Origin of the sequence: Photobacterium sp. 2_MG-2023, assembly GCF_030547675.1 — a bacterium.
GTDB lineage: Bacteria > Pseudomonadota > Gammaproteobacteria > Enterobacterales > Vibrionaceae > Photobacterium > Photobacterium arenosum.
The window spans coordinates 1-57,671 of the sequence record NZ_JAUOQQ010000002.1; the positions used below are offsets into that span (position 1 = coordinate 1).

At 52.0% G+C, this 57,671-nt stretch carries 49 protein-coding genes and 1 tRNA gene (1 of these 50 running past the window's edge); 21 read left to right on the forward strand and 29 right to left on the reverse strand.

The genetic code is table 11. The features are described 5' to 3' along the window. Positions 1–59: 59 nt before the first annotated feature. The 12 genes from Q4491_RS02745 to rpsU all read right to left on the reverse strand — a co-directional run bounded on the left by Q4491_RS02745 (position 60) and on the right by rpsU (position 11,329). Positions 60–848, reverse strand: coding sequence for an MASE1 domain-containing protein (locus Q4491_RS02745; RefSeq protein WP_303454310.1), 789 nt, complete (start codon positions 846–848; stop codon positions 60–62). A gap of 270 nt (positions 849–1,118) precedes the next feature. Continuing rightward, positions 1,119–2,255 carry an AI-2E family transporter gene (locus tag Q4491_RS02750; RefSeq protein WP_303454313.1) on the reverse strand — a complete coding sequence of 379 codons (1,137 nt, stop codon included), beginning with the start codon at positions 2,253–2,255 and terminating at the stop codon, positions 1,119–1,121. Positions 2,256–2,506: 251 nt separating this feature from the next. Continuing rightward, a complete protein-coding gene (locus tag Q4491_RS02755; protein ID WP_368393373.1) occupies positions 2,507–3,166 on the reverse strand; it encodes an ArsR/SmtB family transcription factor in 660 nt (219 codons plus the stop codon). 59 nt (positions 3,167–3,225) lie between these two features. Next, positions 3,226–3,609, reverse strand: a complete 384-nt coding sequence (locus Q4491_RS02760; protein ID WP_303454319.1) for an amino acid-binding protein — start codon at positions 3,607–3,609, stop codon at positions 3,226–3,228. 17 nt (positions 3,610–3,626) lie between these two features. Next, complete coding sequence (locus Q4491_RS02765) at positions 3,627–3,932, reverse strand: antibiotic biosynthesis monooxygenase (protein WP_303454321.1); 306 nt, start codon at positions 3,930–3,932, stop codon at positions 3,627–3,629. A 333-nt stretch (positions 3,933–4,265) separates the two neighbouring features. Next, positions 4,266–5,240, reverse strand: coding sequence for a retron St85 family RNA-directed DNA polymerase (locus tag Q4491_RS02770; RefSeq protein ID WP_303454325.1), 975 nt, complete (start codon positions 5,238–5,240; stop codon positions 4,266–4,268). Between the two features lie 299 nt (positions 5,241–5,539). Next, positions 5,540–6,406, reverse strand: a complete 867-nt coding sequence (locus Q4491_RS02775) for a retron St85 family effector protein (RefSeq protein ID WP_303454328.1) — start codon at positions 6,404–6,406, stop codon at positions 5,540–5,542. A 179-nt stretch (positions 6,407–6,585) separates the two neighbouring features. Continuing rightward, positions 6,586–6,661, reverse strand: a tRNA-Ile gene (locus Q4491_RS02780). Positions 6,662–6,858: 197 nt separating this feature from the next. Then, positions 6,859–8,700, reverse strand: a complete 1,842-nt coding sequence (gene rpoD / locus Q4491_RS02785) for an RNA polymerase sigma factor RpoD (RefSeq protein ID WP_303454331.1) — start codon at positions 8,698–8,700, stop codon at positions 6,859–6,861. 92 nt (positions 8,701–8,792) lie between these two features. Then, complete coding sequence (dnaG, locus tag Q4491_RS02790) at positions 8,793–10,550, reverse strand: DNA primase (protein WP_303454334.1); 1,758 nt, start codon at positions 10,548–10,550, stop codon at positions 8,793–8,795. Positions 10,551–10,645: 95 nt separating this feature from the next. Continuing rightward, a complete protein-coding gene (locus Q4491_RS02795) occupies positions 10,646–11,089 on the reverse strand; it encodes a GatB/YqeY domain-containing protein (RefSeq protein ID WP_027251933.1) in 444 nt (147 codons plus the stop codon). A gap of 24 nt (positions 11,090–11,113) precedes the next feature. Continuing rightward, positions 11,114–11,329 (reverse strand): 30S ribosomal protein S21, encoded by a 216-nt coding sequence (rpsU, locus tag Q4491_RS02800; protein WP_002537656.1) that lies wholly within the window; start codon positions 11,327–11,329, stop codon positions 11,114–11,116. Between the two features lie 215 nt (positions 11,330–11,544). Here rpsU and tsaD point away from each other — a divergent pair, with 215 nt between their 5' ends. After that, on the forward strand, positions 11,545–12,561 hold the full coding sequence (gene tsaD / locus Q4491_RS02805) for a tRNA (adenosine(37)-N6)-threonylcarbamoyltransferase complex transferase subunit TsaD (RefSeq protein WP_192015451.1): 1,017 nt from the start codon (positions 11,545–11,547) through the stop codon (positions 12,559–12,561). 58 nt (positions 12,562–12,619) lie between these two features. On the opposite strand, the gene plsY is transcribed toward tsaD, so the two are convergent. After that, positions 12,620–13,228, reverse strand: a complete 609-nt coding sequence (gene plsY, locus Q4491_RS02810; RefSeq protein WP_192015452.1) for a glycerol-3-phosphate 1-O-acyltransferase PlsY — start codon at positions 13,226–13,228, stop codon at positions 12,620–12,622. A 294-nt stretch (positions 13,229–13,522) separates the two neighbouring features. Between plsY and folB the strand changes: the two genes are divergently transcribed. The 3 genes from folB to Q4491_RS02825 all read left to right on the forward strand — a co-directional run bounded on the left by folB (position 13,523) and on the right by Q4491_RS02825 (position 15,262). Then, positions 13,523–13,879 carry a dihydroneopterin aldolase gene (gene folB / locus Q4491_RS02815; protein ID WP_046222375.1) on the forward strand — a complete coding sequence of 119 codons (357 nt, stop codon included), beginning with the start codon at positions 13,523–13,525 and terminating at the stop codon, positions 13,877–13,879. Then, positions 13,872–14,363 carry a 2-amino-4-hydroxy-6-hydroxymethyldihydropteridine diphosphokinase gene (folK, locus tag Q4491_RS02820; RefSeq protein ID WP_192015453.1) on the forward strand — a complete coding sequence of 164 codons (492 nt, stop codon included), beginning with the start codon at positions 13,872–13,874 and terminating at the stop codon, positions 14,361–14,363. The genes folB and folK overlap by 8 nt, the downstream gene beginning before the upstream one ends. Positions 14,364–14,455: 92 nt before the next feature. After that, positions 14,456–15,262, forward strand: a complete 807-nt coding sequence (locus Q4491_RS02825) for an undecaprenyl-diphosphate phosphatase (RefSeq protein ID WP_192015454.1) — start codon at positions 14,456–14,458, stop codon at positions 15,260–15,262. A gap of 124 nt (positions 15,263–15,386) precedes the next feature. Here the strand turns inward: Q4491_RS02825 and Q4491_RS02830 are convergent, their stop codons facing one another. Then, on the reverse strand, positions 15,387–16,607 hold the full coding sequence (locus Q4491_RS02830) for a multifunctional CCA addition/repair protein (protein ID WP_303454380.1): 1,221 nt from the start codon (positions 16,605–16,607) through the stop codon (positions 15,387–15,389). Between the two features lie 103 nt (positions 16,608–16,710). Between Q4491_RS02830 and Q4491_RS02835 the strand changes: the two genes are divergently transcribed. Next, a complete protein-coding gene (locus Q4491_RS02835) occupies positions 16,711–18,999 on the forward strand; it encodes an AAA family ATPase (RefSeq protein ID WP_303454382.1) in 2,289 nt (762 codons plus the stop codon). A gap of 105 nt (positions 19,000–19,104) precedes the next feature. Here Q4491_RS02835 and Q4491_RS02840 read toward each other — a convergent pair whose 3' ends face one another. The 3 genes from Q4491_RS02840 to Q4491_RS02850 form a co-directional block, all read right to left on the reverse strand. Next, complete coding sequence (locus Q4491_RS02840) at positions 19,105–19,725, reverse strand: TIGR04211 family SH3 domain-containing protein (RefSeq protein ID WP_192015457.1); 621 nt, start codon at positions 19,723–19,725, stop codon at positions 19,105–19,107. A gap of 147 nt (positions 19,726–19,872) precedes the next feature. Next, on the reverse strand, positions 19,873–21,141 hold the full coding sequence (locus Q4491_RS02845) for an inorganic phosphate transporter (protein ID WP_192015458.1): 1,269 nt from the start codon (positions 21,139–21,141) through the stop codon (positions 19,873–19,875). 30 nt (positions 21,142–21,171) lie between these two features. Next, positions 21,172–21,852: a TIGR00153 family protein gene (locus Q4491_RS02850; RefSeq protein ID WP_192015459.1), complete on the reverse strand. Its 681-nt coding sequence runs from the start codon at positions 21,850–21,852 to the stop codon at positions 21,172–21,174. Positions 21,853–22,303: 451 nt separating this feature from the next. On the opposite strand from Q4491_RS02850, the gene Q4491_RS02855 reads away from it, so the two are divergent. Next, entirely contained in the window at positions 22,304–23,821 is a 1,518-nt protein-coding gene (locus Q4491_RS02855) for an inorganic triphosphatase (RefSeq protein ID WP_303454390.1), read from the forward strand. Positions 23,822–23,915: 94 nt separating this feature from the next. Here the strand turns inward: Q4491_RS02855 and Q4491_RS02860 are convergent, their stop codons facing one another. Continuing rightward, on the reverse strand, positions 23,916–24,704 hold the full coding sequence (locus Q4491_RS02860; RefSeq protein ID WP_192015673.1) for a potassium channel family protein: 789 nt from the start codon (positions 24,702–24,704) through the stop codon (positions 23,916–23,918). Between the two features lie 239 nt (positions 24,705–24,943). On the opposite strand from Q4491_RS02860, the gene Q4491_RS02865 reads away from it, so the two are divergent. The 3 genes from Q4491_RS02865 to hldE all read left to right on the forward strand — a co-directional run bounded on the left by Q4491_RS02865 (position 24,944) and on the right by hldE (position 31,100). Further along, positions 24,944–26,542 (forward strand): methyl-accepting chemotaxis protein, encoded by a 1,599-nt coding sequence (locus Q4491_RS02865; protein ID WP_237793772.1) that lies wholly within the window; start codon positions 24,944–24,946, stop codon positions 26,540–26,542. 171 nt (positions 26,543–26,713) lie between these two features. Beyond that, positions 26,714–29,584: a bifunctional [glutamate--ammonia ligase]-adenylyl-L-tyrosine phosphorylase/[glutamate--ammonia-ligase] adenylyltransferase gene (gene glnE, locus Q4491_RS02870; protein WP_303454396.1), complete on the forward strand. Its 2,871-nt coding sequence runs from the start codon at positions 26,714–26,716 to the stop codon at positions 29,582–29,584. Positions 29,585–29,669: 85 nt separating this feature from the next. After that, entirely contained in the window at positions 29,670–31,100 is a 1,431-nt protein-coding gene (hldE, locus tag Q4491_RS02875; RefSeq protein WP_192015463.1) for a bifunctional D-glycero-beta-D-manno-heptose-7-phosphate kinase/D-glycero-beta-D-manno-heptose 1-phosphate adenylyltransferase HldE, read from the forward strand. Positions 31,101–31,311: 211 nt separating this feature from the next. On the opposite strand, the gene tolC is transcribed toward hldE, so the two are convergent. Continuing rightward, positions 31,312–32,604 carry an outer membrane channel protein TolC gene (gene tolC / locus Q4491_RS02880; protein WP_192015464.1) on the reverse strand — a complete coding sequence of 431 codons (1,293 nt, stop codon included), beginning with the start codon at positions 32,602–32,604 and terminating at the stop codon, positions 31,312–31,314. A 419-nt stretch (positions 32,605–33,023) separates the two neighbouring features. Between tolC and nudF the strand changes: the two genes are divergently transcribed. The 8 genes from nudF to idi all read left to right on the forward strand — a co-directional run bounded on the left by nudF (position 33,024) and on the right by idi (position 41,401). Beyond that, positions 33,024–33,668: an ADP-ribose diphosphatase gene (gene nudF, locus Q4491_RS02885; protein WP_255557855.1), complete on the forward strand. Its 645-nt coding sequence runs from the start codon at positions 33,024–33,026 to the stop codon at positions 33,666–33,668. Beyond that, positions 33,665–34,093, forward strand: coding sequence for a DUF1249 family protein (locus Q4491_RS02890; protein ID WP_192015466.1), 429 nt, complete (start codon positions 33,665–33,667; stop codon positions 34,091–34,093). The genes nudF and Q4491_RS02890 overlap by 4 nt, the downstream gene beginning before the upstream one ends. Positions 34,094–34,121: 28 nt before the next feature. Next, the gene (gene cpdA / locus Q4491_RS02895; protein ID WP_303454403.1) at positions 34,122–34,946 is read left to right on the forward strand and encodes a 3',5'-cyclic-AMP phosphodiesterase; all 825 of its coding nucleotides are present in this window, start codon (positions 34,122–34,124) and stop codon (positions 34,944–34,946) included. After that, complete coding sequence (gene yqiA / locus Q4491_RS02900; RefSeq protein WP_192015468.1) at positions 34,946–35,524, forward strand: esterase YqiA; 579 nt, start codon at positions 34,946–34,948, stop codon at positions 35,522–35,524. Before cpdA ends, yqiA begins: the two co-directional genes overlap by 1 nt. A gap of 120 nt (positions 35,525–35,644) precedes the next feature. Continuing rightward, complete coding sequence (gene parE / locus Q4491_RS02905; protein ID WP_192015469.1) at positions 35,645–37,534, forward strand: DNA topoisomerase IV subunit B; 1,890 nt, start codon at positions 35,645–35,647, stop codon at positions 37,532–37,534. 71 nt (positions 37,535–37,605) lie between these two features. Continuing rightward, positions 37,606–39,870: a DNA topoisomerase IV subunit A gene (gene parC, locus Q4491_RS02910; RefSeq protein ID WP_303454406.1), complete on the forward strand. Its 2,265-nt coding sequence runs from the start codon at positions 37,606–37,608 to the stop codon at positions 39,868–39,870. A gap of 171 nt (positions 39,871–40,041) precedes the next feature. Then, a complete protein-coding gene (locus Q4491_RS02915; protein ID WP_192015471.1) occupies positions 40,042–40,767 on the forward strand; it encodes a 1-acylglycerol-3-phosphate O-acyltransferase in 726 nt (241 codons plus the stop codon). Positions 40,768–40,867: 100 nt separating this feature from the next. Then, complete coding sequence (gene idi, locus Q4491_RS02920) at positions 40,868–41,401, forward strand: isopentenyl-diphosphate Delta-isomerase (RefSeq protein WP_303454411.1); 534 nt, start codon at positions 40,868–40,870, stop codon at positions 41,399–41,401. Positions 41,402–41,456: 55 nt separating this feature from the next. Here the strand turns inward: idi and Q4491_RS02925 are convergent, their stop codons facing one another. The 5 genes from Q4491_RS02925 to argF form a co-directional block, all read right to left on the reverse strand. Further along, a complete protein-coding gene (locus Q4491_RS02925) occupies positions 41,457–41,846 on the reverse strand; it encodes a Rid family detoxifying hydrolase (protein ID WP_192015473.1) in 390 nt (129 codons plus the stop codon). A 79-nt stretch (positions 41,847–41,925) separates the two neighbouring features. Beyond that, positions 41,926–42,909 carry a serine protease gene (locus tag Q4491_RS02930; RefSeq protein ID WP_237793776.1) on the reverse strand — a complete coding sequence of 328 codons (984 nt, stop codon included), beginning with the start codon at positions 42,907–42,909 and terminating at the stop codon, positions 41,926–41,928. A gap of 274 nt (positions 42,910–43,183) precedes the next feature. Continuing rightward, the gene (pyrI, locus tag Q4491_RS02935) at positions 43,184–43,648 is read right to left on the reverse strand and encodes an aspartate carbamoyltransferase regulatory subunit (RefSeq protein ID WP_192015475.1); all 465 of its coding nucleotides are present in this window, start codon (positions 43,646–43,648) and stop codon (positions 43,184–43,186) included. Between the two features lie 15 nt (positions 43,649–43,663). Beyond that, entirely contained in the window at positions 43,664–44,593 is a 930-nt protein-coding gene (gene pyrB, locus Q4491_RS02940; RefSeq protein WP_027251907.1) for an aspartate carbamoyltransferase, read from the reverse strand. 289 nt (positions 44,594–44,882) lie between these two features. Continuing rightward, positions 44,883–45,887 carry an ornithine carbamoyltransferase gene (argF, locus tag Q4491_RS02945; protein ID WP_192015476.1) on the reverse strand — a complete coding sequence of 335 codons (1,005 nt, stop codon included), beginning with the start codon at positions 45,885–45,887 and terminating at the stop codon, positions 44,883–44,885. Positions 45,888–46,190: 303 nt separating this feature from the next. On the opposite strand from argF, the gene rraB reads away from it, so the two are divergent. Continuing rightward, entirely contained in the window at positions 46,191–46,571 is a 381-nt protein-coding gene (rraB, locus tag Q4491_RS02950) for a ribonuclease E inhibitor RraB (protein ID WP_303454420.1), read from the forward strand. A gap of 73 nt (positions 46,572–46,644) precedes the next feature. On the opposite strand, the gene Q4491_RS02955 is transcribed toward rraB, so the two are convergent. Further along, positions 46,645–47,550, reverse strand: a complete 906-nt coding sequence (locus tag Q4491_RS02955; RefSeq protein ID WP_303454423.1) for a helix-turn-helix domain-containing GNAT family N-acetyltransferase — start codon at positions 47,548–47,550, stop codon at positions 46,645–46,647. 84 nt (positions 47,551–47,634) lie between these two features. Beyond that, the gene (locus tag Q4491_RS02960; RefSeq protein ID WP_303454426.1) at positions 47,635–48,048 is read right to left on the reverse strand and encodes a DUF2061 domain-containing protein; all 414 of its coding nucleotides are present in this window, start codon (positions 48,046–48,048) and stop codon (positions 47,635–47,637) included. A gap of 280 nt (positions 48,049–48,328) precedes the next feature. Between Q4491_RS02960 and Q4491_RS02965 the strand changes: the two genes are divergently transcribed. From Q4491_RS02965 to Q4491_RS02975, 3 genes are all read left to right on the forward strand, one after another. After that, entirely contained in the window at positions 48,329–49,480 is a 1,152-nt protein-coding gene (locus Q4491_RS02965) for a YjgN family protein (protein ID WP_192015479.1), read from the forward strand. Further along, complete coding sequence (locus Q4491_RS02970; protein ID WP_303454430.1) at positions 49,477–50,478, forward strand: M48 family metallopeptidase; 1,002 nt, start codon at positions 49,477–49,479, stop codon at positions 50,476–50,478. The genes Q4491_RS02965 and Q4491_RS02970 overlap by 4 nt, the downstream gene beginning before the upstream one ends. Positions 50,479–50,826: 348 nt before the next feature. After that, complete coding sequence (locus tag Q4491_RS02975; RefSeq protein ID WP_303454433.1) at positions 50,827–53,895, forward strand: hypothetical protein; 3,069 nt, start codon at positions 50,827–50,829, stop codon at positions 53,893–53,895. A 93-nt stretch (positions 53,896–53,988) separates the two neighbouring features. Here the strand turns inward: Q4491_RS02975 and Q4491_RS02980 are convergent, their stop codons facing one another. The 3 genes in view from Q4491_RS02980 to pepA are tightly spaced (at most 49 nt apart) and all read right to left on the reverse strand, a layout consistent with a single transcriptional unit that may run on beyond the window. Then, positions 53,989–56,850, reverse strand: a complete 2,862-nt coding sequence (locus Q4491_RS02980; protein ID WP_303454436.1) for a valine--tRNA ligase — start codon at positions 56,848–56,850, stop codon at positions 53,989–53,991. A 26-nt stretch (positions 56,851–56,876) separates the two neighbouring features. Further along, positions 56,877–57,317 carry a DNA polymerase III subunit chi gene (locus tag Q4491_RS02985; protein ID WP_192015482.1) on the reverse strand — a complete coding sequence of 147 codons (441 nt, stop codon included), beginning with the start codon at positions 57,315–57,317 and terminating at the stop codon, positions 56,877–56,879. A 49-nt stretch (positions 57,318–57,366) separates the two neighbouring features. Continuing rightward, positions 57,367–57,671 carry the end of a leucyl aminopeptidase gene (gene pepA, locus Q4491_RS02990; RefSeq protein WP_192015483.1) on the reverse strand. Its footprint extends 1,204 nt past the window's final position, so the window shows 305 of its 1,509 coding nt (coding positions 1,205–1,509); its start codon lies beyond the right edge, outside the window — the gene reads right to left on this strand; it ends in the stop codon at positions 57,367–57,369.

Below are 57,671 nucleotides of genomic sequence, written 5' to 3' on the forward strand. Positions count from 1 at the left end.
TAGTGTTGTTTGGCGATTACACGATAACTTATCCAACCGTTTTTCGTATCTGTTTCCCGCTAATCCGAGATGAACCTAAAAAAAGGCCCGGTCTGCTGCCAGGAGTAATAGATCACTATGCTGCTGAAGCAGAGCAGCGAAAAGGCGCCAACCCGGCTCCCGGTCAGCACGGGGATCAGAATCATCAGCGTGACTGGGAGACAGGCAAAGCCGAAGAGCAGGGCAGCCCCTCTCGGGTTGTCAACGCTCTGATGGAAGACAAACCAGGTACTGACACACAGCAGCAACCACAGAACAACAGCCAGGCCCTTCTGAGTCACAGAAGCAGGCTCCGGCTTCCAGATCAGCCCCATGACGATGGTCGTGAACAAAATAACGCCGATCACATTGGCCGACCACCAGATTCCGAATGTCTGGCTGAAATCCAGCCCTTGCCGTAAAACCAGCCAGCCAGCGCCCGGCACGGCGGCCAGCGCACTCAGGCTGAAAGTCGCGATGAGCCAGATCAGCATGCGGTGTAAGCGATCATTCGGGCGTCCAAAACGAATCACGCAGTATGCAATGGCAATATCATTGCACAGTGAAATGGCAGCATGAAGCAGCGAGGTTTCCAAGGAATGGCGCAGTGTGACATCAAGCAGCAGGCGGGCGGCAAAGAGTGTCAGGAAAAGTGCGGGCCAGTAGGAGCGTCCGGTCAGTAAAAAGGCACTCACGGCAACCCCTGCCGGAAACCAGACGTAGGAAACCCGGCTGACCGGATCATCTAAAAATAATGAAATATATCCGGTCGCAAGATAAAGAATGAACCAAGCGGCCAGCAAGCGGGCTATGTTCAGTGCTTGCATCATACCCTCAGGAAGTGCATTTCATTGCCCAAGTATAATCAACCTGAAATCGCTTTTTGGAGGAGGCTATGGTTTACAGTGACTCATTTTTTGGAACATGATGAAAAATACAGCGCCCATTTTGTTGGGTCAGTCCCGTATTTTGGGTGGCTTAATCACACATTTTTCGATATCAATCTCAGTTCAAATCGGAAGTCGAAGAACTCCAGACACATCAGCGTACGGCTGCCGTTTTGCAAAACTTACGTGTTCTCAGCGTGATATAGAAATCCATTATGTGTCAGATTTCTCTGAACTTATGGCGTCTTGCTGAGGGGATATACTGGCTTCTGTTGCTTCCTGCTTCTCTAACTTGATCCAAAAAACAAACAGTTCATACCAGATAGCCAGAATGACTGCGCCGAGGAACAGGCCGGTCATGCCGTAATACATCATGCCGCCAATTGCACCTATCAGTATGATGGGCATAGGTACAGCTACTCCGCGGCCCATCAACATAGGTTTGAGCACGTTGTCAGACAGCGAACCGATACCGACCCAGACGGTAAACAGTGTTGCTGTGGTGGCGTCCTGGGTCAGGTACATGTAAATGATCACGGGCAGAACGGCTATCAGAGCCGGCAACTGGGCGATACATAAAATGATCAGGAGGAACGTCAGCAGGCCAGCCGCCGGGACGCCAAAAACAAAGAAACCGGCACCAATCAGTAGCGCCTGAATGGCTGCCACACCAACAACCCCAAGTAAGACGCTTTTGATCGTTGCGGCAATCAGTGAAGTCCAATGGCTGGCGTTAGTACCTGCTGCGCGCACTGCAATGGTCTTTAACGAGGCGGTAATTTTTTCTGAGTAAGTCATAAAACCGGCAGCGATAGCCAGCGATAGGATGAATATCAGCATGTCGCCCAACGCACCGCCCAGCACACCAATTAAAGCGGACAGTGCAGACTTGATTTCCGGCAGGAAGGTTTGAATGGCTTTTTCCAGATTACTGGCGAACATACTCCACAGGTCGAACAGCTTATCGCCGATAACCGGAATATCCGCAATCCTGCTGTCTGGCCCCGGAAGAGTCACCTGACCCTGTTGCAGCGTCTCCAGTATCTGGATTGATGCGTGGTAGACGGAAACCGAGATCATCACTAACGGCGTCACTAATAGCACAATACCCAACAGGGCAACGGTTGTGGCTGCTAATCCGCGGCGATTGCCATACCATCGCTGGATTCTCAACGTCAGTGGCATCAGAGCGACAGCGATAATGGCCCCCCAGATCACAGGAATGATAAATGGCCTGATGATGTCGTACGTGAACATCAGTAGTACCAGCAGTAAGCCGATACGGATCGCGGATTCCACCATATTGCCGATGAAAACTTTGTTTTGATGCTGTTCTGGTTGCTTATCCATTTTGCTACCTGATTTTCAATGTTAGCGCTGATAGGGCTGGAAACTATGTTGCCTACAGTGGCCGTAATGTTTCATGCTCACGGCTGTGTTATCAGAAACCGATATCAGCACATATCAAATGCAGGCTCAGGCAGATGATAAACGTCAGTACTGTAAACTGTATTAGTTCAGACTAGATCTGATACTTTAATTTGAAAAGAAGAGAGAATTTTAAAAGAAGAAAGTTGGAGACTCCACGGCAATCTGCGTGTTTAGTTTAGAACGTTAGCCAAGCCAAAATACTGGCTGAAAGCCGCCTGGCCTTTTGCTGTCACTGTAACTTCCCTGTATCCCGGCACTTTTTCTATCCATCCTTGCTGCTCAAAGCACTGAAAAAGTGCCGCCCCGGCATGGCCGCCAAGGTGAAATTTTCGCTCACTCCAGTCTAAACATGCGCAGCACTTTTTACGTTTGGTCTTTGCATCGAGCATGACACCTAATTGACTGAACTGCGCCTTACCTAAGGGAGTTAACGCATTGCCGTCGTTGGTAATCCATGCATTCGCGAAAAGGTAATCGTAAATACCGACGGCGATTCCGCCTGCCAGATGGTCGTAGCAGGTTCGTGCCCGTTGTAATTCGGCCGGCACCCGTGTTTTTGGTGGTTGCATCGCGCCAAACGAAACCCCCATCATATTTTCAAGCAGGGCGGCAATACTGGCACTGTAGAGACGAAAATACCGGTGACGCCCTTGCGATAAACAAGTGACGAGATTGGCTTTCAGCAACCGTGACAAGTGCGCGCTGGTGGTTGACGGTGCGATATCAGACACAGCGCTTAATTCAGTGGCTGTCCAGGCGCGGCCATCCATCAGCGCACAAAGAATTTTCATCCGTGACGCATCAGACATAGCAGCCGCAAGGGCTGCCATGGATAACTCCAGCTGAAATTCTTCCTGTTCCTGCGGGACTTGCGGGTGAGGTTTCACAATCAGACCATCCAGTGACGGGTTGCTTTTTCTGCAACCTTATAGTCATCAGTGATGAGGATCAAACGGTTTGCGTGGTCGCTGTATTGGGTGATGATGTTGACGCCACTATCAGCCAGCACTCTGGCAATAGCGCCTAATTCGCCCGGCTGTTCCTGCCTGAGTTTCCGAATCAGCGGCCTGCAGATATTGATGACCTCAAAACCCTGTTCGATGAGTACCGCTCTGGCTTTTTCGCCATCTTCCACCAAAAAGTGGGCGTGACTTTGCTGGTTGACGGAAAATACGCCGCCACCCTCCAAACCGATGTGATTTGCACCGAGTGTTTCACCTAACCGCGCAAGCTCTCCCGGTATATTCTTCAAAACGACATGAATGTCATACATAGCGATGGCTTCCTTGCTTACTGGGATGATGAATATTCTCTGATCAGGCTGAGCACCTGAATGCGATAAAAAGAGAAAATGGACTCCTTTCCTTCCTGCTGAGCTGACCGGTGCAGCATATTGTGCTTCCATTGCAAAATGGCCTGCTCGTTCTCCCACCATGACAGCGAGAGAAATTTTTCTGGATGGGTCAGGCTTTGAAAGCGCTCAACAGAAATAAACCCCTCAGCATGGCTCAGCAGCGGCTTCAACTGTTCAGCCAGCTCGAAGTAGCGAGCCTGCTTTTCAGGCACGGCTGTCGCTTCAAAAAGAACCGCGATCATTGTTTTATCCTTCTGAATGTCAGTGTCGGGCTCAATATAGCGTGGTGAAAAAAGGATACTTCGGTGATGGGCGAAATGTGGGGTGCTATCTTTTTAAAATATGGTCTAATTATGTATGTAATTAATTAGTAACTATTCGAAGGTAGTATATTGATAGTTGTTTTGTTTTGTTTTTTGATCTGGTAAGTTTTTTATTTTTAAAGAGAGGTGTTTCTGATATTTAATCACATGAATGAGAGTATTTAATCACTAGGTAAAGTTTATGGATTGAAATTTAATTTTGGTATTTGTTATCTAAATGTGTTTCTTGTATATAACGATTATTTAAAGTGGCTAAATAACTAAAGAAATTTTTGAAGTGTTCCCTTGTAATTTTTTGTAATAATCAATTAGCTTGTTTGCTTTTATTTTGTCGACACTTTTAACGTACGCGATTATTCCTATACAGATTGATTCAAAACTCGGGTCTTGATTCTTTTTTAATAGAAACATCTTTGTTCTATAGTAATTAAACTTTTTTTTACCGATCCCAAGTTTTTCATTTACAACTAGTCCAGTAACCTCTCTACGAACTCTTGGGCCAGAAAGTTTATTTTTTACTGGGTGGATAGTGAAACCTTCTTCGGAAAGAATTTTAGAAACCATAGACCTCGCTTTCTTTATTATCGATAACTTATTTCCAGAGATAGTTATGTCATCAGCGTAACGGGTATAGGTTAGAGCAAATTTTTCGCAATATTTCCCTATTCTGTAGTCAAGTCTGATTGTTACTAAATTTGAAAGTGATGGCGAGGTTGGAGCGCCTTGTGGCAAGCTACCCTCTAATGTACAGATATTAGCTAACTGGAATGATAAGAGTGGAGAATAACCTAATGACTTGAATAGTGTACATACGTTTTTAGCAGGCACCGATGAAAAAAAATCTTTCAAATCAATATTTAAAACGTACTGCTTGCCTTCGTGAGGTTTTGCATTCGCAGTAAGATTTTGACCACGTATAAATCCTTTTGCGTAAGGTGATGGTTTTAACTTATCGAGAATATTCCGAAGTATCCAACGTTGAATTGCTTTAAGCTCTTGATTTGGCTTACTTATATCTCTAAATTGACCAGGTGTTTTTTTCTCTTCTTTAAATTGGAAGTAGTGGTGTTTATTGTTAGAAACATATTTGCATATAAGTTCTGGAGTAACTCGTATTAATTTTGCCAGATCATCAACGTCTTGTAATACAGGAAGGGCTAACAGACGTTGTGTGTATAAACCACTGTCGGAACTTTTAACCATAATATTCTTATCAGTTCGCTTCATGTCATTTTCTTAAAGAATTAAGTTGCTGGCTTCTAACGACTTAGTTAGTGCTAAGATACCCAAACACGACGAAAAGGAGTGTTTGGGGAGCGAAGCTCTCAGCAGGAAGTACAAGACGTACAATTGCTGAGAAAGCAAGTGTACGGCTTGATCATCCTGCCAACGTTAAAGCTTCGAAGGGGGCGTAGAGAAATCTCTATCCGCTAAACTCTGTCAAATACCGATAAGGCCTTTGGTTTAGGACATCGTTTCTGCTTAGAAGCCAGCTAACTAAATCTAACAATAATCAGTCTAAATGTCTAGGTTACTTGCATTTGCATGTTCATTAACTTTATTCTGAGAGCCATAATTCTTGAAATATAGTGATACTTGTCATTAATATACTTGTAGCCTAGCTCTGTGATCAAATAATGTGAGTCTAGTCGTTGTATATGACTTTTTCTAAGAAGTGAATGTAAAGCAGCTTTGTACGCTAACTTGTCTTTCGCTGTTGTTTTTTCTTTAGCATGTATTCTTATCATTAACTTTTCAATTGAATTTGTAGTTAACCCATCAATTAGATAGACAAGAAGCAGTATTTGACTCGGATAAGCAAGTAAATTATCTATTTTTTTCTTTTTTCTTCTTGTTCCAATCTTATGTTTAATAGATGTTATCAATAATTGGCTATGTTCTGGTGTTGCACTATCAAAATCGGGAGGGATGTCTACTACTGTTCCTTGATGTTTCTTAATCAGCCTTATTGGCCCATGATTAATGAAGCTTTTATGCGACTTAAATTTTGAGTTTCTAAAAACTATTGTTTTACTTGCAAGTGATTCTTGAGTAGAAAATGCACCTAATTCTGCGAACGAACCTGGACTTTCAGGAATTAAAGCTATTAAATCTACTGCTTCAGCAAGTTGCTCCTCTAATGAAAGTAAGCTGTTCTCACCCTGCCCTTCTAAAAGGTCTTCAAACAAATCTTCTGGATAAGTAAGCTCATAACGGCGCTGACTTTCTAGAACTTTAGAAAATTTGAAACGAAGGCTTTCTCTATCATTTTTGTCTGCACCACAAAGGAAAATTATTCGGTTGTTCTCATTGATTCCTTTGTCGATGATATATTTAATCTCTTGTACTATGGCATCTAATTTTAATTCTGGAATACCTGCTAATAAACTCATGATAGTTAGCCGAAATGATGTTTTGGATATGTTACTGATTTGTCGGGTATCAGCAAGTTTTTTAACATAGTTTTGAGGCTACAACCATATGATATCGAAATGACTGCAAATGAGAGTTATGAATTGTTTAATGAATAAAAAAGCCGGAGCAGTTTTCACTGTTCCGGCTTCTCTGTATCTGGTGGCCCCTCCCAGACTTGAACTGGGGACCAAGCGATTATGAGTCGCCTGCTCTAACCACTGAGCTAAGGGGCCAAATGTGCCACCGATTATATGGGATGGGTGGGGCATTGTCTACCTGCTATGGGGCAAGTTTTGTTTGTTTCTTAGGCAGTTAAATGCAGGGCAAGCCCTTGAGTGGCAAGGGGTGTGAGCGAGGTCGCATGTACGGCGGGCAAAGAAAAAGCGGGCTGTTTAGCCCGCTTTGTGATGTAGTGTTTCTGGTGAGTGGCTTACTCGTCCAGGAAGCTGCGCAGCACGTCGGAACGGCTTGGGTGGCGCAGTTTACGCAGGGCTTTGGCTTCGATCTGACGGATACGCTCACGGGTAACGTCAAACTGTTTGCCTACTTCTTCCAGTGTATGGTCGGTGTTCATGTCGATACCAAAACGCATACGCAGTACTTTGGCTTCACGTGGCGTCAGGCCAGCCAGAACTTCGTTAGTTGCCATGCGCAGATTAGTTGCGGTGGCAGAGTCCATTGGCAGTTGCAGCGTGGTATCTTCAATGAAATCACCCAGATGTGAATCTTCATCATCACCGATTGGGGTTTCCATCGAGATTGGCTCTTTGGCAATCTTCAGCACTTTGCGGATCTTGTCTTCCGGCATTTGCATGCGTTCAGCCAGTTCTTCCGGCAGTGGTTCACGGCCCATCTCCTGAAGCATCTGGCGAGAGATACGGTTCAGTTTGTTGATGGTTTCGATCATGTGAACAGGGATACGAATCGTACGTGCCTGATCTGCGATTGAACGTGTGATTGCCTGACGGATCCACCAAGTGGCGTAAGTCGAGAACTTGTAACCGCGACGGTATTCAAATTTATCGACCGCTTTCATCAGACCAATGTTACCTTCCTGGATCAGATCCAGGAATTGCAGGCCACGGTTGGTGTATTTCTTGGCGATAGAAATAACCAGACGCAGGTTGGCCTCAACCATTTCTTTCTTGGCGCGGCGTGCTTTGGCTTCACCGATAGACATACGGCGGCTGATGTCTTTGATACGCTCAATCGACAGGCCGGTTTCATCTTCCAGTATGCGCAGCTTCAGCGAGGCACGACGCAGGTCTTCTTCGTAGTTTTTCAGGCGCTCGGCATACGGTTTGCCTGAGTTTAGTGCTTCGTCGATCCACGCAGAAGAAGATTCATTACCGCTGAACAGCTGTACGAAGGTCTTCTTCGGCATTTTGCTGTTGTCGACACACATACGCATGATCAGGCGCTCATTGGTACGCACCTTATCCATGGAATCACGCAGTGAGCTGACCAGACGGTCAAACTGTTTCGGGATCAGACGGAACTGTTTGAAAATTTCAGACAGCTCGGCAATAGCGACTTCAGTGTCCGGGTGATGACGGCCATTGGCATCGATGGCTTTGGCCATATTTTCGTAAGAGATACGCAGTTCTTTGAACTTCTCGCGTGCCACTTCCGGATCGATGCTGCCGTCGTCTTCTTCTTCTGAATCGTCGTCATCGTCTTCAAGATCTTTGTCTTCATCTTCAAGATCAGTTTCACTTAACTCGGAACCGATGTGCGTGGCTGTCGGAGCGGCTGTCTCTTCTTCGTTAGGATCCACGAAGCCTGAAATGATATCAGTCAGACGCAGCTCTTCTGCTTCAACCTTGTCAAACTGCTCAAGCAGATGCGAGATTGCTGACGGGTACTCAGCAACAGAACACTGAACCTGATTGATACCATCTTCGATGCGTTTAGCGATGTCGATTTCGCCTTCGCGGGTCAACAGCTCAACTGTACCCATTTCGCGCATGTACATACGAACCGGGTCAGTGGTACGGCCGATTTCGCTTTCTACGCTCGATAATGCCTGAGCCGCCGCTTCAATGGCGTCTTCATCGGCGTTATCTTCAGTCATCATGAGTTCATCGGCATCAGGGGCGGTTTCCACCACCTTAATACCCATGTCGTTGATCATCTGAATAATGTCTTCAACCTGATCAGAGTCAACAATGTCTTCTGGCAGGTGGTCATTAACTTCGGCATAGGTCAGATAACCTTGCTCTTTGCCTTTGGCAACAAGCAACTTTAGCTGTGACTGCGGATTTTGCTCCATAGACGATATCCAACTTAGGGTCTGAGTGAGAAAAAAGGATGCAGAAATGCAAACCAGTAATTATAACAAATGTCAGAATTGTTGACTACTTTTTAGACGGGGCGATTTAACAGCAATAGCTGAAGCTCCCGCTTCTCTTCGACTGATAAGCCGACGGTGTTCGATTTAGCCTGCAACTTCTCAATTTGTTGTGTGACGCATTGATCGATAACTTTATCCATCGCGTCAAAAAATACAGTGTGTAAACTGTCTTCATCGCTGCCGAGCGGTATTTCCCAGCTGGCCAAACGGGCCATCAGCGATGCTTGCTCGGTCTCACGCCAATCTTCTAGCAACTGTCCAGTTGTGATATTGGGATGAAGTCGACATTTATCAACTATTTTCAATAATAATTTTAAGCCAGCCAGCTCTGTGCCGGCGAAGTCATGGGTATTCAAACCCAGTTCATTGGCAAAGCCCGGGTTTTGCAACAGCAGCGCAATCGCGATGCGCATCGGCGTACGCTTGATGGCGGGCTGTGCCATTCTTACCGGCTTGCTGTCTCCGTGTTCGCTGATCAGCTGTTTGAGCTGCTCTTCATCAGGAAGACCGAGTTTTTGTCCTAAAACTTTCCGTAAGTATAGTCTCAGGGTGCCGCCCGGCACTTTGTCAATCAGTGGCACAGCCAGCGTACTGAGCTTGGCTTTGCCTTCCCGGCTGCTGGTATCCACCTGTTGCAGCAGGGTGGTGAACAGGAAATCAGACAGGGTCATCGCCTGTGTGATGGCCTGCTCAAAGGCTTCTTTGCCATGCTGACGCACGAAACTGTCCGGGTCTTCACCGTCGGGCAGGAACATAAATTTCAGCTGGCGGCCGTCAGTCAGGTAGGGCAGTGCCTGCTCCATCGCCCTCCAGGCCGCATCGCGACCGGCGCGGTCACCGTCATAACAGCACACCACAGTACCGGTTTGCCGGAACAGGGTCTGAATGTGCTCCCCTGTGGTCGAGGTGCCCAGTGAGGCGACGGCATAGTCGACGCCGTATTGCGCCAGGGCCACTACATCCATATAGCCTTCGACGACCAGAACACGTTCAGGTTCCCGGTAGGTTTGCATCACCTGATACAAACCGTAGAGCTCGCGGCCTTTGTGAAAAATCGGTGTTTCCGGTGAGTTGAGATACTTGGGCGTACCTTCGCCCAGTACCCGGCCACCAAACCCGATCACCCGGCCGCGGCGGTCGTGGATCGGAAACATAATCCGGCCACGGAAACGGTCATAGCGACGGCCTTGCTCGTTTTCGATCAGCATGCCGGCGCTGACTAAATCTTGCTGTGCCTGCTCGTTGCGGCCAAAACGGCTGCGCACCAGATCCCATTGGTCAGGCACATAGCCGATGCCGAACTGTTTGACGATCTCGCCAGACAGGCCGCGTCCTTTCAGGTAGTTAATCGCCACCTGCGCATCGCTCTGACGCAACAGCGACTGATAATATTGGGCGACCTGACCCATCAGGTCATAAAGGCTTTGTTTCTCTTGTCGCTTGATGCTGCTCTGGCCACTGGTGCCTTGTTCGCGCGGAATTTCAAGGCCAAGCTGAGATGCCAGTTCTTCGATGGCATCCACAAAGTCCAGCCGGTCGAACTCCATCACAAAATCGAGTACGTTGCCTTTTGCACCGCACCCAAAGCAATAGTAGAACTGTTTATCGGGACTGACAGAAAAAGACGGGGTTTTCTCATTGTGGAAAGGGCAGCAGGCACCGTAGTTCTTGCCTTGCTTTTTGAGTTTCACCCGCGCATCAATTACATCGACTATGTCATGCCGTGAGATGAGGTCATCGATGAATGAACGAGGGATCTTTCCTGCCATACAATGAGTGTTACCTGAAATTAACTGGGAAGAGATACAAACAAGCCGCGCATTCCCGAGAGGATAGCACGGCTTGCTGTAGAGTTGGGGCAGTTTTAACCGAGTTTGGCTTTGACCAATTGGCTAACTTTCCCCATATCGGCGCGGCCCTGCAGCTGTGGTTTAAGCACAGCCATCAGTTTACCCATGTCTTGCATAGTGCTGGCACCGGTGCTGGCGATAGCGTCTTCCAGCAGAGCGGCAACTTCGTCGTCGCTCAGCGGCTGAGGCATAAATTCTTCCAGTACGGCGATTTCAGCATGCTCAACATCGGCCAGATCCTGACGGCCTGCGGCTTCATACTGAGCCACAGAGTCACGACGCTGTTTTACCATTTTCGTCAGTACTGCCACTATGTCGTCGTCGGTCAGAGTGATCTTCTCGTCGACTTCACGTTGTTTGATGGCAGCAAGAACAAGACGGATAGCACCCAGGCGAGCTTTGTCCTTCGCCTTCATGGCTGCTTTTTGTTCGTTCTTTATACTTTCGATTAGGGCCATTACGCTGTCCTTGTTATCTGTAAATTAGTACAGACGAACGCGACGTGCGTTTTCGCGAGCCAATTTTTTCAGGTGACGCTTAACAGCCGCTGCTTTAGCGCGCTTACGTACAGTTGTTGGCTTTTCGAAGTGCTCACGACGGCGAACTTCAGAAAGGATACCTGCTTTTTCGCAAGAGCGCTTAAAACGACGTAGAGCTACGTCGAACGGTTCGTTTTCACGTACTTTGACTACTGGCATGTAATACTCACCTCAGAGTGATTCGATTAACGCTGATGATCAAAATTATCAGCTGATTAAAAATGGTGCGAAATTCTAATCTGATCCGGGGTCATTTGTAAAGCATTCTGCAAGTCAGAACTGGTGAAATTCTGTCAACAGCGGTAACATGCCCCTCCGATGTTCCGCACCGGCTTCGGCTTTCGGTTTGTAAGTATATAAGTATAGAGGTTGATATGCGTATCCTGGGCATCGAAACGTCCTGTGATGAAACAGGCGTGGCGATTTACGATGATGAGAAAGGCCTGCTGGCTCATGAGTTGTACAGCCAAGTGAAGCTGCACGCCGATTATGGTGGCGTCGTACCTGAACTGGCCTCACGGGACCATGTCAAAAAAACCATCCCGCTGATCAAGCAGGCGCTGGCCGATGCGGGTTTAACCCCGGCGGATCTGGATGGCGTTGCTTATACCGCAGGCCCCGGCTTGGTCGGCGCCCTGTTAGTGGGAGCGACCATAGGCCGCAGTCTGGCGTATGCCTGGAATTTGCCAGCGGTGGCGGTACACCATATGGAAGGCCATTTGCTGGCACCCATGCTGGAAGACAATCCCCCTGAGTTTCCGTTTGTGGCGCTGCTGGTTTCCGGCGGTCACACCATGATGGTGGAAGTCAAAGGGATTGGCGAATACCGCATTTTGGGTGAGTCGGTTGATGATGCCGCCGGTGAAGCCTTTGATAAAACGGCCAAACTGATGGGGCTGGATTATCCCGGCGGACCGCTGCTGTCAAAACTGGCCGATAAAGGCACGGCTGGCCGCTTTACTTTCCCGCGTCCGATGACGGACCGTCCGGGCATGGATTTCAGTTTTTCCGGCCTGAAAACCTTTGCGGCCAACACCATTCGTGGCAACGATGATGATGAGCAGACCCGGGCAGACATTGCTTATGCGTTTCAGGAAGCCGTGGTGGACACCCTGGCAATCAAATGTAAGCGCGCCCTGAAAGAAACCGGCTTTAAGCGTCTGGTGATTGCCGGCGGCGTGAGCGCCAACAAACACTTGCGTGCCGAGCTGGCGACCCTGATGGAAAAACTGGGCGGCGAAGTCTTTTATCCGCGTACTGAGTTCTGTACCGATAACGGTGCCATGATTGCCTATGCCGGGATGCAGCGCCTGAAAAATCAGGAAATCATGGATTTGAGTGTCAAAGCCCATCCGCGCTGGCCGATCGATACACTCAAGCCATTGCGCTGAGGCGGCTCAAGCCGGTCAGGCAAGCGAGCACCGGATAACACTTAACCGCCAGGACGAATCAGGGTTTCGACTGGCGGTTAAATTTATGCCATATCTTATATTCTTTGCCGTCCAGCAAACGGCGGACATTCTCGTGATGGCGCAGAATGATCAGGCACGACAGCATAGCCACCGGCATGGTGTACTGAGGTTTGACCCACCAGGTAAACATGGGTGCTATTAGCGCGGTGATCATGGATGCCAGCGAAGAATAGCCACACAACACGGCCACCACTAACCAGCTTGCAATCAGCATCCCGCTTAAATCCCAGCCAATCGGGGCCAGCGCGCCAAGTGCCGTCGCTACGCCTTTACCGCCACGGAAGTGGAAAAACAGCGGGTAAATATGCCCCAGACAGGCGGCAATCCCTATGATCCCCAGCAGAAAGGGGTTAATCCCCAGAAAATAGCTGATCCAGACCGGCAGCATGCCTTTGAGGATATCGCATATCAGCACCAGTGCCGCGGCACCCCGGCCGCCGATACGCAGGACATTGGTTGCCCCCGGATTACCCGAACCGCTGTCTCTTGGATCTGGCAGGCGGAACAGACGGCAAATCAGCACCGCACTGGACACAGAGCCCAGCAGGTAAGCAGCGATAATGATCAGCAGCACCAATGGTGTCATAGCATCTCCAGTAAGCCCCTGACGTTGTTGTCATCCGGGGAGCGGGTGTTTATGAGCCTGTACGCCACGGCCTTTTTGGTCGTCATGAAAGTGGTAAAAATGTGATTACTCAGCGCCCACGTCTGATGACATTATGCATAACAGCTGTGGTATAGTTCATCCACTTTCAGGAGGCTGGCGTGTTTGAAACGCTGGGAGCCTGTTTTCTGTCATCAATATGATGAACTCGTCCCGATAATACGCACTTTTGCTCACATTGGGTATCCGACCTCTACACAAAATTAGCGATGGAACATGGATTCAGTATTTATCGAACATCTTGACGTTATCGCCTCTATCGGGGTGTATGACTGGGAGCAGGAAATTAAGCAGAAACTGGTGCTGGACCTGGAAATGGCCCATGACAACCAGCCGGCCGCTCTGGCCGATGATGTGTCGCTGGCGCTCGATTATGCCGCCGTCAGCCAGACAGTCACCGAATTTGTGGAGCAGGGCCGCTTTCTGCTGGTCGAGCGGGTGGCAGAGGAAGTTGCCAGCCTGATCATGACACGTTTCAACGTACCCTGGATCAAAGTGACAGTGACCAAGCCGGGCGCAGTGCCGAATGCGCGCGGTGTTGGTGTGGTGATTCAGCGGGGACGCCGTGACTAAGGTTTACATCAGCATCGGCAGTAATATCGATCGTGAGCACTATGTGCGTGCGGCGGTGGCTGAGCTGAAGCAGTTAGGATCCCAGTGTCGCGTTTCCCGTATTTTTGAAGCGGAACCTGTCGGTTTTGACGGTCCCGTTTTTTTCAATGGTGTGGTGGCTCTGGAGACAGATTTGTCGCTCAATGCCCTGCAACACAGGCTGAAAGATCTGGAAGTGCAGTATGGCCGTCAGCCGGATGCGGTGAAGAATCAGAACAGAACGCTGGATTTGGATCTGTTGCTGTTCGGCGATCGGATCAGCCCTGAAGCGCCTGCGCTGCCGCGAGCGGATATCTACAAGTTTGCTTTCGTTTTACTGCCGCTGTATGAGCTGAGCCCGCTGCTGGTGATACCGGGAGATGGACGCACTGTGGCGCAAATCTGGCAGGCATTCGACAAGCAGCAGGTACTAAGGCCGGTCGCGCTGCATTTTGACACAGTTTGACAGCAATGCACTGAACTGTCAGGGAAACCTGGGGTCAACCCATTGGCGATACACTTTCTCGTATTATGTTTTCGAAGAGTTAAAGGTAAACAATGAGTCATTTTGAAGCGTTCATGTTGGCATTGATCCAGGGGCTGACTGAATTTTTGCCGATTTCCAGTTCGGCGCATCTGATCCTGCCATCGCAGGTATTTGGCTGGGCAGATCAGGGTCTGGCTTTTGATGTTGCTGTGCATGTGGGTACGCTGGCGGCGGTTGTGATGTATTTTCGCAAAGAAGTGGTGTCTTTGCTGGCGGCCTGGTTGGCATCTATCTTCAAAGGCCACCGCTGCCGTGAAGCCAGTCTGGCCTGGATGATAGTGCTGGCGACCATTCCGGCCTGTGTGTTCGGTTTCTTTATGGCCGATATCATAGAAGTGTATCTGCGCTCTGCCTGGGTAATTGCGGTCACCACCATAGTGTTTGGTCTGCTGTTGTGGTGGGTGGATCGCCGTGCGAATCAAACCCGCGATGAGTATGATGCCAACGCCAAGCGTTCACTGTTTATTGGTCTGGCGCAGGCGGCGGCCATGATTCCCGGTACATCACGTTCAGGCGCGACCATGACAGCAGCACTCTATCTGGGTTTTACCCGCGAAGCCGCTGCCCGTTTTTCGTTTCTGATGTCGATCCCTATCATCCTGCTGGCCGGCACGTATCTGGGGACCAAGCTGGTTGAGAGCAATGCCCCGATTGATTTTGGCGGCTTAGGGATAGGTCTGGCGGTGTCTTTCATCAGTGCTTATGCCTGTATTCATGTGTTCCTGAAGCTGGTAACGCGCGTTGGTATGCTGCCATTTGTGATTTACCGGCTGCTGCTGGGCTTTGGCCTGATCGCGTTATTGCTGAGCCAGCAGTAATTCAGCCAGAGCGAAATGAAAGGAAGCCGGACTTTGCTTCGGCTTTCTTATGCGCTGAGATTGTGCCCTGAGCTTGTGTGTTGAGATTATGCACAGAGGCTGTGTGCTGAGGTGATAAGCTATTTTAACGCCCCAGCATCTGCGCCGCTGCCTCGGCGCGGCGGATAGCCAGTTGTTCCTTGATGGCTGCGCCCTGGTAGCCCGCCTCAATGATAGGTTTCACTTCGACGGTCTGTACGGCCGCGAAGACATCCTGCAGGATATCGGCCTGCAGGTAGGGGTCGTCTTCAAACCCGGTCCGGCCGCGAATATCCGCCCGGCAGCAAATGGCTAGCTGTTCAACACGCTCCGGCTTTCGCCAGGCGTCTATCTGATCAAAGAGTCTGATAAAAGTGGCGGGGCGCATCTCTTGCGCGCGGTGTACTTTGGTGTGCTGAGCGCAGACCATGAGCGCGGTATCGCGATAATGGTTCGGCACTCTCAGGCGCTGGCACAGCTGGCGGATCACATCCATCCCCAGCTGGCAGTGCAGTTTATGGCTGGGCAGTTCAGCTTTGGGCGACAAGGCTTTACCCAGATCATGCACCTGGGCACTAAAGCGGATCACAGGATCGTCACTCAGCAGTGCCGCCTGATAGGACACCATCAGGGTATGGATACCGGTATCGATTTCCGGGTGCCACTTCTCGGGCTGCGGAACACCAAACAGCGCGTCGATCTCTGGCATTACGATGCCCAGTGCGCCGCACTGGCGCAGCACGGTCAGGAAGATATCCGGGCGCTCGGTATGCAGGGCACGCTCCCATTCCTGCCACACACGCTCGGGCGTCAGGGCTTCCAGCTCACCGTCAGCTACCATCTCCTGCATCAGAGCCAGCGTTTCCGGTGCAACGGTGAAGCCCTGCGGAGCAAAACGGGCAGCGAAGCGGGCGACCCGCAAGACACGCAGCGGATCTTCAACAAAAGCCTGCGATACATGGCGCAACTGACGCTTTTCTATATCCTGCTGGCCCTGATAAGGGTCGAACAAGGTGCCATCCTGCGACTCGGCAATGGCGTTGATGGTCAGATCCCGCCGCATCAGATCCTGCTCCAGTGTTACATCCGGCGCGGCGTAGCATTCAAAGCCGGTATAGCCTTTGCCCGATTTCCGTTCGGTACGGGCCAGAGCATATTCTTCTTTGGTTTTGGGGTGCAGAAAGACAGGAAAATCGCTACCTACCTGGCTGAACCCTTGATCCAGCATGTGCTGAGGCGTGGTGCCGACGACCACCCAGTCTTTGTCTTTGACGGGTAATCCCAGCAGCCGATCCCGTACCGCGCCGCCAACCAGATAAATATCCACTTTTCTCTCCTCGTCTTTTGTCAGTCTTGCCCCCGAAGGGTATACAATCGGTGTCACGAACGCTAATGTATCTCAGTTATTTTACTTCATCCCGGACGAAGACATGTACAAGGCATTTTTTGGCCTGACCGAAGCCCCGTTTTCGATTGTGCCCAGCGCACGATTTCTTTATCTCAGCGATCGCCACCGTGAAGCGCTTAATCACATGCTTGCCGGACTGACTGATGGCGGGGGGTTTGGGCTGCTCACCGGCGAAGTCGGTACCGGCAAAACCACAGTGCTGCGCGCCTTGTTATCCAAGCTGGGCGAGGAAACCCAAGTTGCAGTGGTACTGAACCCGGCGTTATCGGCCCATGAATTGCTGGAAAGCATCTGCGATGAGCTAGGGCTGCAGGCGTCACCGCAAGACAGCTATAAGATTTTGACCGACAGACTGTACGGCCACCTTAAAGCCAATGACCAGGCCGGCCGCCATACCCTTTTGCTGGTCGATGAAGCGCAGCATCTGCTGCCGGATGTACTGGAGCAGCTGCGTTTGCTGACCAACCTGGAAAATGATCAGCGTAAATTGCTGAAAGTGGTACTGGCTGGCCAGCCTGAACTGCAGCAGTTACTGCAGCAGCCGGGATTGCGTCAGCTGGCTCAGCGCATTACCTCACGCTATCACTTGTTGCCCTTAACCGAAGTAGAAGTGGCAGCTTACGTCCGTTTTCGTCTTGATCAGGTCGGTTGCGCTCACCAGATTTTCTCTCCTCAGGCACTCAAGACGCTGGCCCGGGTATGCGGCGGCATTCCGCGCCAGATCAACCTGGTGTGTGATAAAGCTTTGCAGCTTGCCTGCCGGGACAGCCGATATCAGATCAACCCTGAGCACATCAAGCAGGCCAGTGAGCTGGCACTGGGATGGGCGGTCGCCCAGCCCGCACAAGTTGCGGGGTCATCGCGCAACCGGCTGGGTTGGGCCATTGCAGCGATACTGGCTCCGGCATTAATTGCGGCGGGCTACTGGGGCGGTGGCTGGGTAGCAGAAAATAAGCTGGGTGCAGTCGTGCAGGAAACGGCTGTGGTGTCTGCGCCTGCTGCTTCGGGCCATTCTCCTGAAACGGACCAAGCCCAGGCGCTGACGGCACTGGAAAAACGCTGGCAAGCTGTGCTGGCTCTGCAGCCGACGGAAAGGCAAGCCATGCAGACCCTGTACCAGCTGTGGGGCTATGAAGTCTCGCCCAGTCAGGCAAACTGTCTCAGCAGTACGCGTATCGGTCTGACCTGTCAGCAAAGCAAAGGCGATCTTGCACAGCTCAGCCTGATCAATCGTCCAGCCATCCTGCCTCTGACCAATGACGATGGCGACAGCTTTTATGCGGTACTGTACGCGCTCTGGCCGGGCGAAGCCGAGCTGATGCTGGGCGGAGAGCGGCTCAGAGTGAGCCGGGAGTGGCTGCAGGCGCACTGGCAGCAAGATTATACCCTGATGTGGCGTCCGCCGATGGGGGAGAGCACCAGCATCCGTTATGGTCAGCAAGGTAGCCGGGTGGCCTGGCTGGATCAGCAGCTTAACCGTTTACTGGGTGAGCCGGGCGTGGCCAGCAGAGACTTTGATCAAAGTGTGCTGGATAAGTTACGTCGTTTTCAACAGGCTCAGGGCTTGTATGCCGATGGCATTGCCGGGCCGATGACGCTGATGGTACTGGACACTGCATTGTCGTTGCCCGGGCCGACATTGCATCAAGAGTACCGCACCGATGGTGATACTGTTATTGGCGGACACCCTATGTCGTTTTTGCCGTTACCCAGGATAACTACCGAGGCCTTGCCGGCACCGGGTTTGCCCTTATACAGTAATGCAGAACGCAGTGCTTCTGAGGTCTGGCGGCCGTTAAACTCCTCTTCTGGTGAACAGCCCTTTGGCACAGCTGCCGGTAATACTGCTGCCATGGACACAGCAGCAATGGACACCGCAGCCAGTGACAGCCAGATGAACTTTCTGGATTTGGATAAACTGGATTTGTCGGGCTTGTCGCCTGAGCTGGCCAATCGGCTGCATCAGGCAATTGCTGCCACCGATCAGGCCGATACACCGGCCTTGGTGGATCCCAGAACGGTCACCGCGGCGGTTGTGAAACAAAAACCCTACGTAGCAGAAAATGTCATGACGCTGGCAGACTTGCCTCAGGGCGTTCAGGCGCGTTTACCGGCCATCAACCTGCAGACTCATATCTATTCATCCAGTGCGGACAGTCGCTGGGTTAAGGTGAACAACCGTGAAGCTTACGAAGGGGATGAGGTTGCTCCTGGCGTGACGCTGGAGAAGATTGAGCCGCGTAAGGTGATTCTGGATTTTGAGCATATCCGGTTTGAAATGGCAGCATTGTCGCAGTGGCCGTCAGGGTAAGGCTCACTATCGGCTTCAGCCGGAAAGTGTGGCAGACGGAAACAAAAAAGGCAGCTCAGCTGCCTTTTTTGTCTTTGGAACGGCTATTGGCGCATGGCCTGGCCATCAGGCCCAGCCATTATTACGCTTCTTGCGGCGTGGGATCAGGTGCGGCAGTACCAGACCAAACAGCAGTCCTCCGCCTGCGACCATGCCGCCGTAGGTAAACCATCTCATCAGCAGATCGTCTGCCTGGGTATCCAGTTTAGCGCGCAGTTCGCGGATTTCAGACTGGGAAGTCGACAGCTGATCATTCAGCTTGATGTTTCGCTCTTCCAGGTCGGTGATCTGCTCAGTGCGGTTCTCCAGTGATGACTGAAGAGTCGCATTGCGCTCATCGCTGGACTGCTTGGCGTTGGCCAGTGCTTTTTTCACTTCAGTCAGTTCTTTTTCTAACTTTGGCAGGCGCTCTTTCAGGCCAACCTGGTTAGAAATGAAATCACTTTTGACCCAGCCTGTGCGGCCTCGGTCGTCAACCACCTTAGCGAAACCCGATTCTTTGTTGACTTCCAACAGGGTTACTTTTGTGCCAGCGTCTACGCTGCCCATAATTTTGAATTGCGTACTTGGCCCGCGATGCATGTAAGTAAACAGGTCATCGGAGATGTAACGCACCTGCTGAGCGTGTACCTGAGCTGTCATCAGAACGGTGATAGCGGCAAAAACTAAGCGGATAAGTTGCTTCACTCTGGGATCCTTGAAGGAGCTTGATTAATCGATGGAGCACAGATACTAAGAATTTTGCGGCGATGGCGCAAGAGGAGAGGGAGGCATAGCCTCCCTCTTTTGACCTTGTGCTACTTTTTTGTAAAGTTTACGGAAGACTGACAAAAATCAGCCAAAAGCCGCTTGCATTACATAGAAGAAAATGACTGCTAACAGGGCACCTGCTGGCAGGGTAACGATCCAAGACGCCACGATGTTACGAACAACACCCATGTTCAGGGCGGCAATACCGCGGGCAAAGCCTACACCCAGTACCGCACCTACCAGTGTTTGCGTGGTAGAGATAGGCAAACCTGTGCCCGACGCCAGTACGACGGTCGACGCGGTAGCCAGCTGTGCTGCAAAGCCGCGACTCGGTGTCAGCTCGGTAATACCTGTACCCACAGTCGCCATGACTTTGTGACCCATGGTCGCCAGACCCACGACTATACCCAAACCACCCAGCGGCAGAATCCACCAGGCAATGGCGGTTTTCTCGGACAGCTCACCCATGTGTTCAACCGTCGATACCACAGCAGACAATGGGCCAATGGCGTTAGCCACATCGTTGGAGCCGTGTGCAAATGCCATCGCACAAGCGGTGACCACCATCAGCAGGCTGAATACGCGCTCAACGCCCGCATAGCCGTTATGGCCAACAGTCTGTTCGGCATCGGCATAGTTGCGACGGATATAGAGATAGCCAAATCCCATCACGATCAGTGAAACCGCGATCGAAGCCAGCCAGGCTTCACCTGTCGACAAGTGCAGGCCAACATGTTTCAGACCTTTCTTGATAGTCACCAGTGCGATGACCATAGTGGTAAGGAACATATAGACAGGGACAAAGCGCTTGGCGTTGATGAGCGGGGTATCGGTATCAAATATCAGCCTTTGTGCACTGATAAAGATGACATAGGCAAAGATACCAGAGATCAGTGGCGTAATAATCCAGCTGCCCACTATGCCCTGCACTGAGCCCCAATCAACGGCTTCCGTACCGACAGATACGCAGGCAAAACCTATGATGGCACCTATGATGGAGTGCGTAGTGGAGACAGGCCATCCCATGTAGGACGCCAGCAATAGCCATGAACCTGCCGCCAGCAACGATGCCATCATGCCGTAAACCAGTACTTCAGGCTGATTTACGTAGTAAGAGGTGTCAATTACCCCTTTACGTATGGTGTCTGTGACTTCGCCACCGGCCAGATAGGCGCCGGCAAATTCAAAGATCATGGCGATGATAATAGCCTGTTTGACCGTCAGCGCCTTGGAACCTACAGAGGTACCCATTGCGTTAGCCACATCATTGGCACCAATACCAATAGCCATTAGAAAGCCAAAGAGGGCCGCCACCATGATGATCATGGTGCCATAATTAGCCAGGATTTCCATTGTAAAACCTTGTTGTATTTACCTTGCTCGTTATGAGCGGGATAGCATGATTTCGAGTCGTGAACCGACACGCTGAGCCTGGTCGGCGATACCGCCAATCCATTCGAAGATCTTATACATAAACATCACATCGACTGGATTGTACTGGTCTTCGACCTTACGTAGTTGCTGGCGCAGGATAACCTGCATGCTGTCGGTATCATCTTCGATAACGTCAAGCTGATTGATCATTTCTGCTACCAGGGTAACTTCACGGCCCTTAAAGCCGGTTTCCAGCAGTTCATCCAGTTCATGGATGACACGGCTGGCCTGATTGGCAGCATCAAGGCAGCGTTGAACGTAGGCAAGAAAGTCTGGATAAAAGTGCTCAGGGATGTCTAACTGACGTCCGTAGACACGACCTGCAATATCTTTGGCCAGATTTGCGAGTTTGTCCTGCTGAGTGAGGAGATCCAGCATGTCAGTCCGGTCGACTGGCATGAAAAGACCACGAGGAAGCTTGAGACGGATTTCACGTTTGAGCACATCCGCATCTTTTTCAAGCTGCGAAATCTGTTCACGATACTGTCCGGCTTTTTCCCAATCTTTGGCGTGACACGCCTCGAAAAACGGAACAAGCAGTTCACAACATTCATTCACACGAGTGACATGGCGTTGCAATGGTTTGATTGGGGATTTAGCAAAGAGCCCCATAATTGTATTCACTGGCATAGCCGATCAACCTAAAGATACCTGTAATAAAGGCGAAATCTTGAGCGATGGATCAGAGCCTGTTGCCTTTGGAGTATCGACCCGAAAAGAGGCGAGTTCTATGCTTTAAAAAGGCAGGAATGGTATGGCGGAAAGAGAGCTAGAGAAAGAGGGTAACGTCACGAGCCAGAATTGTCCCCACCGCCCCATCAGGTTGAGGAGAACAAGCGCTTCTCTGCGTTACTCATCATTTATTTAGCGCACTAAACTCCATGATTCGTGCCTTGATTAGCGCTTTTTCAGCACTGGTTAGAGCAAATAGTCCAAAGGTCAACAGGCCCTATGGCGCGCATGTTAACGTATAACTTAGTACAGGGAAACACATTTTGTACGCCTATTTCTGGAGATTTCTTGCTTGCTACAGGCCGGATTAGCCAATATCCTTGGCTGGCTACCGTTTATAGGGACAATTATGGAAACCGAGATAGAACTGAAGTTTTTCGTCTCAGCGGATTTTTCGGGTCAGTTATTGCGGAAGATTGCTCAAGTCAAAATCTTGCAGCAAAGCAGTAAACGACTGGGTAACATTTACTTTGATACCCCTGAGCAAATTCTTCGTCAGCACGACATCGGCTTGCGGGTTCGCCGCATTGATGATGTTTATATTCAGACCCTTAAGACAGCCGGACGTGTTGTTGCAGGACTGCATCAGCGCCCCGAATACAATGCTGAACTCAACGGCCCGCAACCGGATTTAGCCTTACATCCGAGCGATGCCTGGCCTGAGCACTTTGATATTGCGGCTATTTCCAGCCAAATCTCGCCTTTATTCTCTACCGACTTTGAACGCCAGCAGTGGTTGATTGCTATGCCGGATGGCAGCCAGATCGAACTAGCATTCGATCAGGGTGAAGTGCGTGCCAATGACAGCAGTGAGCCGATATGCGAAGTGGAACTGGAGCTGAAATCCGGCCAGACCGATGCCTTGTTCACTCTGGCTCGCGAACTGTGTGAAGAAGGTGGCATGCGTCTGGGGAACCTGAGTAAAGCGGCAAGAGGCTATCGTCTTGCTGCCGGGCATCAGGGGGATGACGTGTTGCCTCTATCTTATGTGCCTCTTGCTGCGGATGTCTCATCAGAAAATGCGTTAGTGATTGCCATGGAGCATGCGCTGGCGCACTGGCATTATCACGAGCAGATCTATGTTGAGCGTCAGGCATTGCCGGCACTGACTGAGATCAGCCATTCGATTTCCCTGATCCGCCAGACCCTGGTGGTGTATGGCAGCATGATACCTCGCCGGGCCAGCGCGCAGCTTCGTCAGGAACTGACCTGGCTTGAAGGTGAGCTGATCTGGCTGCAAGAAGCGGACGCGATACAACGCTGGCTGGCCGAAAAAGGCCATGCGCTGAAAAAGCTCAATGCCAGAAAATCTCTGGTCAAACAGCTCAAAGAACGTCAGGAAGAACTGCCGGAGCCGGATGATATTCTGCGTCTGTTCAAATCGGCGCGTTACTGTAATTTGCTGCTTAACCTGAGCAGCTGGCTGCTGAGCCGCGGATGGCAACCTTTCCTGGACGAAAAAGCCAGAGAGCGGCTGGCGGCATCGGCGAAGTCATTTGCCGATTCGGCCTTATCGAAAGCCTGGGAAGAGCTGGCAGAGGCCTTCAGTGAGAAGCGAGCGCTCAGCCGGGCAGATTATCTCGACCAGCAGGCAAGACTGCTGCGTAATCTGGTGGGCGGCCTGTGTTTTGCTTCTTTATATGAAGATGAGCGCCGCGAAGTGTTCCGCAGCCCGTGGCTGGATATTCTGCAGGGCATGGAAGACTTGCGTCAGCTTGAGCCGATTCGCTCCCTTCAGCCTGACTACGAAGATGAAGAAGATCGCAAGCAGATCGATAAATGGCTGCACCGCAAGGAAGACTCCCTGCTGCATGCGATGGATCAAAGCCGCCAGATAGGTCTGGCACAGCCGCCTTACTGGCCATAATCTTTATCCCATCCGCCATTGCCGCCGTTAACGCCTTCTGACTCAGAAGGCGTTTTTTGTTGTTTCCCCTCAACTACCACCTTTGGTGGCTGTGTTATTTTTCGTTTTCTTTTCCGCTGTGTTGAGTTGATTCAGTCAGTCGCTGCTCAAGATCATCAATACGCTTGAGCAACAGATTCTGGTTATCAAGAATTTTGTCCCAGTGCTTTTGATCATGGTGGTGGATGGCGGGCTTGTGTCTGTCGGGGTCTGACACAAACGAGCTGATCAAACCTGCCACCATACCGAACAGGCCAACACCGCAGGTAATAATCACGGTTGCCAGTATTTTACCCAGTGTCGTCACCGGATAGTGATCCCCGTAGCCCACAGTGGAGATAGTGACAAAGACCCACCAGATAGCATCATCGGCCGAGTGAATATTGGCATTGGGATCGTGGCTTTCAATGATAAGGATCAAGGAGGAGCCGACGGTAACCAGTACAGTGAGAAGCAAAACAATAGTGGCTATGGTGGCTTCGCGCCGGTAATCCAGAATATGCTGCAAAAGCTGCTGGCCGGAGCGAATCAGACGTAACACCCGGAAGATCTGCACCAGGCGCATAAAGCGTAACGGCTCGATGATAGGTATGCTGGCAAGGTAATCGGGCCAGTGTGTTTTCAGGAAGGCTTTTTTGTTCTGGCTTCGCAGCAGATCACCGGTGAGCTGGAGCCAGAAAACCAGACAGATTAGCGTATCTATGGTGATAAACAGTGAATAGACCCTGTCTTCACGCGGAATAAAGAACAGGCTGGTGACCAGAGCCAGTGACACGAATGACAATACGAGTGCCACCAGACTCATGGGATTCAGTTCATGTTTGACACCATCGATCTTTTTCATCATTCAATTTCAGATATTTAATACAGACATATATGATACTCGGTACCGCTGGCAAGTTGAATTTACCGGTGTTGTTGAGTCAATTGCAAGCCTGTTCTGAGCGCAGACGGCGTTTTTGTCAGTTTGCAGACAACCTTATTCAATACTGGCTCCTTGCAGCCAGGCCGATGATTCGAAGCGTTCGAGGACTGAACCGCTTTAGGATCAACAGATCCTAGGACAAAGGAGAGATAATAATTATGGCTGACATGGCTTTCAAACCCTGGGAAAAAGGGCTGAGTAATATCAGGTTAGTGCCCAAACTCATCGTACTGATGGTATTCAGTACCTTATTACTGGTAGGGAAACAATTGTGGGACGCCAGTATTTTCTATCAGTCAGTCATTGATATTCAGAAAGAGCAAGTCAGAGAGCAGGCACAAAAACAAGCGGCCATGTTTAGCAGCCTCTTGTCTCAGGGAGAGCAGGGACAGGCGATGGCTCTGGCTGCGGTACAGGCGCAAAAAAGTGTGGACGGTGCGTATTACTATCTGGTTAACACAGAAAACGGCCGGGTGCTGGGTCATCCGGGTGCTGAGCAGATCAAGGCGCTGAGCCGCTCTGCCGAAGATGGCCAACCGCTCGGTGCTGTGCTGTCTCAGTTAAGCAGTGAGCGCGCACTTACCCTGGATGGCGGCAAGCGATTTGAATTTGCCGTGCCTCTGGCCGGCAGCGCTCACTGGTTAGTGATCGCTTCACAGTCTGCCGATTATGCGGACAGTTACTACAGTGCCTATATGGTGCAGATAGCCTGGCAGACGGCCTTGATGATCCTGGCTTTTATGGTGTTGCTGTTAGGGGCTGCCAGCCTGATGCTGCGTCAGACCGGCTATCTGGCCGATGCCATTAAGCGTCTGGCCAACCGTGATCTTTCTCAGCCGATAGTGATGAATTGTCAGGATGAATACGGGGATTTGGCGCGCGAGCTGGAACGTACCCGCATTCAGCTCAAAGAGGTGATTCAGAATCAACGCAGCGTTTCGGGTGAACTGCATGAGCTGGCGGATGTGATGTCAATGAGCATGCAGGAAACCAAAGAGTCGGCGCAGGAAGAGTTTCATGAGATTGACCAGCTGGCTTCTGCCATGAGCGAAATGACCTCTACGGTGCAAACCGTGGCCGAGCATGCACGTGAAGCCTCCGGTGCCACCGAGGGGACGGCGAAACAGGCCCATCAGGGACAGGAATTTGTGGTGAAAACGATCGCCACCATAGATCAGCTGTCCACCGATATCCGTGCCTCTGCTGAGGCCGTGACTCAGGTTGAAAGCCGGGTTGAAAAAATTGGCAGCGTAATTGTCACCATTCAGGGTATTTCCGAGCAAACTAACCTGCTGGCACTCAATGCCGCCATTGAAGCCGCACGGGCCGGTGATGCCGGGCGAGGATTTGCCGTGGTGGCCGATGAAGTGCGTAACCTGGCGCAACGTACCCAGGTGGCCACTGTCGAAATTCAGGACATGATTGGTCAGCTGCAAGACAGTGCCAAGCAGGCTGTTGGTCTGATGGAGCAAAGTGTGGTTGAGGCCGCTGAAGGGGTGGATCTGGTGACCAGCGCAGGCGGGGAGCTGGATAAGATTGTCCAGCAGGTTCAGCGCATCAATGACATGAACTTCCAGATTGCGACTGCCTCTGAACAGCAAAGCGCGGTGGCGGAAGAGATGAACCAAAATCTGAATAATGTAAGGGAATTAGTGGAAGCTTCTGTGGTGGTAGTCACTGAACTGACAGAAACGGCGGATACGATGAAAGGCCAGTCAGCCGATTTGGAACAGAAAATTCAGGCTTTCCGCATCTGACAGATCCCAGACTGTTCTTCGCGCCATTTTTAGACTCACACGCCCACCGACAGGTGGGCGTTGTTGTCGTAATCCGTTATCTTATTGCTTATACCTGAGAAACCTGACCAGGCTCGGGTGGTTGACTGCGATGCTGGGCGGACAGCCCCGACTGATTGCCAAGGAATTGATATGACACACGCACTCTTGCAACACGCTGCTGAACAGGCTCTGGAAAAGTTGCAGCAGGCTCACCCGGATGCATTGGCCCAGTGGCCATCGGATTTGAACGACGAACTGAGTGCCGTGCTCGGTCTCAGTGATTTCATACAGACCTCTCTGGTGCAGGATGGTGATTTACTGTCCTGGCTGCCCCAAGCCCTGACTGTCGGGGAGCGCGCCGAGCAATACCGTTCTGAGCTCAGGGAGGCCCTGTCAGCAGTGGTTGACGAAACCGTGTTGTTAAGGGAGCTGCGCGCCTTTCGTCGCCGTGAAATGGTGTGGATTGCCTGGCGCGATTTTACCGGCCGTGCCACCCTGAGCCAAAGCTTGTCGCACCTGTCCGGCCTTGCCGAAGCGCTGATCATGGAAGCTTATAACTGGCTCTACGCGCAGTGTTGTCAAGAATATGGCACCCCAGTCAATGCTGACGGTGAGCCCCAGCCTATGCTGATCCTGGGCATGGGTAAACTGGGTGGCGGTGAGCTGAATTTCTCTTCAGATATCGATTTGATTTTTACTTATCCGGAAAACGGCGAAACTCATGGCGGACGGCGCAGCATTGCCAACGCCCAGTTTTTTACCCGTCTGGGACAAAGACTGATCAAGGCGCTGGATCAACAGACAGTTGACGGCTTTTGCTATCGGGTTGACATGCGTCTGCGTCCGTTTGGCGACAGTGGCCCTCTGGTCATGAGCTACGCCGCACTGGAAGATTACTATCAGGAACAGGGCAGGGAGTGGGAACGATACGCCATGATCAAAGCCAAAGTCATGGGTAACGAAAGCGCTGGCCATTATCAGGCTCTGCGGCAGATGCTGCGTCCTTTTGTCTTTCGCCGCTATATTGATTTCAGTGCGATACAGTCACTGCGCCGGATGAAATCCATGATCAGCTCAGAGGTTCGCCGTCGCGGTCTGAGCAATAACATCAAACTCGGCGCGGGCGGGATCCGCGAAGTCGAATTTATCGCACAATCCTTCCAGTTAATCCGTGGCGGGCGAGAGCCCAGCCTGCGGCACCGTGGCCTGCGGGAAACGCTGGATGCCGTCAATGCTCTGGGGTTATTGCCGGCAGAGCAGGTACAGCATCTGGAGCAGGGGTATGCTTTTTTGCGCCGTCTGGAAAACCTGTTACAGGCCATCAATGACAAACAGACGCAGACGCTGCCGGATACCGAGCTGGACAGAATACGGCTCGCCACCGCGATGGGATGCGCCGACTGGCACGGACTGCAACAGCAGATTCAGCAGCACATGGCTGAGATCCATCAAGTGTTCGACGAGATTATCGGGGCCGATGAGGAAGACAGTCATGACGCTGCGGCGCAGCCTTATCATGAAATGTGGACCATGATTGAGGATGAAGAGCTGGTAACAGCGATTCTGAATGATGTGGCCGCCCCGGATGCCGCCCGTCAGGCTGAAGTGCTGAGCCATATGAAAGCGGAGCTGGCCAAGCGCACTATAGGGCCGAGAGGCCGTGAAGTACTGGCCCGTCTGATGCCCGAAGTGCTGGTGCGTATTGTCACCCGTGCAGATGCACCTGTGGTGCTGGATCGTGTCTCCCGCCTGATTGTCCGCATTGCCACCCGGACCACCTATCTGGAATTGCTGAGCGAACATCCCGGCGCGCTGGATCACCTGGTTAGGCTCTGTGCGGCCAGCTCTATGGTGGCAGAGCAGCTGGCTCAGTATCCCATTCTGCTCGATGAATTACTCGATCCTCAGCACTTGTACAATCCTGTGCCTCTGGATCAGTACCAGTCTGAGTTGCAAGAGTACCTGGCACGAATCCCGGAAGAAGACATGGAGCAGCAGATGGAAGCCATCCGCCAGTTTAAGCAGGCGCAGTTACTGCGTATTGCGGCGGCGGACATTGCTGATGTGCTGCCTCTGATGAAAGTCAGTGATCACCTGACCTATCTGGCGGAAGCGATTATCGCTGCTGTAGTCAAGCAGGCCTGGTTACAGATGGTGGCTAAGTATGGTGAGCCGTCACATCTGGCTGAGCGTAACAGTACCGGTTTTGGTGTGATCGGCTACGGCAAGCTGGGGGGGCTGGAGCTGGGCTACGGTTCCGATCTGGATCTGGTCTTCCTGCATGACTGCCCGACAGAGGTGTACACCAATGGCGATAAAGCCATTGACGGTCGTCAGTTCTACCTGCGGCTGACGCAGAGAATCGTCCACTTGTTCTCTACCCGTACCTCATCCGGCGTCTTGTATGAGGTTGATGTCCGTTTGCGTCCGTCTGGCGCATCCGGGTTGCTGGTCAGCCCGCTGGACGCCTTTGCGGCCTATCAGGCACAGGAAGCCTGGACCTGGGAGCATCAGGCGCTGGTGCGTGCGCGTATAGTGTATGGCGATCCGGTACTCAGGGCCGGTTTTGATCAGGTCAGAGCCGACATATTATCACGCCCGCGTGACGCCGGTGCGCTGCGTCAGGAAGTGATGGAGATGCGCGAGAAAATGCGCCAGCACCTCGGCACGAAAAAAACGGGGCAGTTTGGCCTGAAGCAGGATCCCGGCGGCATTACGGACATTGAATTTATTACTCAGTATCTGGTGTTACGCCATTGCGCCGGTCAGCCGGCATTAACCCGCTGGTCCGATAATATTCGCTTGTTTGAAACCATGGCAGCCAAAGGGGTACTGGAAGAGGAGCAGGTGATGGCGCTGATTCAGGCATATTGCACGCTGCGTGATGAAATTCACCGCCTGAATTTGCTCGGTCACGATGCCTATGTCGATGACAGCCAGTTTACGGCAGAGCGACACCTGGTGACACAACTGTGGCAAACCATTTTTCGGCCAGAACCCAACGCAGCCCCTGAGTGTTAACCCGATGCCAGTGACATGCCCTGCCTGTATGCAGTACAGGCTTTTATGATAATATTCCGCTGTTTTTACCGTTCCGGAGAGAAGAATGAAACTGACACTGCCTGATTATGACCAAGCCAGTGTGCTGGTTGTGGGTGATGTAATGCTGGACCGCTACTGGACTGGCCCGACTGGACGGATTTCCCCGGAAGCGCCGGTACCCGTTGTGAAAGTGGACCAGATTGAAGAGCGTCCTGGCGGTGCTGCCAACGTAGCCATGAACATTGCCGCCCTGGGCGGGCACGCTCGCCTGGTTGGCCTGACAGGCATTGATGATGCTGCGCGGGCGCTCAATGAAAAGTTGGCATCGCTCAAAGTGCGTTGTGATTTTGTCTCCCTGCCGGATTATCCCACCATCACTAAGCTGCGCGTGATGAGCCGCGGGCAGCAACTGATCCGCCTGGATTTTGAAGAAGGTTTCCACGATGTGGATGTCGACCTGATTCTGCCACGGCTTGAACAGGCGTTGCCGAACGTGAAGGCAATGATACTGTCCGATTATGCCAAAGGGGCGCTGGAACATGTCCGCGCAATGATCGAACTGGGACGCCGCTTCGGTGTGGCAGTGCTGATCGACCCGAAAGGGACAGATTTCGAGCGTTATCGCGGCGCGACTATGTTAACGCCCAACCTGACTGAATTTGAAGCGGTTGCCGGTAAAGCGAAAACCGATGAAGAGCTGGTGGAAAAAGGGCTGGCGTTGATCGAGAAATTTGATCTGGAGGCCTTGCTGATCACGCGTAGCGAGCATGGTATGACCTTGCTGCAGAAAGGCCAGGAGCCGCTGCACATGCCTACACAGGCCAAAGAGGTGTACGATGTCACCGGTGCCGGCGATACAGTGATTTCGGTACTGGCAGCTTCGCTGTCGGCCGGTAAATCCCTGTCTGATGCCTGCAAGCTGGCCAATGCTGCCGCTGGTGTAGTGGTTGGTAAACTGGGTACTTCAACCCTGTCGACCATTGAGCTGACCAATGCGGTGCATGGCAGCCAGGACAGTGGTTTTGGGGTGATGGCCGAAAGCCAGCTTAAACAAGCGGTACTGGCGGCTAAGGCCCGTGGCGAAAAAGTGGTGATGACCAATGGTTGCTTTGATATCCTTCATGCCGGGCACGTGGCTTATCTGAATGAAGCCGCCAAGCTGGGTGATCGCCTGATTGTGGCGGTGAATGCCGACAGTTCAGTGCGGGCTCTGAAAGGGGCGGGACGTCCGGTGAACCCTGAGGATCGCCGCATGGCCGTACTGGCCGGTCTGGCTGCGGTAGACTGGGTCGTGCCGTTCAAAGAAGATACGCCTCAGCGCCTGATCAGCGAGATCCTGCCGGATCTGCTGGTGAAAGGCGGTGATTATAAACCTGAGCAAATTGCCGGTGGCCAGGAAGTGATTGCCAACGGCGGTGCAGTACGTGTACTGAACTTTGAAGACGGCTGTTCAACCACAGAAATTATCGAAGCGATTCGCGGCGGTAAAGGCTGACAGGCTGTTCGGTGCAGGCCGCAGCACAGCGATTGAGTGTCTGCGGCCACTGTGACTGAGGCCATAGTTACTGAGGCCACAGCTACCGAGGCCACAGCTACCGAGGCGATGGCACTGAAACTATGGCTACAGAGTGAGCCGAACCTACAAAAAAAGCGCCATTGCAGGCGCTTTTTTTGTTTCAGGGCATAATTGCGTCTTTTTTGCGATCTTATTTTTTGACCGGGATAAGACCTGTGTTGACATCCAGAATGTCCTGCTCATTGAGCGAACCGACAGCCTGCTTGAGCTGCAACTGGCTAATAATGTAATCGTAGCGGGCAGTAGCCAGCTGACGGTTGGCATCATACAAACGGCGGGTTGCGTCCAGTACGTCAACAATAGTACGGGTACCGACATCAAAACCGGCTTCGGTGGCTTCCAGTGCTGAACGGGCCGAGATCACCGACTGCTGGTAAGCCTTCAGAGCGCCGATAGATGCGTTGATGTTGTTATAGAAAGCCCGCACATTCTTGACTACGCCGCGGTAGGTTTCTTCCAGAGTCTCACTGGAGGAGACGTAAGCGTATTGGGCTTGTTTCACTTCAGAGGTTACCCGACCACCCGTGTAAACCGGCAGATTCAGGTTAATGCCTGCAGAAATGGTTCCTTCATCGCTGCTCAGGCCTTGCTGCATGTCGTTGTAGCTGTAGCCGGCATCAAAGCTCAGTGTTGGCAAATGCCCTGACTCAGCCAGTGCAATACGGTCGCGCGAGACGTCCTGAGCAATACGGGCACTTAGCAGTGTCAGGTTTTCGCTTTCTGCGTTTTCAAGCAGGGTGCGGACAGTATTGTTCGGGCTGCTGGCGGAGAAGCGCTGGGTATCCAGGACAGAAAGATCTTTATGCGCCTGACCCGTGATTTCACGCAGTTCTTCATAGCTGTTGGTCAGGGCGTTTTCTTTCAGGATTTCATCAGCCAGAACGCTGTCATACTGAGCCTGTGCATCGTGTACGTCAGTGATGGCAGACAAGCCGACTTCAAAGCGCTGTTTGGTCTGCTCCAGCTGACGGCCAACGGCCGCTTTTTCGGCACGTACGAACTCTAAATCGTCCATTGCACGCAATACTGAGAAGTAGGCGGTGGATACACGCAAAATCAGGTTTTGCTGAGCCACGGCATAGCTGGCATCGCTTTGACGGGCTTGTTTTTCGCTGATATCAAGGTTGACCCAGCTGGCGCGATTATACAGCGACTGACTCAGACTCAGACCGCCGTTAAATCCTTCATCATCGATGTCCAGGCGGGAGGCCTGCAATCCGGCAGTCAGATTGATTTGAGGCAATAGCGTACTGCGGGATGAATTAATCGCTTCGAAAGCGGTATCTTTATCAGCCGCGGCCCGTAGCAGCTGAGGGTCGTTCTGTTTGGCTTGTTCATAGATATCGGCAAGATCGTCAGCCATGGCAAATGGGCTGAGGCTACCCAGTGCTAAGCCTAGATAAAGCGGAAGCAATTTTTTCATGAATGCTTTTTCCTGGTCCTGACAAAATAATGTGCAATGTTCAGTTTACCTGATGATAGCTTGCTTGAAACTGATCAATTGTGATTTTTTTGTGCAAATTTAACAAAAGAACATGCTGTTTATTGAAGGAAATTGCAATCTTTTTGTACAGGTGTCGCAACGGTAGTGGTTGATTCCCATCATTGACCAGCAAAAATTTACTTGTAAGAAAGTAATATTGTACCAGTTTAACATTAGTCGCCAGATCACGGGTGTTCATTTTTGAGTTGAGTTAAATATAACTGCAACATTTATTAAAAAAGTTGAGCTCAGCCATTGCGTCATAATAGCGATGAATGAAAAAATGCCGTTTTGGTTTACTGTGGCCTCAAGTGAGCCTGAGCGATAATTGTGAAAGGCCCATGACATGGAGATTACCGATGTCTGACTCGTCCAGAAATAACCCGGGAGCGTTCGGCGCGATGGATGTCGAAGTGGAGCATGAAGAAACGCTTTATCAGGGTTTCTTCAGCCTGAAAGCATTCCGTTTTCGCCATCGCTTGTTTGCCGGCGGCTGGAGCCAGACTCTGACCCGTGAACTGCTGGAGCGTGGCCATGCGGCGGCCTTGCTGCCGTACGATCCTGTGCGTGATCAGGTGGTACTGGTGGAGCAGTTCCGAATTGGCGCCCTGGCTGGCGATTGCCAGCCCTGGCAGCTGGAAATTGTGGCTGGAATCATTGAGCCTGGCGAAAACGCGGAAGAGGTGGTCAGCCGGGAAGCGGTGGAAGAAGCGGGCATCCAGGTAGATCAACTTGCCCATATTACCCGCTATCTGTCCAGCTCAGGCGGGTGCTCGGAAACCCTGAGTGTCTATGCCGGTTGTGTCGATAGCCGCCTGGCATCCGGTATTCACGGGCTTGAAGATGAAGGTGAGGATATCAAGGTGCATGTGGTCAGCCGTGAAGAAGCGTATGATTGGGTGGTGTCTGGTAAAATAGAAAATGCGGCCAGCATCATTGCGCTACAATGGTTGCAATTACACTATCACCAACTGCAGGCCGATTGGGTTAAGGACAAGTTGTGAACAGAAGGTACACGGTCGATCTCGCGGGTATCATGCGTTTATATGAAACCAACTATGCGAAGTTGCTTCCATTACTGCCAAAAAGTGAAGCGGTAGGGGAGGAGTGTGCCTATCAGGTCGGCGGCCATGATTATAAGCTCAGGATATTGGAATCAACCCGCTACACCACGCTGATTCAGCTGCAAATGGAAACCGATACAGGCTTGCCTGAATACCTGGTACCCACCTTTAAAGTGCGGCTTTATCATGACGCCAGGGTGGCAGAAGTGTGTTCTATTCAGCAGATTTCACGTTTGAAGCCAAGGTATGATTACCCCAATATGCGGATGCACCAAAAAGATGAAAAACATCAGGTTAATCGCTTTTTGGGAGATTGGCTGGCTTACTGCCTGAAGAACGGTCTCAGTAAGCAATCGGTTTATTAACGATTTCATTCAACAAGGTTTTGACGTTTTGCAGACCTATTCTCTGCCGCAGGATAATTCAGATAGTGTACTTTTGCTGCAACTGACCGACACCCATTTGTTTGCGGATGCCAAGGGCAGCCTGCTGGGCGTGGCAACAAAAGACAGCTTTCATGCCGTACTCGACGAAGTGGCGGCTCAGCTACGCCCGTTTCATGCCATTATTGCAACGGGTGATATCTCGCAGGATCACACACCAGCCTCTTATCAGCGCTTTGCCGATGGGATCGGACGCTGGGTGCAACCCTGTTTCTGGCTGCCCGGTAACCACGACTATCAACCCAGCATGAAAAGCGTGCTGCCCTCACCGCAGATCAAGGCCTGTGATCAGGTACTGGCCGGTGAGCGCTGGCAGGTGATTCTGCTCGACAGTCAGGTGGTGGGCGTACCACACGGTGAATTAAACCAGGTGCAGCTTCAGATGCTTGATCAGGCTCTGGCTGCCCACCCGGACCGCCATGCACTGGTGCTGCTGCACCATCATCCACTGGCTGCCGGCAGCCGCTGGCTGGATCAGCATCAGCTGAAAAATCATCAGGCCTTTTGGCAAGTGGTCTCTGAGTATCCTCAGGTGAAAGCCGTATTATGCGGACATATCCATCAGGAACTGGATGTACTGCATCAGGGAGTTCGGGTGCTGGCCACGCCGTCGACCTGTATTCAGTTTAAACCTGACTCCAATGATTTTGCTCTGGATCAGTCCAACCCCGGATGGCGTTGGCTGAGTCTGCAAGCGAACGGTGACATTGATACCAAAGTCGAACGGGTGCGCCAGCGCACCTTCTCGCCGCAGTTTGACGCCGCAGGTTACTGATGGAATCTTTACTGCTTTATCTGCACGGTTTTAATAGCTCGCCGCAATCGATGAAAGCCCGGCTCATGGCACAATACTGCCAGGCGAACCGGCCTGATATCCGGCTCGAGATCCCACAATTACCGTCTTACCCGAGCCAGGCGGCGCACGCTATTGATACATTAGTGACTGACTTAAAGTCGGCGTATCGCATTGGCCTGGTCGGCAGCTCGCTGGGCGGCTATCTGGCCACCTGGCTGAGCCAGCGGCATCATTTGCCTGCTGTGCTGGTCAATCCGGCCGTGAAGCCTTTTGAGCTGCTGACAGATTATCTGGGAGAGCAGGTAAACCCGTATACGCAAGAGAAGTACGCTTTGTCGCCGCCTCATATGGATGAGCTGAAGGTGCTGGAGATTCCAGAGCTGAATCAGCCGGATTTACTGTGGTTGTTGCAGCAGGAAGGTGATGAAGTGCTGGACTACCGTCAGGCGGTGGAAAAGTATGCAGCCTGTCGTCAGACGGTAGAACCGAACGGCGATCACAGTTTCATTGGATTTAATCGTTATCCCGCCGATATTGTCCGCTTTTTAGGTTTATAACTGTTTCGCAGCGTGCTTTCGGGCATGGCATTGTTTATTGACTCGTATTAGCCTCAGCTTGACATCAAGGCTGAGGTTACTGACTATTGTGGCAACATTTTCTCGTAACTTTCCGAATCTATGACAGACCAAAGCTATAACGCTGGAGCCATTGAGGTTCTGAACGGCCTAGAGCCGGTTCGACGTCGCCCTGGCATGTATACCGACACGGCGCGGCCAAACCACCTGGGTCAGGAAGTCATCGACAACAGTGTCGATGAAGCCCTGGCTGGCCATGCCAGGAAAGTCGAAGTGATCCTGCACGATGATCAATCGCTTGAGGTGATTGATGACGGCCGGGGTATGCCCGTGGATATTCACCCGGAAGAAGGGGTATCCGGGGTCGAGCTGATCCTGTGTAAACTCCACGCAGGCGGCAAATTCTCCAATAAAAACTATCAATTCTCAGGCGGTTTACACGGGGTCGGTATCTCCGTAGTGAATGCACTCTCTAAGCGCGTCGAAGTCACGGTCAAGCGTGACGGACAGGTGTATCAGATTGCTTTTGAAAACGGCGATAAAGTCAGTGAACTCGAAGTCATTGATACCTGTGGCCGCCGCGCCAAGGGGACGCGTGTTCATTTCTGGCCGGATGGTAAGTATTTCGACAGCCCGAAGTTTTCAGTCAGCCGCCTGAAAAGCGTGCTGAAAGCCAAGGCGGTATTGTGCCCTGGCCTGGAAATTGTATTCACTGACAAACTAGCCAACGAAACCCTACGCTGGTGCTACGAAGATGGCCTGAAAGATTACCTGTTTGAAGGTGTCAAGGGCTATACCCTGCTCCCTGAATCCCCCTTTACGGGTGTCTTTACCGGACAGACCGAAGCGGCAGACTGGGCCGTGGTCTGGTTGCCGGAAGGCGGTGAATTAATCACTGAAAGCTATGTGAACCTGATTCCAACAGCGCAGGGCGGTACGCATGTTAACGGCCTGCGTCAGGGCTTGCTGGATGCGATGCGGGAATTTTGTGAATTTCGTAATCTGCTGCCGCGCGGTGTGAAACTGACGGCTGAGGATATCTGGGAGCGCTGTGCCTATGTGCTGTCGGTGAAAATGCAGGATCCGCAGTTTGCCGGTCAGACCAAAGAACGCCTGTCATCCCGCCAGTGTGCGGCCTTTGTCTCGGGCGTGGTCAAAGATGCATTCAGCCTGTGGCTCAATGAGCGTCCGCAAATAGCCGAACAGCTGGCGGAATTATGTATTGCCAATGCCCATCGCCGGATGCGTGCCAGCAAGAAAGTGGTGCGTAAGAAAATCACCAGCGGGCCGGCATTACCGGGCAAACTGGCCGACTGTTCGATGCAGGATCTCAATAGAACCGAGCTTTTCCTGGTGGAAGGTGACTCAGCAGGCGGTTCCGCCAAACAGGCTCGTGATCGTGTGTTTCAGGCGATCATGCCGTTGCGCGGTAAGATTTTGAACACCTGGGAAGTGTCGGCGGATCAGGTACTGGCCTCACAGGAAGTCCATGATATTTCAGTGGCGCTGGGGATTGACCCGGACAGTGATGATCTGAGCGGCCTGCGCTACGGTAAGATTTGTGTGCTGGCCGACGCCGACTCAGATGGTCTGCATATCGCCACCTTGTTATGTGCGCTGTTCATGAAGCATTTTGAAGCCCTAGTGCGAGCCGGTCATGTGTATATCGCCATGCCGCCTTTGTACCGTATCGATCTGGGGAAAGAAGTGTATTACGCCCTGGACGAGGCGGAGAAAGAAGGCATTCTCGATCGCCTCAGCGGCAAACGCGGCAAAGTGAATGTGCAGCGCTTTAAAGGCTTGGGTGAGATGAACCCCTTACAGCTGCGTGAAACCACTATGGATCCCAATACGCGCCGTTTGGTGCAACTGACAGTGGATGATGACGAGCAGACTATCCTGATGATGGATATGCTGCTGGGTAAAAAGCGCGCTGAAGACCGCCGTAGCTGGCTGCAGAGTAAGGGTGATCTGGCCGACGTGGAAGTCTGAGCCTCGCCAATTGATGATTTCCGCCTGCCGGTCAGACCGGCAGGTATCAGGACAACACGGATTTAGCCACCATGACTGATGTCTCAATGGAAGGTATCGAGCAGCTGCCGCTGCGCAAGTTTACTGAAGATGCCTATCTGAATTACTCCATGTACGTAATCATGGACCGGGCCCTGCCGTTTATCGGCGATGGCCTGAAACCGGTACAACGCCGGATTATTTACGCTATGTCAGAGCTGGGCCTGAGCGCCACAGCCAAATATAAGAAATCGGCCCGTACTGTCGGTGACGTTCTGGGTAAATACCACCCGCACGGCGACTCGGCCTGCTACGAAGCCATGGTACTGATGGCGCAGCCCTTCTCATACCGCTACCCGCTGGTGGACGGTCAGGGGAACTGGGGTGCCCCGGATGATCCGAAATCGTTCGCTGCGATGCGTTACACCGAATCGCGTCTGTCCCGTTTTTCTGAAATCCTGCTGAGCGAGCTGGGCCAGGGCACGGTGGAATGGGGGCTGAACTTTGACGGCACCATGAAAGAGCCGACTATGCTGCCAGCCCGGCTGCCGCATATTTTACTCAATGGGGTGACAGGCATTGCCGTGGGTATGGCGACGGATATTCCGCCGCATAACGCCCGTGAAGTGGCCAATGCCGTGGTGCATCTGATTGAGCATCCGCAGGCGGATCTGGATGCCTTGATGGAATTCGTCAAAGGCCCGGATTACCCGACGGAAGCGGAAATCACCTCTTCCAGCGAGGATCTGAAAAGAATTTACCGTACCGGTAAAGGCAGCGTGAAGATGCGTGCTGTGTGGTCGAAGGACAACGGCGAAATCATTATCACCGCTCTGCCGCATCAGGTGTCCGGTTCTAAGTTGCTGGAGCAGATTGCCGGCATGATGCGCGCGAAGAAGCTGCCGCTGGTGGAAGACTTGCGTGATGAATCGGATCACGAGAACCCGACCCGCATTGTGATCGTACCGCGTTCAAACCGGATCGACGCCGAGCAGCTGATGGAGCACCTCTTTGCGTCGACAGATTTAGAAAAGAGTTTCCGGGTTAACCTCAACATGCTGGGGCTGGATGGCCGTCCTCAGGTGAAAGGCCTGGTAACTATCTTGTCAGAATGGCTGGTGTATCGCCGCGAAACCGTGCGCCGCCGTTTGCAGCACCGTCTGGATAAAGTGCTGGCGCGCCTGCACATTCTCGAAGGTTTACTGGCGGCTTATCTCAATATCGACGAAGTGATTGAGATTATCCGCACGGAAGACGATCCGAAAGCTGAGCTGATCAGCCGCTTCGGGCTGAGTGCGACGCAGGCCGAAGCCATTCTTGAGATCAAATTACGCCAGTTAGCCAAGCTGGAAGAGATCAAGATCCGCGGCGAGCAGGATGAGCTGAGCAAAGAGCGTGAGAAGCTGGAACAGCTGCTGGGCTCTGAACGACGCATGAACACTTTGCTGAAGAAAGAAATTCTGGCCGATGCCGAGACATACGGTGATGATCGCCGTTCGCCGCTGGTTGAGCGTGCTGAAGCCAAGGCGATGACTGAACGTGACTTGCTGCCCAGTGAAGCTATCACTGTGGTGCTGTCCGACAAAGGCTGGATCCGCCACGCCAAAGGGCATGAGGTGGATCCGAGCAGCCTGAACTTTAAGTCTGGCGACAGTTACCTGAGCCATGCCCGCGGTAAGAGTAACCAGCCAGCGATCTTTATTGGCAGCGATGGCCGCAGCTATGCGCTGGAGTCCCATACACTGCCCTCGGCGCGGAGTCAGGGTGAACCTGTGACCGGCCGTCTCAATATTACGGCCGGCAGCAGCGTGCGTCAGGTGCTGATGTCTGAAGAAGAGCAATACTGGCTGATGGCCTCTGATGCCGGTTATGGCTTTGTCTGCAAGGCCAGCGATATGATCTCCAAGAACCGCAATGGTAAGGCCTTGTTGTCCGTTCCGGCGGAATGTGAGGTGATGCCGCCCCAGCCGATCTCAGATCTGAGCAAAGATCAGGTGCTGGCGATTACCAATGAAGGCCGCATGCTGATCTTCCCGATTCAGGATCTGCCGCAACTGGGTAAAGGCAAGGGCAACAAGATTATCAACATTCCTTCGGCCAGAGCCAAAGCCAGGGAAGAGTTTCTGTCTCACTTGCTGGTCTTACCGGCAGGCAGCGAACTGACCCTGTACGCAGGGAAACGTAAGCTGGGCCTGAAAGTCTCGGATCTGGAGAATTTCTATGGTGAGCGCGGCAGAAGAGGCGCTATGCTGCCTCGCGGTCTGCAGCGGGTCACCAGTTATGAAATTGCTTATCCTGATCAGAATCAAGACAGTTGATTGCCATTCACCGCAGCGTGTTAGACCAAATAAGCCTCGTTCAGAGGCTTATTTTATTTGCGCTTTACCGAACGGAAATGGCGTCAGGATCAAACAAAAAAGCCGTGATAAGGGTGTAATTTCCCTTTGACTGAGTATACTAGCGCACGCTTGTACGCTGAGGAGAATCTGATGATTGCTGTATTACGACTGTTGGCACTTACGCTGTTTGCCATCGTCATGTTTGTGTTTGGCTGTGGTTACTGCCTGTTAAGCCCGCGTAACCCGAAACACGTCCACACTATTGCGCTGTATTTCGCGAAAATGGCCCGCTTTCTGGGCATTAAACTGGAATTACGGGTTGCGGACGCCGCGCGGGAAGTGGGTCCGAGCGTCCATGTTGGCAATCATCAGAATAACTATGATCTGTTTACGATTTCAGGTGCTGTGCTGCCGCGTACAGTGACTGTCGGCAAGAAAAGCCTGCTGTGGATGCCGTTATTTGGTCAGTTATATTGGCTGACAGGCAACATTCTGATTGATCGCGCCAACCGCAGTAAAGCAATGGGGACTATCGGTCAGGTGGTGGCTAAAATTAAAGAGCGTAAGGTCTCGGTATGGATGTTCCCGGAAGGTACCCGCTCTCGTGGCCGGGGTCTGTTGCCTTTTAAAACCGGTGCTTTTCATGCTGCCATCGGGGCTGGTGTGCCTGTGGTGCCTATTGTGTGCAGCTCCACCGACAAGGTGAAGTTTAACCGTTGGAATAACGGCGTGGTGATTGTGGAAGTGATGCCGCCTGTCTCAACGGAAGGCATGACCAAAGAAGATGTCCGCGAGCTGTCAGAGCACTGTCGCAATCTGATGGCGGCTAAGCTGGATGATCTGAACGCCGAAGCGCAGGCCCGTTCAGCGAAATAACCGTCTCGGATCGCGTCGAATTATCAGGAAGGCAGGCCGTTAGGGCCTGTCTTTGTTTTCAGGGCAGTATGACCTTTTAGTCGTCAGAGAGAGGTGAGTGATGAGCCGGGAATACGTGATATTGGTGAATCAGGCCGGTGAGCACCTGGGCCTGGCGGAAAAAATGCAGGCTCACCGTGACGGCAGGCTGCATCTGGCGTTTTCCGTCCTGCTGTACCGCCAGACGGCGTCAGGTAAAGAATATCTGCTGCAACAGCGAGCATTAACTAAGTATCACAGCGGTGGTTTATGGACCAATACCTGCTGCTCGCATCCCCGCGACGGTGAGAGCCTGCAGCAGGCGGCAATACGCCGGCTGGGAGAGGAAATGGGGATACGCGAGGTGGCGCAGTTTGAACAGGTCGCCCGTTTTATTTACCGGGCTGAACTGGATAACGACCTGACAGAACACGAACTGGATTATGTTCTGGTGGCGGAAACTTCAGATCTGCACATAGTACCGAACCCGGAGGAGGTCATGGCCTGTCGCTGGTGGCCGCAAGCGGATTTAACCGCTTGTCTGGACAGCCAGCCTGAACAGTTTACGGCCTGGTTCAGTCAGGTGTATCACAAGGTGCTGGCAGCACTTAAATAACAAAAAGACGGGCTTAACCCGTCTTTATTGGTACTGTGCACTATGCAGGGAAGCCTCAGGCTTTGCGTACCGCAATGGCTTCAATTTCTATTTTGACATCTTTTGGCAGGCGAGCGACTTCCACACAAGAGCGCGCCGGGTAGGAAGCGTGGTTTTCATCAAAGAAACTGCCGTATACTTCATTGACTGTGCCAAAATCGTTCAGATCCTTCACAAATACCGTCATTTTCACGATATCCGCCACTTTCAGCCCTGAAGATTCGACGACCGCTTTGACGTTCTCCAGCGACTGGCGAGCCTGAGCGGCGATATCTTCCGGTACTTCTCCCGTTACCGGGTTAACCGGGATCTGGCCCGAGGTCAGAACCATGTTACCGAGATCAACACCCTGAACGTATGGGCCGATAGCGGCAGGTGCTTTGTCTGTGTGCAGTACTTGAGTCATGTTTGATCCTTTTTGGCTTCAACAGAAATGCTTACGGCCTCTAGTGTGCAATGCCTTGACGAACAGGTCAAAAGGTTTGCTAGCGGAACGTGGGATCATTGCTCAGGTTCTGGATGACCTCGGCCGGCGAACGGCTGGTATCGGGTTTCTCTTCCTGATAGATAGTCGCTGCACTGTGCTGCAGGGCAACATCATTACTGTTTTCATCCGGCGGCGGGAAGGAGCCGGACACTGGCGTTGCATAGCTGGTGAGCGGGGAGGCCGCTGCCGCATTGTGAGGGGCGACAAGCGGTGTCAGGCCGTTGCTGCTGTGATTCTGGTTATCGGGCAGACCCAGAGAATCGGGCACGTCTGTGCTGCGGTTGAGGCGATTGACATAAGGCGAGACCTGAGCGCTGGCCAGTGCCGGGCTGGCTGATACAGGGCGTATGCCCAGTTCCTGCAGCCAGTCAAAAATCAGTGTGGCAGGGACAAACTGGCTGTATCGTGCGGCCGGGCGCAGGTTGGCGAGATCTTCCGGGTTATCGACAATGGCAACCGTGATGCCGACGATTTCTCCGGCCTCATTGAACACAGGGCCACCGCTCATGCCAGACATCACAGGCGCATCGCTCAGGGAATACAGGCAATTATTGTTGGTATCTATCACATCCTGCAGGTACTTGCCTTTACCTTCAATGCTGTTTCCGAGCAGAGAGTGGCCCTGATGGACCACAGGCTGATCAGGAAAAATTAATCCCCAGGTGGGCACCTGGGCAGAGTCCGTGCGGATCAATGCCAGATCACACAGCGGGTGATAGATAACGTCACGGTTCCAGGAATAGCGCGCAACATGTTTGGCCGTGACCTGCAAATTCGGTGTGACAGGAACGGCTGAACCAAATCCGCCCAGCAAAATGGGCACTCCGATAATCACTTGCTGGTTGGCCATATTTTTTGGCGCATCAAAGACGTCACCGTTGGTCATGACACAACCAGACAGGATCAGACCGGCCAGTATAGCAGGCCGTACGGGTAACAGAGGCCAGAGATAACGATGACAAAACCGCGCACAGATATTCATGCTATGTACTCGTTGTTGGTCACACTTGCTCTTACAGAACGGGTTGATAACCGTTCTGTGCTGATTTCGGCTCAGCGCGGCACTTTGACTGTGAAAGGAGCCAAAAGTGGCACTTTCCCTGAGTCTAGAAACGGAATTAGCGAAACAATGTTGTTGAACTGAGAATGGCTGAACTGAGGCAGAAAAGGGGCGGGAAACTGAAAAGCCGGCTCAGGGCTGAGTCGGCTTTCTTATTTTTGTCACAGGCGGTTTTTCAGGCATGAGTGCCGGAATGTCAGTGGTAATCTGTCACTATGTCGCGAGCGAACACTTTTTCACAGTATTTGCACTTCAGGCGGACTTCGTCATGCTTGGTCACCACTTTAAAGCTGCTGTCGACCGGCTCGTTGTGGGTAATGCAGTTTGAATTCGGGCACTTAAAGACAGCGTTGATCTGTGAAGGCAGCGACAGGGTCAGCTTCTTGACCACTTTGTAGTCTTCAATCTGGTTCACTGTCGCCTTGGGGGCGTAGAGCGCCAGCTGGTTAGCCAGCTCCTCATTGAGGAACACATTTTCGATTTTGATCAAATCTTTGGTTCCCTGTGCTGAGGAAGGCAGATTGAGACCAATCGTGACTTTTTCTTCAGCCTGATGCAGTTGGAACAAGCGCAGCACTTTGATACCGACATTGGCAGGGATGTGGTCAATGACAGTACCGTTCTTAATGGCTTCGACCTGAAGTTGGGACTCTTTTGTCATGCGATATTCTCCTGCTTAAATGTCTTGATTGAGCACCAGTGCCAGCAGCGCCTGGCGGGCATAGACGCCATTTTCCGCCTGCTGGAAATAATAAGCGTGCGGGGTTTTGTCTACATCTGTCGTGATTTCATCAACACGTGGCAGCGGGTGCAGTACTTTGAGGTTGTCACGGGCATCGGTCAGCATGTCAGCACTCAGGATATAGGCGGCTTTCATGTGCGCATACTCGGATTCATCAAAGCGCTCTTTTTGTACCCGGGTCATATACAGGACATCCAGCTCAGGGATCACTTCTTCCATCTGGGTGTGCAGGCTGTACGCAATACCGGCCTCATCCAGCTCTTCGCAGATGTAATCCGGCATCGCCAGCGCTTCAGGGGCGATGAAGTAAAAGCGGATGTTATTGAACTTCGACAGCGCCTGAGTCAGCGAGTGCACCGTGCGGCCGTATTTCAGATCGCCGACAAAGGCAACATTGAGGTTGTCCAGGCGGCCTTGCGTTTCGGCAATACTGAATAAATCCAGCAGGGTTTGGGTCGGGTGCTGGTTGGCACCGTCACCGGCATTGATCACCGGCACTTTGCCTGAGAATTCTGATGCCAGACGGGCGGCCCCTTCTTGCGGATGGCGCATCACGAACGCATCCACGTAAGACGTAATGACCTGAACCGAGTCGATCAGCGTCTCGCCTTTTTTCGCCAGTGAGGTATTGCCACCATTATCGAAGCCAATCACGCTGCCGCCTAAACGCTGAATCGCCGTTTCAAAAGAAAGGCGGGTGCGGGTAGATGGCTCAAAGAAACAACTGGCAATCACTTTGTGCTTGAGCAGTTCAGGATTCGGCTGTTTCTTCAGCTGGGCCGCGGTGTCAACGATCAGCTCGAGTTCGCTGCGGCTAAGCTCGGGGATGGAAATAATGTGCTTATGATATAGCGAATTCGCCATGGCGCTTTTCCCTCTTTTAGTCTGGAACGGGTGGCTTTGGGTCTGTCTTGGCTATCGTACAGGCAAAAAAAAGCCCCCTGAGATCAGGAGGCTTTCGGATGACGATCCGGAGTAACAAAAACGGCATGGCACACCGTTAACCGGCGGCGTCGCTGCACAACTGTGATCGCGGATTGGGCCATTTTTGGTACTCGCTAGACAAATTGCGGAGGATTATACCGCCATTTCTCTATGGCGCAAGCGTTTGCCTGCACCGAACCTGACCCTGACGGTTGCGCACATGCCAGTGCTATTGACCTAAAGTCGCTACCATCACGGCTTTAATGGTGTGCATTCGGTTTTCGGCCTGATCGAAGACGATAGAGTGGGCCGACTCGAAGACCTCTTCGGTCACTTCCAGGCCAGACAGACCATACTTTTCAGCCACCTCTTTACCTACTGTGGTTTCATCGTTGTGAAACGCTGGCAGGCAGTGCATAAATTTCACATTGGGATTGCCGGTTGCCTTGAGTGTCGACGCGTTAACCTGGTATGGCAGCATGGTTTTAACCCGTTCGTCCCAGGCCGACTGTGCTTCACCCATTGAAACCCAGACGTCGGTATACAGATAATCACAGCCTTGCACGCCTTCCTGTACCGACTCGGTCAGAGTAATGCGGGCACCTGTCTCACTGGCAATCTCCAGACACTGGGTGACCAGATCCTCTTCCGGCCAGTAGTCTTTGGGGGCAACCAGCCGGATGTCCATTCCCATCTTGGCCGCACCGACCATCAGGGAATTGCCCATGTTGTTACGGGCATCACCCAGATAGGCAAATTTTATGTCCTGTAACTGCTTGCCCGGGCTGTGTTCCTGCATGGTCAGAAAATCGGCCAGAATCTGAGTGGGATGGAATTCATCGGTCAGACCGTTCCAGACCGGCACACCGGCATATTGTCCCAGCTCTTCAACCACAGACTGACCGAAACCCCGATACTGGATACCGTCGTACATACGGCCCAGCACACGCGCCGTGTCTTTCATTGATTCTTTGTGGCCGATCTGGCTGCCGGACGGGCCTAAATAAGATACACGGGCACCTTGATCAAAGGCGGCGACTTCAAAAGCGCAGCGGGTACGGGTTGAGGACTTTTCAAAAATCAGGGCAATGTTCTTACCGCTCAGGCGCGGCTGTTCATAACCGCCGTATTTGGCTTTTTTCAGTTCTGCGGAAAGCGACAACAGGTGCCCGATTTCGCGTGGGGTGAAATCCAGCAGCTTGAGAAAATTCCGGTTGCGCAGATTAAATGCCATATCTCGTCCTCGCGTTCATGACTTCAGCGAACACTGATCGCTGCGTTATGTATGAAAATTGATGTTTTATGAATAATTACCCATAAAATATGAAATTATATATACCTGTGTCAATCGCAAAGCCGTAAGTAAATGCGGGAAAAATCGCCTGTTGCATCAGAAAGGCGATAGTGCGACTTTCGCTGAACAGAGAATGGGGCGTGAAATCACGACAGAGGATGGAAATTCGCGGGGATCCGTGCCATATTGGCGGCCAATTTTATACATACTAGTGTGGCTGGTGCCCCTATTTGGAGAGACCTTATGTCTTACGCAGAATTGATTGAAGAGCAGAAGGAAGAGACTCGCGAAATCATTGAGTCCCTGCTGGAAGATGGCAGTGATCCGGATGCGCTGTATTCGATTGAACACCATTTTTCTGCTGATACATTTGCTCAGCTGGAAGGTGCCGCTGCTGAAGCCTTCAAGATGGGCTTTGAAGTGATGGATGCCGAAGAGCTGGATCTGGATGAAGAAGACGGTGGCGGTACAGTCGTTTGCTTCGATGCGGTCATGGAGTCAGCCCTGGACGCTGAGCTGATCGATGAGCAGGTGCTCAAGCTGGTAGAGCTGGCTCAGAAGTACAATATCGATTACGACGGCTGGGGAACTTACTTTGAGTCTGGTGAAGACGACGAAGAGTAATTCCATTCAGTGCTCAGGAAAAAGCTGGCTTGCCAGCTTTTTTCTTGCCTGTCGTTTGCTAAACCACGGATGCTCAGAACCACTTCACCATCCGGATCTCACAGGCGTCGTGGCCTGTGTTGCCCATAGGTTCTTTGGTGTGTTCAAAACCTAACGATGCATACAGCGCAATGGCTTCTGTCAGATTGGCGGTGGTTTCCAGATAGCAGGCCCGGTAACCCTGCTCACGGGCAAATTTCAGGGCCTTTACCGCGAGCTTGCGCGCCAGACCCAAACCGCGTAACTCAGGCAGGAAGTACATCTTCTGCAGCTCGCAGATATTTTCTTCGCCTGCCAGCCTGGCGATACCGCCGCCTCCGAGCACCCGGTGGCGGTGCTCAATAACCCAGTAAGCATGCCCTTCGGGCTGGTAAACCTCACTCATGCTGTCTAAGGTGGGATCGGCTACGCCATATCCCTTGTCTGCTGTCAGTCCGTATTCCGCAGAGACTTTTCGGATCACGGCCGCAATCGACGCATTGTCCAATGGCGTCAGCGGACGAATCTCGTAGCTTTGCTGTCTGCCCGCCATCACCATGGCTTTGCGGTACCGCTCCAGACTTTTGCCTAATTGTTCGATTTCATCTGCGTCCATTTGCGCCAGAAAGCCGTCGACCTGCTGATTCAGTCTCTGGTGCAGTTCAGCCAGTCTGGACTGGCCTGCCGCAGTAAGGCTGGCAATCTGGCTGCGTTTGTCATCAGGGTGCGGATGGCTGACGATCAGCCCGCTGTTGTTCAGCACCGCCAGCGTGCGGCTGGCGTTGGATTTATCCACATTGAGCAGGGCGGCCATGTCGTTGACCGTGCAGGGATTCGCCTCCAGTTCAATCAGGGCATGGGCCTGAACCGGGGTGAGATCCATGTTGCCACACTGGTTGTCGAGCATGCCGAGTTGACGCACAAGCTGACGGGATAACTGGCGGAGTGTCTGGGCATCCATGTTGCTTTATCCATATTGTTGTGATTTGCAACTAAATATAATTGCGAGCCACAACTATGTCAACAGAGTACAAGTTAATGCAATTTAATGGATGATCGAGTGATGCTGGCAGGATGAGAAAGCGGCTTGGTGCCGGCGCTGCTCTTTGCGCTGCCAGAAGGTTTCATGCACAAGATAAGCCAGCGTATTGATCGATGGTTCGATCAGTGCCATCACGCCGCCAATCATCCAGCTACCGCTCAGTAAATACGCCACGCTGAAGGCCACACTGAAATGGATCACCGCAAAACTCAGGGTTTTATTGGCGGGTTTGCCAAAGCGGGACTGTTTCAGCACAGGCCATTGCCAGGCTTTCTCGTGAAAATAAAAAGCCACAGTGTTGACCATAGGCTCAATCATGGCGATTAGGCTGCCGAGGATCACATCACCCGTCAGCAAATAGGCGATGCTGAAGGCAACGGTAAAGTGGATAGCAGCAAAGCTGAGTGTCTTTTTCATGGTAAAACCCTCTGTAGATGTTCTCAGTATGGGCGTGACCATGCAATCAGTAAAAGCGTTTGATTCTATCCAATTAATAGTTAAATCCTATGATTTGATATTAATAAACATGAATAATGACTTATCGTCGCTTTATGATTGGGAGCGCTGTTTCAGAACCAAACAGTGCGCAAAAACTTTATGCTGTTGGTTGCATTTGGTTGGTTTATATTGAAGATATACTTTTCCAGCAATGAGGCTGGATTGTTCACATTTTTTGCGAAGACTTAGGATAAAAACAATGGAAAACAAGGTTAGGTTTCACGGCCAGGGGGGCGAATTTTTCGGTATCTGGATCGTGAATATTCTGCTCTCTGTCGTCACTCTTGGGATTTATTCTGCCTGGGCGAAAGTCCGCACCAAGAAATATTTTTACGGTAACACTGAGCTGGCGGGAGATAGGTTTGATTATCATGCCACACCGAAACAGATCCTGATTGGCCGTGTTATTGCCTCTGTCTGTGTGCTGGTGTGGTTTACCGCCAGCCATTTCATGCCGCTTTTCGCCCTGTTTCTGATGCTGGCCTTTTTTGGCATTTATCCATTGCTGGCCCGCAATAATGCCCGCTTTGATGCCCGCATGAGCAGCTACCGCAATGTGCGTTTTAACTTTAACGGCTCGGTGAAAGGGGCGTATTGGGCCATGTTGGGATGTGGTTTGGTTTCCATGATTCCGCTGGTGATCCTGTTTGTGATCACTGCCATGGTATTTGATAAATCGCTGTTAGTCGGCGCGCTGTTTGCGTTACTGGCTGTTGCCGCTTATATCTATGTATTTGCTAATATCACGGCCACCATCACCCGCTATTTTGCCAATGGTTACCAGTATGGTGACCGTCAGTTTAGCGCTGAGATAGGGACAGGTTTCTTCGTGAAAACCACAGCGCTGGCGTCTTTGCTCGGATTAGGGCTGTTTGTGGCGCTGATCGGCGTGTTTGTGCTGGTGGCTGGCGTGGGGGCGGTGTCATCCATTGCCAGCGGGCAATTGGATAACCTGCAAGGCGGTTCGCTCTGGCCTTTCCTGGCAATATTTATCGTTTATATAGGTATGTTGCTGGTGATGGTTGCCGTATCGGCATTTGTGAAAGCCCGCACCCGCAATTACACCTTTGCTCAGCTGAAAGCGGCCGGTGAGCCAGAGTATGGCTTTTCCTCTTCACTGAGAACGCCAGCTTTTGTCTGGCTGATTGTGTCGAATATCCTGATGCAACTGCTGACACTGGGACTGGCCCGTCCCTGGGCCATGGTGCGTACTCAGCGTTACCTGGCCGATAACACGGCTGTCATCGGTGATTTGTCTCTGCTTAACGTGACGGGCGAAGCCTTCGAGGGCGGTGCGGCCATTGCCGACGAAGTGGCTCAGGCCTTTGATGTCGGAGTAGGCATTGGATGATCATCAAAGGCTTCTGCCACCCGCCGCTCAGTTCTGAGCGGCGGGAAGCTGAGCTGGACTGCGGTCAGACGGGTCAGGTGACATTGCGCTGCGGCGAGCATATTGTCATGGCTGCCGTGGTCGAGCTGAAGATATCGCCACCTTTGGGATCTTTGCCTGCCAGCATTGGTTTTGCGGATGGCTGGCAGTTTAAAGCTGCTCAGGAGAATGAGCTGGCTGATTGGGTTCGCCACAACACGGTTCAGCCTCAGCGCTGGGTACACAGGCTGGAGCGAAACTGGCTGGCGATAGTGGCCAGTGCGGCGCTGGTGGCCGTATTGTGTCTGGGCGCTTATCGTTACGGTATTCCGGCGGCCAGTCATATGCTCACGCGTCTGCTGCCGCAAGCCGTGCCTGTGTATCTGGGCGAGCATGTCCTGGAGACGCTGGACGATCATATGCTGGCACCTTCTCAGCTTGATGCCCAGGAACAGTGGCAAATACAGGACAGGTTTGCCTTATTACAGGATAACCTGCCGCCGTTACCTTTTGAGCTGAAGATAGTGTTTCGATCCTGGCCGCATGGCCCGAATGCCTTTGCCCTGAGCGATGGCACAGTGATCGTGCTGGACTCACTGGTGGAAATGGCCACCACACCCGCCGAGCTGGACAGTATTTTGTTGCATGAAGTCGGGCATGTGTATCATCAGCATGTGATGGAGTCTGTGGTGCAATCGGCGCTGATTTCTGTGGCCACCGCACTGATTGTCGGTGACAGCTCTGGGATGGCGGATATGCTGACCAGCACAGGCGTATTTGTTGCTTCCAGCGGATACTCGCGGGATGCCGAGCGCGAAGCGGATCAGTTTGCGGCCGAGCAGATGCGGAAAAACTATGGCACCACAGAACCGATGGCCGCCATGTTCAACCGTTTTATGGAACACTATGGCGACAGCGATTTACCTGAGTGGCTACAAAGTCACCCTGAGCTGGAGCAACGGGTTCAGGCCTTGAAATAGCCTCAGTCAGACTCAGGCCGGAGATTCGGTTTAAAATTGTGGCATAAAAAAGCGACCGAACTCGGTCGCTTTTTTATGTCTGAGCAAACCGAAACCGCTTACAGCGCCACGATGGTTGCTTTGTGTCCAGATAAGAACGCAAAACTCAATCAGGTGCATAAATCAAGTATTGCAATGCATTGTATATGCAAGGTATCTTTCGCCTCCGGAATATTAATAAATCAGTAGCATATTTAAATACCAAGCCTTTCTCCTGATAACGCAGGGGACGTGCTGACTATCCTGTTGCTGAACAAGGGTTTATCACTGTGCTTTCTTATCGGATTGCGTCATAAAACGGAAATGGCGATGCTGACATATTTAAACATCAAACAAATAGTATTACTTGCAAGTGTGATTTTTCTGACTGCCTGTAACGGCGGAGGCAGTGACAGCGCCAGTGGTGATAAAAAATCAGATAAACCGCCGGTTGAAGATATATCAACCAGGGTCAGCGGCCAGGTATTTAAAGGGCCGGTTGCGTACGCGACCGTCACCGCGTTTGATGCCGATGGCAACGCGTTGGCAAGTACGGTGACCGATGATCAAGGTTTTTACACCCTGTCGCTGGATGCGTCTTATCGTGGGGTTGTGCAGATTGATGCGACCGGCGGGGACTACATTAACGAAGCAACGGGCATGCGAACGCCTCTTACTGAAACGCTCCGTTCCGTGAAAGTACTGACAGAGAAAGACTCTGTCATGAATGTGACGTTACTGACGGAAATGGCTGTGCGCGAGCTGCCTTTTTTAGTGCCTGAGCTTGTCGTTGCTGCCAACCGCAAGGTGGCGGAAGCCATGCAGTTGGATTTGGACATTGTCAGCGAAGCGCCGGTCGATCTGCTGGATGAAGCGAACATGGGCGAAACGGGCGGAAGAGTCGACTATGCGCTGGTCATTGCCGGTATGACGAAGGCCGCCGAAGCGGAGGATATCAAGCTCAGTCACTTGATGTTCGAACTGAATCAGGATATTGCGGACAACAGCAAGCTTGATGATGAGCTGCAACTCACCCGGTTAAATAAAGGGATCAATGCTTTTCTCGATTCAGCGCAGAACAAAGTGGCGGTGAACAAGGCGCAACATTACCGCAATACTTATCCTGTTGTGGCCCCGTTAGACATGCTGTCTGTCTATGCAAACCATCAACTGCGCATAGCACCTGACATCACCGATGATAAAGGGCAATTGTTTTATCACTGGCGTCAGGTGATGGGGCCAGCAGCGCTAATGGACGGTGCTGACACCGAGGCAATGACTGTCAAGGCAGCCGAGACGGTAAAAAAACAGACCCTGGCATTCGAGTTAACCGTGACTGACTCAGGTGGCTTAAGTGTCAGTCAAACTTACTATGTCAGGGTGTTGCCGATTCCCGTGATTTCAGGTGTGGCGTTCAAAGGACCGATTCAGGGGGCAAGGGTCAAAATCACTCAGGTTGACGGTACCCTCATCGGGGAAACCACTACAGCTTCGGATGGCCGGTATCAGGTCAGGAATAGCAATGCTTATCAGGGTTTGGTCATCGCTGAGGTGACGGGTGGCACGTATGTCAGCGAAGCGACGGGAAAGACAGTGCCGCTAGAGTCAACTTTACGTGCTGTCACCCACCTGAAAGCCACTGATCAATCTATTCATATCACTCCCTTCACCGAGCTGGCGGTTCGCCGGGCCAAAAACTTGGGGGAGCACTTTACTCAAACCACGGTAGAACAAGCAAACCAAGAGGTGACAAACGCATTGAGTGGGTCAGGTGTGGTCGGCACTGAACCTGTAAACCTGATGGATCCGTCGAGCAAGTTTGAACGCTACAGTTCTGAGTCTGATTATGCACTCGCTCTGGCTGCGGCTATGGTTGCCATGCACACACATTCACAGAGTTTACCCGACTGGCTGGATCGGGTGTCTGAAGACTTATCCGATAACGGAAAAATTGATGATATTGAGACACTGAATGCTTTGTATCGAGGGGTCTACAGCTTTATTAAATCACCTCAGAATAAAGCCAAAATTACAGAGTATGACAGCATCGTAGGAAGGAGTTTCTATCGAAGTACGCCACCTGAAATACTGTCAATTTCTTCCAGTGATGGTTATGAAAGGGCGCAAATCAATGTGCTGGTGCAGGCTCAAGACACAGGGATTGGTGGTATTCGTTTTTATTCTTTACAGCAGCTCAGTGGGCCGGCAGCGAAATTCACAGTGAAGCAATCCAGAAACTCTTTCAGAATTGGCTTGCCTGAACTCAATGGAGATCTAGCTGAAACCCTGACCTTCGAAGTCACGGTCAGCGATTCGGATGAACTGACCGCTTCAGAGATATTTTCGATTGAGGTACAGCCTTATCCCAATGCTGTACTGGATAAAATTATCGATCCGCAACTGCGCCAATGTATTGAGTCACACTTTCCGAAAGTCCGTGATATCGGGGACTTAAGAAGTCTGCAATGTGGTCCTGAGTATGCGGGGATCAGCCAGTTGGATGGCATGGAGCAATTTGCCTATCTAATTAACTTTATCGTGAAAGCGCAAAACCAGATCACGGATGTCACCCCCTTAGCGAGCCTGCCAAATCTGCGTAGTCTCGCCATTGAGCAGACAGTGATGACGGATCTAACGGCATTCACGGTACTGAAACTGGGGCAGTTAAGCCTCAAGAACAGTCCGTTGTTGACCGACTTTAGTGCTCTTCCTCAATTGGCTGAGCTGTATACCGGGAATTTTTATGGCACAGGACTGACTGATGGTCATATCTTCCAGCAGCTACCGGGCTTGAGTAATATCAATATAGGGAAAACGCAGATAGAGAACTTCAGTTTCTTACAGGAAAATGAGCGAATTCGTTCATTAGGGATCTCTGACTTGGGACTGACGGATATCACCTTGCTTGGGTTGGAACATCAATCCAATTTGTATCGGCTGGATCTGTCGGGCAATCCGCTGATCGATATCTCTCAACTGGCAGCGTTAACTCAATTGGATAGGTTGAATTTGTCAGGCACCAAAGTCTCAGATCTATCTTCTCTGGGCACCTTAAAAGGAATGGTTACCCTTGATGTGTCACATACGAAAGTGGCCGATTTGTCACCTCTGGCATCCTTAACCAGGTTAAGCACAATTGATGTGTCTCACACCGAGGTGACAGATCTGTCGGTTTTCAGAAGGTTTAAATCAGTCAGCGAGATTTCTTTACAAGCATTCAAGGGCACCGATATCAGTCCGGTGATTGAAATGAAGAGAAGCCAACCAGCCAGGTATTTGAAAAAGGTGGATCTTACTGGAGCAGTTCATGTGCCTTGTTCACAAATGACCGAACTGAGGGGGTTAGGCGTCTATATCGCTGTTGAAGTCCAGCCAGGGGTGACGTGCACGGCAGACTAGTCTGCGGGTTTAAAGTGTCGTCAGCATGCCGAAAAACAGGATAAAAAAAGAGGCCATCCGGCCTCTTTTTTTTTTGATGTCGACGGACATCGCTTACAGCGCTGCGATAGTCGCTTTCTGCTCTTCCAGTTTGATCAGGGTTTCTTTGTAACCTTCCAGCTTCTCGCGCTCTTTGGCCACCACGGCTTCCGGGGCTTTCGCCACGAAACCTTCGTTACCCAGTTTGCCCGCGATGCGTTTGATCTCGCCCTGTGTCTTGGCCATTTCTTTGTCCAGACGCGCCAGCTCGGCGTCTTTGTCGATCAGGCCAGCCATCGGGATCATCAGGGTAGACTTGCCGACCAGTGCCGTGGCACAGGCTGGGGTTGCTTCGCCGTCTGCCAGCACCTGCAGGCTGTCCAGCTTCGCCAGCGCAACCAGTACGGCCTGATTTTGCTGCAGGCGGGCCGCGTCTTTGTCATCAGCGGCTTTGAGCATCACATTCAAACCTTTACTTGGTGCGATGTCGTACTCGGCGCGCAGGTTACGGATGCTGGTGATGAATTGCTTCACCCACTCGATGTCAGCCAGTGCGTCCGCATTGAAGTTTGCGTCATCATACTGAGGCAGCGCCTGAGTCATGATGGTGTCGCCTTCTACGCCTTTCACCAGTGGTTTCACGCTCTGCCAGATGGTTTCCGTGATGTACGGGATCACCGGATGGGCCAGACGCAGAGTCTTCTCCAGTACAGTGATCAGAGTACGGCGGGTTGCGCGCTGCTGCGCTTCGCTGCCCTTCCACAGTACTGGCTTGGTCAGCTCCAGATACCAGTCACAGAACTGGTTCCAGATGAACTCGTAGATAGTGTTGGCAGCCATGTCCAGACGGAAGTTTTCAATGTGGGCATTGAACTCTTTCGCGGCCAGCTCGAACTGCGACTCGATCCACTTGTCAGCCAGTGAGTATTCCAGCTCGGCACCGTCGGCAAAGCCGCAATCCTGATCTTCGGTGTTCATCAGCACGTAGCGGCTGGCGTTCCACAGTTTGTTACAGAAGTTACGGTAACCTTCCAGGCGTTTCATGTCCCAGTTGATGTCACGACCGGTGGACGCCATGGCGGCCAGGGTGAAACGCAGGGCATCGGTGCCGTAAGGTTCAATGCCGTTTTCGAACGTCTTGCGGGTATTCTTCTCGATCTTCGCCGCCAGCTGTGGCTGCATCATGTTGCCGGTACGTTTCTGTACCAGAGACTCCAGATCAATACCGTCGATCATGTCGATCGGGTCCAGCACGTTACCTTTCGATTTCGACATTTTGTCGCCGTTCTCATCACGGATCAGACCGGTGACATAAACGGTTTTGAACGGTACCTGGGCTTTGCCGTCTTCGTCTTTACAGAAGTGCATGGTCATCATGATCATACGGGCAACCCAGAAGAAGATGATGTCGAAGCCGGTCACCAGCACATCTGACGGGTGGAAGACTTTCAGATCGTCCGTCTGCTCCGGCCAGCCCTGGGTGCCGAAGGTCCACAGGGCAGAGGAGAACCAGGTGTCCAGCACGTCATTGTCTTGTTTCAGCACCACGACAGGGGCCAGGCTGTACTTCTCACGTACTTCTTCTTCGGTGCGGCCCACATAGACCTTACCGTCGTTGTCGTACCAGGCCGGGATGCGGTGACCCCACCACAGCTGACGGGAAATACACCAGTCCTGTACGTCGCGCATCCAGGAGAAGTACATGTTCTCGTACTGCTTAGGCACGAATTTGATATCGCCGTCTTCAACCGCTTTCACCGCCGGTGCAGCCAGCGGGGCAGTGCGCACGTACCACTGGTCGGTCAGCATGGGTTCGATCACTACGCCACCACGGTCGCCGTAAGGGACAGTCAGGTCGTGATCTTTGACTTCATCCAGCAGACCCAACTGATCGAACTCGGCCACGATGGCTTTACGCGCTTCGAATCGTTCCATGCCCTGGTAGGCGGCCGGAAGATCGGTGCTGTAAGCATCTGTGGGTTCGCCATTACTGTTAAAGACTTCAGCTTCGTTGCGGATGTTGGCATCGAAGGTCAGGATGTTGATCATCGGCAGGCTGTGACGTTTGCCGACTTCGTAGTCGTTGAAATCGTGCGCCGGGGTGATTTTTACACAACCCGTGCCTTTTTCCATGTCGGCGTGCTCGTCACCGACAATAGGGATGCGACGATTGATGATTGGCAGCAGAATGTGCTGGCCGATCAGATCTTTGTAACGTGGATCTTCAGGGTTAACCGCAACGCCTGTATCACCCAGCATGGTTTCAGGACGGGTGGTAGCAACCACAATGTAGTCTTTACCGTCTGCGGTTTTGACACCGTCGGCCAGCGGGTAGCGGAAGTGCCACATGTGGCCTTTCTTGTCTTTGTTCTCGACTTCCAGATCCGAAATGGCGGTGTGCAGCTTAGGATCCCAGTTTACCAGGCGCTTGCCACGGTAAATCAGATCGTCTTCATACAGACGCACGAAGACTTCACGCACGGCGTTAGACAGCCCTTCGTCCATAGTGAAGCGTTCGCGATCCCAGTCAACAGAAGCACCCAGGCGGCGCAGCTGTTTGGTGATGGTGCCGCCGGATTCGCCTTTCCATTCCCAGATCTTGTCGATGAAGGCATCACGACCGTAATCGTGCTTGGTTTTGCCTTCTTCTGCTGCGATCTTACGCTCCACAACCATTTGAGTCGCGATACCAGCGTGGTCAGTACCGACCTGCCACAGGGTGTTTTTGCCTTTCATGCGCTCACAGCGGATCAGGGTATCCATGATGGAATCCTGGAACGCGTGGCCCATGTGCAGGCTGCCCGTGACGTTTGGCGGTGGGATCATGATGCTGTAGGCATCTTTCGTCGTGTCACCGTGAGGCTTGAAGTAACCTGCCTCTTCCCAGCGCTTATACAGCGCTTGTTCAATCGATTGTGGGTTGTATGTCTTTTCCATAGCGCTCTTGATGGATCTAGGTGGAATTAGGGCGATTCAGGCGCAGGTGTGGTCTGCAATTGAATGCCTGCCAACCGGTACGCTTTATAGCGTTCGCGGGCCTGCTGCTTGAGTTTTTCATCGCAAGGCACGAAGTCTACCACTTGTGCAAAGGTCACGGCAAAATTTGGTGCATCCTGACTGAGATTGATCAGTATTGCCCGGCGACCGCTGTGTCGCAGGCCGGGCCAGCCGATTTCAACCGGAGAACCCTGTCTGGGGCCTTCTCCAATCAGGTTGTGGGGCACGAAGTTGTCCGGATCTTGCTGCCAGAGGTATTCGTCCAGCCATTCGGCCTGCTCACGGGTTTCCGCCAGCAGGAACACAGACTGGCCTTGCTGATACCACCATGCTGCTTGCTGACCGGCCAGTTTCAGCCTCGCCTCAGGTTCGGCGTCGTCAATGATATAAAAGGTAGCATGGCTCATAATGTCTTATCCGAAAAAAGGGGCCGGCTGGCCCCTCTGTCGATGATGGTTAATCGAGGTTTTCCAGCCCGGCCCGGTTGAGCAGGAACTGGACCAGCAAAGGTACCGGACGTCCGGTTGCGCCTTTGTTTTTACCGCCTGTCCAGGCGGTCCCTGCGATGTCGAGGTGCGCCCAGTTATATTTCTTGGTGAAGCGCGACAGGAAGCACCCTGCGGTAATGGTGCCAGCGCCCGGTGTACCTATGTTGGCCAGATCCGCAAACGGGCTGGCCAGCTGTTCATGGTATTCATCGTTCATTGGCAGGCGCCATGCGCGGTCGCCGGCCTGCTCAGAGGCGTTGACCAGCTCATGCG

Coding starts and splice junctions, on each gene's coding strand:
- Q4491_RS02745 (WP_303454310.1), bottom strand. CDS start 848: ATGATGCAAGCACTGAACATAGCCCGCTTGCTGGCCGCTTGGTTCATT.
- Q4491_RS02750 (WP_303454313.1), bottom strand. CDS start 2,255: ATGGATAAGCAACCAGAACAGCATCAAAACAAAGTTTTCATCGGCAAT.
- Q4491_RS02755 (WP_368393373.1), bottom strand. CDS start 3,166: ATGGCAGCCCTTGCGGCTGCTATGTCTGATGCGTCACGGATGAAAATT.
- Q4491_RS02760 (WP_303454319.1), bottom strand. CDS start 3,609: ATGTATGACATTCATGTCGTTTTGAAGAATATACCGGGAGAGCTTGCG.
- Q4491_RS02765 (WP_303454321.1), bottom strand. CDS start 3,932: ATGATCGCGGTTCTTTTTGAAGCGACAGCCGTGCCTGAAAAGCAGGCT.
- Q4491_RS02770 (WP_303454325.1), bottom strand. CDS start 5,240: ATGAAGCGAACTGATAAGAATATTATGGTTAAAAGTTCCGACAGTGGT.
- Q4491_RS02775 (WP_303454328.1), bottom strand. CDS start 6,406: ATGAGTTTATTAGCAGGTATTCCAGAATTAAAATTAGATGCCATAGTA.
- rpoD (WP_303454331.1), bottom strand. CDS start 8,700: ATGGAGCAAAATCCGCAGTCACAGCTAAAGTTGCTTGTTGCCAAAGGC.
- dnaG (WP_303454334.1), bottom strand. CDS start 10,550: ATGGCAGGAAAGATCCCTCGTTCATTCATCGATGACCTCATCTCACGG.
- Q4491_RS02795 (WP_027251933.1), bottom strand. CDS start 11,089: ATGGCCCTAATCGAAAGTATAAAGAACGAACAAAAAGCAGCCATGAAG.
- rpsU (WP_002537656.1), bottom strand. CDS start 11,329: ATGCCAGTAGTCAAAGTACGTGAAAACGAACCGTTCGACGTAGCTCTA.
- tsaD (WP_192015451.1), top strand. CDS start 11,545: ATGCGTATCCTGGGCATCGAAACGTCCTGTGATGAAACAGGCGTGGCG.
- plsY (WP_192015452.1), bottom strand. CDS start 13,228: ATGACACCATTGGTGCTGCTGATCATTATCGCTGCTTACCTGCTGGGC.
- folB (WP_046222375.1), top strand. CDS start 13,523: ATGGATTCAGTATTTATCGAACATCTTGACGTTATCGCCTCTATCGGG.
- Q4491_RS02825 (WP_192015454.1), top strand. CDS start 14,456: ATGAGTCATTTTGAAGCGTTCATGTTGGCATTGATCCAGGGGCTGACT.
- Q4491_RS02835 (WP_303454382.1), top strand. CDS start 16,711: ATGTACAAGGCATTTTTTGGCCTGACCGAAGCCCCGTTTTCGATTGTG.
- Q4491_RS02845 (WP_192015458.1), bottom strand. CDS start 21,141: ATGGAAATCCTGGCTAATTATGGCACCATGATCATCATGGTGGCGGCC.
- Q4491_RS02850 (WP_192015459.1), bottom strand. CDS start 21,852: ATGCCAGTGAATACAATTATGGGGCTCTTTGCTAAATCCCCAATCAAA.
- Q4491_RS02855 (WP_303454390.1), top strand. CDS start 22,304: ATGGAAACCGAGATAGAACTGAAGTTTTTCGTCTCAGCGGATTTTTCG.
- Q4491_RS02860 (WP_192015673.1), bottom strand. CDS start 24,704: ATGAAAAAGATCGATGGTGTCAAACATGAACTGAATCCCATGAGTCTG.
- Q4491_RS02865 (WP_237793772.1), top strand. CDS start 24,944: ATGGCTGACATGGCTTTCAAACCCTGGGAAAAAGGGCTGAGTAATATC.
- glnE (WP_303454396.1), top strand. CDS start 26,714: ATGACACACGCACTCTTGCAACACGCTGCTGAACAGGCTCTGGAAAAG.
- hldE (WP_192015463.1), top strand. CDS start 29,670: ATGAAACTGACACTGCCTGATTATGACCAAGCCAGTGTGCTGGTTGTG.
- tolC (WP_192015464.1), bottom strand. CDS start 32,604: ATGAAAAAATTGCTTCCGCTTTATCTAGGCTTAGCACTGGGTAGCCTC.
- nudF (WP_255557855.1), top strand. CDS start 33,024: ATGTCTGACTCGTCCAGAAATAACCCGGGAGCGTTCGGCGCGATGGAT.
- yqiA (WP_192015468.1), top strand. CDS start 34,946: ATGGAATCTTTACTGCTTTATCTGCACGGTTTTAATAGCTCGCCGCAA.
- parE (WP_192015469.1), top strand. CDS start 35,645: ATGACAGACCAAAGCTATAACGCTGGAGCCATTGAGGTTCTGAACGGC.
- parC (WP_303454406.1), top strand. CDS start 37,606: ATGACTGATGTCTCAATGGAAGGTATCGAGCAGCTGCCGCTGCGCAAG.
- Q4491_RS02915 (WP_192015471.1), top strand. CDS start 40,042: ATGATTGCTGTATTACGACTGTTGGCACTTACGCTGTTTGCCATCGTC.
- idi (WP_303454411.1), top strand. CDS start 40,868: ATGAGCCGGGAATACGTGATATTGGTGAATCAGGCCGGTGAGCACCTG.
- Q4491_RS02925 (WP_192015473.1), bottom strand. CDS start 41,846: ATGACTCAAGTACTGCACACAGACAAAGCACCTGCCGCTATCGGCCCA.
- Q4491_RS02930 (WP_237793776.1), bottom strand. CDS start 42,909: ATGAATATCTGTGCGCGGTTTTGTCATCGTTATCTCTGGCCTCTGTTA.
- pyrI (WP_192015475.1), bottom strand. CDS start 43,648: ATGACAAAAGAGTCCCAACTTCAGGTCGAAGCCATTAAGAACGGTACT.
- pyrB (WP_027251907.1), bottom strand. CDS start 44,593: ATGGCGAATTCGCTATATCATAAGCACATTATTTCCATCCCCGAGCTT.
- argF (WP_192015476.1), bottom strand. CDS start 45,887: ATGGCATTTAATCTGCGCAACCGGAATTTTCTCAAGCTGCTGGATTTC.
- rraB (WP_303454420.1), top strand. CDS start 46,191: ATGTCTTACGCAGAATTGATTGAAGAGCAGAAGGAAGAGACTCGCGAA.
- Q4491_RS02955 (WP_303454423.1), bottom strand. CDS start 47,550: ATGGATGCCCAGACACTCCGCCAGTTATCCCGTCAGCTTGTGCGTCAA.
- Q4491_RS02960 (WP_303454426.1), bottom strand. CDS start 48,048: ATGAAAAAGACACTCAGCTTTGCTGCTATCCACTTTACCGTTGCCTTC.
- Q4491_RS02965 (WP_192015479.1), top strand. CDS start 48,329: ATGGAAAACAAGGTTAGGTTTCACGGCCAGGGGGGCGAATTTTTCGGT.
- Q4491_RS02970 (WP_303454430.1), top strand. CDS start 49,477: ATGATCATCAAAGGCTTCTGCCACCCGCCGCTCAGTTCTGAGCGGCGG.
- Q4491_RS02975 (WP_303454433.1), top strand. CDS start 50,827: ATGCTGACATATTTAAACATCAAACAAATAGTATTACTTGCAAGTGTG.
- Q4491_RS02980 (WP_303454436.1), bottom strand. CDS start 56,850: ATGGAAAAGACATACAACCCACAATCGATTGAACAAGCGCTGTATAAG.
- Q4491_RS02985 (WP_192015482.1), bottom strand. CDS start 57,317: ATGAGCCATGCTACCTTTTATATCATTGACGACGCCGAACCTGAGGCG.